This is a genomic window from Marivita sp. (assembly GCF_051251565.1).
In the GTDB taxonomy this organism is placed as follows: domain Bacteria; phylum Pseudomonadota; class Alphaproteobacteria; order Rhodobacterales; family Rhodobacteraceae; genus Marivita.
In genome coordinates this window covers 287,337-342,983 of the sequence record NZ_JBPOFB010000002.1, presented here as the reverse complement: position 1 = coordinate 342,983, position 55,647 = coordinate 287,337, and the positions used below count along the sequence as shown (strand labels likewise).

Below are 55,647 nucleotides of genomic sequence, written 5' to 3'. Positions count from 1 at the left end.
GTCCCGCGAAAAGCTGGTCAGCCACGCCTACATCGAAGGGCCCCTTTTGATCCGGTCGGCGTTTGAGATCCTCGGACGCCTGTTCTTTGCACTGAGCCTCGCCTTTGCGCCGCTGTCGACCACATCAGCGATCTTGCAGGCCGCGCCTTTGGTGGTGACGCTGGGTGCGGTGCTTGTTCTCAAGGAACAGGTCGGCTTGCGCCGGTGGGTGGCGATGGGGGTCGGGTTTTTCGGCGTTCTGCTGATCCTGCGCCCCACGCCTTCGGGCTTTGACGCGACGGCGATCTTCGCGGTGTTGGGCATGATTGGCTTTGCAGGCCGCGATCTCATGACCCGCGCCAGCCCCCCCGAGGTGTCGGCAACGCAACTGGGCATTCTGGGCTTTGTGATGGTATTTATCGCCGGTGTGGTGATCACCCTGTTCGAGGAAGCCCCGCTGGCCGCACCAAGCCTGCCCGCGCTGACCTTGTTGATGGGCACCGGATTGGCCGGGTTGGTGGGGTATAGCGCGCTGACCAAGGCGATGCGCACAGGCGAAGTGTCGGTTGTGGCCCCGTTCCGGTATTCGCGCCTTTTGATCGCGCTGGTGTTTGCCTATTTCATCTTTGGCGAACGCCCCGATGCGATGACCCTGATCGGAGCGGCCTTGATTGTCGGCAGCGGCGTCTACACTCTTGTGCGCAGCGGGCGCAAAGTCGGGGCTGGTTCTGTGCCGCGATCTCGCGTATGACGCCGGACTTCTGGATATGGATGGACCTATGACCACGCGCGCCGGTTTCGTCGCTTTGATCGGAGAGCCCAATGCGGGCAAATCCACGCTGACCAACCAAATGGTGGGCGCGAAAGTGTCCATCGTCACCCACAAGGTACAGACCACCCGCGCGCGCATTCGCGGTGTGGCCATGGAAGGCGACGCGCAGATCGTTCTGGTGGACACACCGGGCCTGTTCAAGCCGCGCCGCCGTCTGGACCGCGCCATGGTGGCCGCCGCATGGTCGGGGGCATCTGATGCCGATATCGTGGTGCTGCTCATTGAGGCGCATCGCGGGATCACCGAAGGCGTCGAGGCGATCCTTGAGAATTTGGGCGAGGTGGTAGGCAAGCGCCCTGTCGCACTGGCCATCAACAAGATTGACCGCGTCGAGGCACCACGCCTTTTGGCGCTGACGCAAGAGATGAACGAAAAGTTCCCTTTTACCGAGACATTCCTGATTTCAGCGGAAAAGGGACATGGCGTCAAAGCGTTGCGCGCATGGCTTGCCGCAGAGCTGCCCGAAAGCCCATGGCTGTATCCCGAGGACCAGATCGCGGATCTGCCCTTGCGGATGATCGCGGCGGAAATGACCCGCGAAAAACTGACCCTGCGCCTGCATCAGGAATTGCCCTACCAATTGACGGTCGAAACCGAGAGCTGGGAAGAACGCGACGACGGATCAGCGCGGATTGACCAAATCATCTATGTGATCCGCGACGGGCACAAAGGCATCGTTCTTGGCAACAAGGGCGAGACGATCAAGGCCATCAGCAAGGCCGCGCGCGAAGAGCTGGAAGAATTTCTTGGCCGTCGAATCCACCTGTTCATGCAGGTGAAGGTGCGCGAAAAATGGCTGGACGAGGCCGAGCGTTATTCCGAGATGGGTCTGAATTTCAAGGACGGCAATGGTTGAGGCCCGACTGGCCAGCGGGTTCTGGGTGCAGGCCTATCTGCGCCGTCTGTCGCTTTACAACATCCCGGCCTTTGTCACCGCCCATGGTGACGATACTGCGGGCGCTGTTCTGATCAAGCTCAATACGTTGAACGGTCAGGCCCGTGCCTTTGTGCGGCAATTCGATCTGATGACCGGCGACCGCACATGGCAGGTGTTGGCCGAAGGGCCAGAGACGGATGTGGATGCCAGCATCGCCAGGCAACGCAGTTTTGACAGCGACCTGTGGGTGATCGAGGTCGAGGACCGGGACGGGCGGCATCTTCTGGATGAAGACGGGCTGTCGGGCTAACATCGCCTTATGGATTGGCGTGACACAGGTATCCTTCTCAGCAGCCGCAGACACGGCGAAAGTTCGATGATCATTGACGTGTTCACGCCCGACCGTGGCCGTCATGCCGGTGTGGTGCGCGGTGGCGCGTCGCGCAGGGTGGCCCCGATCCTTCAGCCCGGTGCACAGCTTGATCTGGCATGGCGCGCGCGGCTTGAGGACCATCTGGGCAGCTTTACCGTGGAGCTGCAACGCTCTCGGGCGGCAATTGCGATGCAAAACCGCCTGACGCTGGCCGGATTGAACGCGGCTTTGGCGCTTTTGGCGTTCGTGCTACCAGAGCGCGAACCGCATCCTGCACTGTATCGACAGACCCAGAACTTGCTGGACCTGCTGGCCGAAACCGAGCTGTGGCCGCTGGCCTATCTGCGCTGGGAAACGGCGCTTTTGGACGATCTTGGATACGGTCTTGATCTGAGCTGTTGCGCGGTGACGGGCGCGACAGAGGGATTGGTCTATATCTCGCCCAAGTCCGGGCGGGCGGTATCCGCCCAAGGCGCGGGGGAGTGGGCGGACCGGATGCTGCCTTTGCCAGACGCGCTAAAAGGGGAAGGCACGCTGACGGATATCGAGATTGCCGCAGGTTTGGGGACCACGGGGTATTTTCTGGAAACCAAACTGGCCGCAGTGCAGATCGGCAAACCCCTGCCCCAAGCGCGGGCGCGGTATTTGGACATTCTTAGCCGCCCGCGCCCTCCGGCACCCGGTTGAACACCAAAGCCCCGTCTTGGGCGATAAACAGGGTCAGCACATCCCCCGACACCGCGCCCGAAGTCACCTGCCTCAACGCGGCCAGAAACGCCGTTTCCCGGTCCAGATCCGGGCAGGCCATCCGCGTTGCAAGGATGGGACCAAAGCCGATATCCGGCAAAGGCGCTGTCTGGGTGGTGGAAAAGCGATTACAGGGTGCTTGCCCCGTGACCGTGCCGTCCGAACCAATCTTTATCCAAGCCTGCGCATCCAACGCGACCCCGTCCAAGCTCTCTACCGCCCAGACGCCGCCTGTCACCCTGTCTGGCGCAACAGGGTCTTCGGGCATGCAGGCCGCAACAAAAAAGAGGCAAGGCAAGACGAGTGATCTCATGGTCCTGACACGGTGCCTGATCGAAGTTTGCAAAACAACCAAAACGCCGCCTTTTCAGTTTCCCTAAGCCGCGATAGGTAAAGAGCATGACGATGACGGTTCCAAATATCCTGACTGTCCTGCGCCTTCTTGCTGCGCCGGGTGTGGCGCTGATGTTTCTTTATTTCTCGCGGCCCGCTGCGGATTGGTTCGCGCTGATCCTGTTCGTGTCCGCCGCCGTGACCGATTGGTTCGACGGCTATCTGGCCCGCGCATGGAAGCAGGAAAGCAAGCTGGGCGCGATGCTGGACCCGATTGCCGACAAGGCGATGGTGGTGATCGCGCTGATGGTGATCGTGGGCTATTCGTCGATGTCGCCATGGCTGGTGCTGCCCGCGACCTTCATCCTGTTCCGCGAAGTGTTCGTGTCGGGGCTGCGCGAGTTTCTGGGGGATACGGCGGGCACGCTCAAGGTGACGCCGCTGGCCAAGTGGAAAACCACGTTACAAATGGTTGCGATTGCGGTGCTTTTTGCCCAAGGCGTGTTTGAACATTATCTTGGCATCTCGGTCATTGGCATGAACCCCGATATTTTTGCGGGCATCATGGCGGGCGAGATTGAAGACCTGCACGGGTTGTGGTGGAAAGAGGCCGGAATGGCGTGGGCTGGCAATATCGGGTTGCTTCTGTTGTGGCTAGCTGCGTTTCTGACACTGATCACCGGGTGGGATTACTTCCGCAAAGCGGTGCCGTTTTTGAAGGATTGACCAGATGGATGTGTTGTATTTCGCATGGGTCCGCGAACGGATCGGCTTGCCGAAAGAGACCGTGACAACAGAGGCCGAAACCGTGGCCGATCTGGTGACGGAATTGCGCGCCCGTGAAGACCGCTATGATCTGGCGTTTTCCGATCTGGCAGCGCTGCGCGTTGCCGTGGATCAGGAGCTTTCGGATTTTGACGCGTCAATCAAAGGCGCGCGCGAAGTTGCGTTCTTTCCGCCGATGACGGGCGGCTGATGCGGGTCGTTGTTCAGGACATGCCGTTCGATTTCGGCGCAGAGGCCGAGGCCTTCGCCAATGGCCGGCACGACATGGGCGCGATTGTCACTTTCACAGGTGTGGTGCGCGACTTTGGCGGTGGGGGTCTTGATGCGATGGAGATCGAACACTACCCCGGCATGACCCAAAAAGCGCTGGAGTCGATTGCAGCCGAGGCCGTGACCCGCTGGTCGCTGGGCGACGCGCTGGTGATCCACCGTTTTGGGCGGATGGAGCCGGGCGAGAAGATCATGATGGTCGCCACAGCCGCCCCCCATCGCAAGGACGCGTTCGAAGCGGCGGAGTACCTGATGGACTACCTCAAATCCCGCGCGCCCTTCTGGAAGAAAGAACATGCCCAAACCGGCGAGACCGGTTGGGTTGCCGCCAAGGATGCAGACGAGGACGCACTGCGACGGTGGTAGCTTGTAACACCCCCGGATCGGTCATATAATTTGACCAATCCTTAGCTGTTGCGAGCATCATGCCCTTCCAACCCGTCACGCCCGAGAAACTGTCAACGGCCGTCACACGCCAGATCGAGCAATTGATCCTGCGGGGTATCCTGCGGCCCGGCGAACGTCTGCCATCCGAGCGGGAATTGTCCGAGCGGCTTGAGGTGTCGCGCCCGTCGCTGCGCGAATCCATCGCGGACCTGTCTGAGCGCGGGTTGCTGACCAGCCGTGCCGGGGCCGGGGTATATGTGACCGAAGTTCTGGGGTCGGCGTTTTCGGACGCGTTGATCCAGCTGTTTGCCAACCACGACGAAGCGGTGTTCGACTACCTGTCCTTCCGCCGCGACATGGAAGGGCTGGCGGCGGAACGCGCGGCGCGGTTGGCGTCGGACACGGATCTCGCGGTGATCGGCGCGGTGTTCGCCCGCATGGAAGCGGCCCACGCCAAGCGCAGCCCGGCCGACGAAGCGGCGCTGGATGCGGAGTTTCACCTGTCGATCATCGAGGCCAGCCACAACGTCATCATGCTCCACATGATGCGGTCGATGTACCAATTGCTGCGCGAAGGGGTGTTCTACAACCGGCAGATCATGTTCCGCCAAAAGACCACGCGGGGCGCGCTGCTGGATCAACACCGGGCGATTGTTGAGGCCTTGCAAGCACGCGACCCCGAGGGCGCCCGGCAGGCGGTGGTGGATCATCTGTCGTATGTGGAGACCTGTCTGGCGGACAACCGCAAGGCCGAGGCGCACGAGGCAGTCGCCCGGCAGAGGCTGGAGCATGTTGGGGGGAAGGGTTAGGGGTTAATCCCCAGAACGGTGATATCGTAGGGTGCGTGCTTGCACGCACCGATTAATTTTGACGACAGAATGGTGCGTGCAAGCACGCACCCTACGCTTGCTTTATGGTTGCCAAGTCCGTCAGTCATTCGAACGATGCGCCTACACCAACCAAATCGCCAGCCCGGGGGGCGGTGTCGTCTATTGGGCTCGGACCAATGGCGCTCCAATAGACGACCGATGCGCGGCGGCTCCGCGCTGGTGCGATGAAAGACAGTTAGACTGTCACGCGCGCCTTCATCAGGCCCTCTGCCTTCAACCGCTCGTGACATTCGTCCAGCGACTGCCGGGCGCGGGTGATCAGAATGTCGATCTCGTCTTTCGTGATCACCAGCGGGGGGGAGATGATCATGCGGTCGCCGACGTGGCGCATCACGAGGTTGTTGGCGAAGCAGCGTTCGCGGCAGATGAAGCCGACGGTGCCGGTGTCTGCCTCGAACTTGGCGCGGGTGGCTTTGTCGGGGGTCAGGGCGATGCTGCCCATCATGCCGATGATCTTGGCCTCCCCCACCAGCGGGTGGTCGGTGAGCGATTCGAACTTTTCCTTGAGATAGGGCGCTGTTTCCTCGCGGACGCGGGTGACGATACCTTCCTCGTCGAGGATGCGCAGGTTTTCGAGCGCCACGGCGCAGGCGACCGGGTGGCCGGAATAGGTGTAGCCGTGGTTGAATTCGACGCTGTTGATGACCTCGGCCACCTCGTCACAGATGATCGACCCGCCGATGGGCTGGTAGCCGGAGCTGAGGCCCTTGGCGATGGTCATGATATGCGGGCGGATGTTCATGGTCTGGCTGCCGAACCAGTTGCCGGTGCGCCCAAAGCCGCAGATCACCTCGTCCGCGATCAAAAGGATGCCATACTTGTCGACGATGCGCTGAATCTCGGGCCAGTAGGTCTCGGGCGGGATGATCACGCCGCCTGCGCCCTGCACGGGTTCGGCGATAAACGCCGCGACGCGGTCCTGGCCCAGTTCGAGGATGGCGGTTTCCAGTTGGCGGGCGCGTTCAAGGCCGAAGTCCTCGGGCGTCATGTCGCCACCTTCGGACCACCAATCGGGCTGGTCGATGTGGTGGATGTTCGGGATCGGAAGGCCGCCCTGCATGTGCATGCCCTTCATCCCGCCAAGTGACCCCGACCCGACAGACGAGCCATGATAGGCGTTCCAACGCGAGATTACGATGTTGCGCTCGGGCTGACCCTTTTCCTGCCAATAGGTGCGGACCATGCGCAGGTTGGTGTCATTCGCCTCTGAGCCAGAGCCGGCATAGAACACCTGATTGAACCCATCGGGGGCGAGTTTTGCGAGTTTCTGCGAAAGTGCAATCGCGGGCACATGGGTGGTCTGGAAGAACGTATTGTAGAACGGAAGCTCCTGCATCTGGCGGGCGGCGACTTGGGCCAATTCGGTGCGGCCATAGCCGATATTCACGCACCACAGCCCTGCCATCGCATCAAGGATGCGGTTGCCATCGCTGTCATTGAGCCACACGCCATCGGCCCGTGTGATCACCCGCGCGCCCTTGTCGGCGAGCCCGGCCCCGTGGGTAAACGGGTGCATGTGATGCGCGGCGTCAAGCGCCTGCAATTCGGATGTGGGCATGTGGTTGGTGATCTGGGCCATGGCGAGACTCCTGTCGGACGGGCTGCTGCCAAAATATGATCAAATTACCGCAAGTCAATCGAATCAGGTCACACCCTGAAGGATTTGCTCCATGCCCTGCATCACATCCCCTTCCATGGCCGCTGCCGCCGCGTCAGCGTCCCGTGCCGTGAGGGCAGCCAGCACATCTTTGTGCCGGTCCGGCAGGTTGCGTGTGCCAACCTGACCGCAGACAACGCGCAAGGACGGACCAAAGCGCAGCCACAGTCGGTCGACCATTTCGGTGAGGATCGGAGCCTGTGCCAATGCGTTCAGATCACCATGAAACTGGTGGTTTTCGACCAGGTAGCGGTGCACGTCGCCCCGGCGGATGGCATCATCCAGCCGGGCGTCGATTTCGGTCAGGCGGGCGATATCGTCTGGCGCGGCCTTTTGCGCCGCACGCCGCACCAGTTCCGGTTCAAGCGCCTTGCGGGCAATGGTCAGTTCGCCAATTGCCTGCGCATCCAGCACAGGAACCGCAATGCGCCTGTTGCCCAGGAATTCAAGCGCGCCCTGCGCCATCAACCGCCGCAACGCCTCGCGGACCGGGGTCATGCCGACGCCCAGCGCGTCTGTGAGGCCTTGAATCGTCACCGGCTGGCCCGGCTCCAATTCGCCAAAGAGCACCTGATCGCGCAATTGGCGGTACACTTGTTCATGCGCCGGAAGACGAACCGGATCGAAGACGGATTTCAATACTTGTCGACCGGCCATGCCTGTCCCTTCGAAACTGCCGCAGCTTTAGGCACATTGCCCGAATAGCAGCACCTGACAAGTCATCTTGCACGTTCACAGCGGGCATGAAAACATCATAGCTATTGCCAGATCAGGCAAGTTTTGATCAAATTCAAATGCACAGAGCCGCGAGCGCTCTGGGATCAACGGGAGACTTTCATGAAAACCCATCTGCTGACATTGACCGCAGGTGCCGCGCTGATGGCGTCATTGGCCCATGCCGACGAGGTGCGCGTCTACAACTGGTCCGACTATATCGATGAAGAGCTTTTGGCCAAGTTCGAAGAAGAGACAGGCATCGACCTGATCTATGACGTGTTCGACAGCAACGAATTGCTGGAAACCAAGATGCTGGCCGGTGGGTCGGGCTATGACGTTGTGGTGCCCACAGGCACGTTCTTGCAGCGGCAGATTCAGGCGGGCGCATTCCAGAAGCTGGACGCCTCCAAGCTGCCCAACCTCGACAACATGTGGGCGACCATCGAACAGCGCACGGCGCAGTACGATCCCGGCAACGAATATTCGATCAACTACATGTGGGGCACCACGGGCCTTGGCGTGAATGTCGGCAAGGTGACCGAGATCCTTGGCGCCGACGCGCCGATCGCGTCGCTTGACCTGATCTTCAACCCCGAGAACATGGAAAAGCTGTCCGCGTGCGGCGTGCATTTTCTTGATGCTCCGACCGAGATGATCCCCGCCGCCCTGACCTATGCGGGGCTTGAGCCGGACCGCAAGGATGACGAAGCGCTGGCCGCTGCCGAGGCGGTGCTGAGCGCCGTGCGCCCTTATGTGCAGAAGTTCCACAGCTCGGAATATATCAACGCGTTGGCCAATGGCGACATCTGCGTGGCGTTTGGCTGGTCCGGGGATATCCTTCAGGCGCGTGACCGTGCGGCAGAGGCCGACAACGGCGTCGATGTGGCCTATAACGCGCCCACCGAAGGCGCACTGATGTGGTTTGACCAAATGGCCATTCCGGTCGATGCACCGAACCCTGACGCGGCCCATGTGTTCCTGAACTTCATCATGGACGCACAGAACATGGCGGCGGCGTCGAACTATGTCTACTATGCCAATGGCAACGAGGCCTCCAAAGAATTCCTCGTCGAGGACGTGATCGGCGATCCGGCGATCTATCCTGACGAAGCGACATTGGAAAACCTCTACACGGTGACCCCGTTCCCGCCGCGCGAACAGCGGTCGCTGACGCGGATGTGGACCACCGTTAAATCCGGCACCTGATCCCAGCGTGCTTTCTTGTCCGGTAGGCCTACCCTGCCGGACAAATACCCCCAGTCAGAGGTGTCCAGAGTGGCCCAGACCGTCTTTGCTCCGTGGGAAGATCCCGACGAAAAGCCGTTGATCCAGTTTCGCAACGTGACCAAGAGGTTTGGCGATTTCACCGCCATCGACGATCTGACGCAAGACATCTACACCCGTGAATTCTTTGCGCTGCTAGGCCCGTCGGGCTGTGGCAAGACCACGATGATGCGCATGCTGGCGGGGTTTGAGGCACCGACCAGCGGTCAGATTTTCATTGCCGGTCAGGACATGGCCAAGATTCCGCCGAACAAGCGCGCGGTGAACATGATGTTCCAGTCCTACGCGCTGTTCCCGCATCTGTCGGTTTGGGAAAACATCGCATTCGGGCTGAAGCGCGAGGGCACTGACAAGGGCAAAATCGCGGCGCGTGTCGACGAGATGCTGCGCCTCACCAGGCTAACCAAATTCGCCCAGCGCAAGCCGCATCAGATTTCCGGCGGTCAACGGCAGCGCGTCGCGCTGGCCCGGTCCCTTGCGAAGGCGCCAAAACTGCTACTACTGGATGAACCCTTGGGGGCGCTTGACAAGAAGCTGCGTCAGGAAACGCAGTTTGAATTGATGGACATTCAGGAAAAGACCGGCACCACCTTTGTGATCGTGACCCATGACCAGGAAGAGGCGATGACCGTTGCGTCCCGCGTTGCGGTGATGGACGAAGGCCAGATTATTCAGGTGGCGACGCCTGCGCAGATCTACGAGGCCCCGAATTCGGTGTATGTCGCGGATTTCATCGGCGACGTGAACATCCTGTCGGGCCGTGCAAAGCCACAGGGCGACAAGATTGCCATTCAATGGGCCGAAGGGCAGCCCGATATTCTTGGCACGACCACGACGACGTTTGATGCGGGTCAGGAAATCCATTTCGCCATCCGCCCCGAAAAGGTCGGCATCAGTGCCGAAGAACCGGACAATGCCGCCAACAAGGTGCAGGGCAAGGTTCTGGATATCGCCTATCTTGGCAATATCTCGACCTATCACGTCGAACTGCCCACCGGGCATGTGATCAAGGCGCAGACCGCCAACACCCGCCGCCTGTCGCGGCGTCAGATCACCTGGGAAGATCCGGTCTGGATCAGCTGGACAGACACCGCCGGTGTCCTTTTGGAGCGTTAGGGGGTGCGCCGCTTCCTCCTTATCGCAGTGCCCTATCTGTGGCTGGTGGCGCTGTTCCTGATCCCGTTTGTGATCGTGATGAAAATTGCGCTGTCGGATGTGGCGCTGGCCCGCCCGCCCTACATGCCACAGTTAGATTTTGCCGCGGGATGGGGCGGGATTCGCGCGTTTTTTGCCGCGCTCGACTTTGAGAATTTCTGGTTCCTCACCACCGACGACCTTTATTGGAAAGCCTATCTCAGCTCGCTTCAGATCGCGTTCATCTCAACCGTGCTGACACTTTGCGTGGGCTATCCGATTGCCTATGCGATGGCACGGTCGGCGCCGGAATGGCGGCCGACGCTGCTGATGCTGGTGATCCTGCCCTTCTGGACCAGCTTTCTGATCCGGGTCTATGCGTGGATGGGTATCCTGTCCAACGAAGGGCTGCTGAACCAGTTCCTGCTTTGGGCCGGCATCATCAGCGCACCGCTGACCATCCTGAACACCAACACAGCCGTCTATATCGGCATCGTCTACACCTACCTGCCCTTCATGATCCTGCCGATCTATTCGGCACTGGAGCGGATGGATGACAGCTTGCTCGAAGCCGCCGAAGATCTGGGCTGCTCGCGCCTTTCGGCCTTTTGGCTGGTGACGATACCGCTGTCGAAAAACGGCATCATCGCCGGATGCTTTCTGGTCTTCATCCCGGTGATCGGGGAATTTGTGATCCCGTCCCTTCTCGGGGGGTCCGGAACGCTGATGATCGGCAAGGTGCTGTGGGAAGAATTCTTCTCCAACCGCGATTGGCCGGTGGCCTCTGCGGTGGCGGTGATCCTCCTGCTGATCCTCGTGATCCCGATCATCCTGTTCCAGCGCAACGAACAGAAACAGCGCGAGGCCGAAGGATGATGCGTTTGGATCATGGTTTCTTTGGGCTTCAAATACCTCGGGGGTTTGGGGGCAGAGCCCCCAACACGTCGTCCGCGCCAGCAGGCGAAACCACGGGGGTGACCCGATGAGACGCTTTTCATGGTTCAACGCCACATCCCTCACGCTTGGGTTCGCATTTCTTTATGTGCCCATGATCATCCTTGTGGTCTACAGTTTCAACGAATCCAAACTGGTGACGGTCTGGGCCGGGTTCTCGACCCAGTGGTACGGCGAATTGTTTCGCAACGAAGAATTCCTCAACGCAGCATGGGTGACGATCAAGGTCGCGGTGATGAGTTCGACCATCGCCACGGTGCTGGGCACGATGGCAGCACTTGTGCTGGTGCGCGCGGGTCGGTTCAGCGGGCGGACCCTGTTTTCGGGCATGATCTATGCGCCGCTGGTGATGCCCGAAGTCATCACGGGTCTGTCGCTGCTGCTTTTGTTCATCGGCATCGGGTTGGACCGGGGCGTTCTGACCATCGTGCTTGCGCATACAACCTTTTCCATGTGCTACGTGTCGGTTGTTGTGTCCTCGCGGCTTGTCACATTTGACCAGTCACTCGAAGAGGCCGCGCTTGATCTGGGCTGTTCCCCGTTCGAGGCGTTCCGCCTTGTGACCTTGCCCATCATCGCACCTGCGGTGATCTCGGGCTGGCTCTTGGCATTCACCCTGTCGCTGGATGATCTGGTGATCGCGAGCTTCACCACGGGGCCGTCTGCCACCACGCTGCCGATCAAGATTTTCTCGGCGGTGCGTCTGGGCGTCAGTCCAGAGATCAACGCGCTGTCCACGATCATGATTGCGATTGTGACCGTTGGCGTGATCACCGCATCATTGATCACCAAACAGGCCGCTGTGCGACAAGCCCGCGATGAACGGATGGCCGAGCGCACGGCATGAGGCGCATCTACGAGGATGCCGCCTATCACACGCCCGCATCCTGTTGGTGGCGCGAAACAGCACCACCAACGGATCACCCGCAGCTGCTCGGCGACCATCGCACGGATGTGGCCATCATCGGCGGCGGTTTCACCGGGTTGAACGCGGCTTTGGCGCTGGCCCAATCGGATGTCGCAGTGACGGTGATGGACACTGAACAGCCCGGCTGGGGCGCATCGGGGCGCAATGGCGGGTTCTGTTGTCTGGGCGGGTCCAAGCTTGGCAGTGCAACCATGGGCAAACGCTTTGGCGACTCAGAGCGCGCTGCATGGCATGCGGCTGAACGCGCGGCGGTGGACCATGTAGCCGCGGTTTTGGCCGATCACGGGATCGACGCGGATCGACATTCAGACGGTGAAACGCTTTTGGCGCATACGCCCAGGGCGATGGACGATCTTCGCAACAGCGTGACCGAGACCCGCGCGACATATGGCGTCACACCCCAGATCATCGCGCCCGAGGCGCTGCGCCAGCACGGGATGGCCGGGGCCTTTCACGGTGGCATGACCATTCCCATCGGGTTCGCCCTGAACCCGGGCAAGTACCATGCCGGGCTTGCAGCAGCCGTCACCAAGAGCGGCGCGCAGATCTTTGGCCAAAGCCCGGCAACCGCGATCGCGCCAAGCGGCGGTGCGTGGCGGGTCACTACGCCCAAGGGAACGATCACCGCAGACAAGGTGATCCTTGCCACCAATGGCTATTCATCCGAAGACCTGCCCGACTGGCTGCGCGCGCGCTATCTGCCGGTGCATTCGTCGATCATTGTGACCCGTCCGATCACCCCGGTGGAACAGGCGCAGCAGGGCTGGACAAGCCTTCAGATGTGCTACGACACCCGGTTCCTGCTGCATTACTTTCGGCTGATGCCGGACGGGCGGTTCCTGTTCGGGATGCGCGGCGGATTGCGCGCGACACCCAAGGCCGAAGCCGCGCTGTCGCGCACGATCCGGGCGAATTTCCACCGCCTGTTCCCGGAATGGCGCAATGTCGAGATTACCCATGAATGGTCCGGGCTGGTATGTCTGATGCGCAGCCTGACGCCTTTTGCGGGCGCGGTCCCGGACCAACCGGGGCTGTATGCCGCCATGGGCTATCACGGCAATGGCGTGGCCATGGGCAGCTATCTTGGCGCAAGGATTGCGGACAGCGTTCTGCGCCGCGCAGCCACGGGCCCAATGCCCGCGTTTTTGTCCCATCCGCCAAAGCGGTTTCCCTTGGGGCCGTATCGTCGTGCGCTGCTTGCCCCAGCCTATGCAGCGGCGGCATTTCTGGACCGATAAGTGCCCCGTGAAAAGACACTTTGAAATCCGTTGAAACCCACCCCCGTCTCTTGTGCCGCGTTGCCCTGTTCGCTATTCAAACGGGAAGCAAAATCAGGGAGGAGCGTCATGCTCAAGCGTCCATTCGACAAGTCGAAACTGCCCAGCCGTCACGTAACAGAAGGGCCCGAGCGCGCGCCGCACCGGTCCTATTATTACGCGATGGGGATGACCGAGGAAGAAATCCACCAGCCGCTGGTTGGTGTTGCGACCTGTTGGAACGAAGCAGCCCCCTGTAACATCGCGCTGAGCCGTCAGGCACAAGCAGTGAAGATGGGTGTCAAACAAGCGATGGGCACACCGCGCGAGTTCACCACAATCACCGTCACGGACGGCATTGCGATGGGCCACGAAGGCATGCGGTCCTCGCTTGCCTCGCGCGAGGCGATTGCCGACACGGTTGAGTTGACGATGCGCGGCCATTCCTACGATGCGATTGTGGGTCTTGCGGGTTGTGACAAATCCCTGCCGGGCATGATGATGGCAATGGTGCGTTTGAACGTACCGTCGGTGTTCATCTATGGTGGGTCAATCCTTCCGGGCCGCGCGCCACAGGTTGACGAGATCCCCGAGGATTTCCGCAGCCGTGACCTGACCGTGCAGGACATGTTCGAAGCGGTAGGACGTCACCAGAACAACGAGATGTCGGACAAGGCGCTCGACATGCTTGAACGTGTGGCATGCCCGTCTGCGGGGGCGTGCGGTGGTCAGTTTACTGCCAACACCATGGCGTGCGTGTCCGAGGCGATCGGCCTTGCGCTGTTCAACTCGTCTGGCATGCCTGCGCCTTACGAATCCCGTGACCAATATGGCGAAGCATCGGGTCGGGCGGTCATGGATCTCGTGGAACAGCACATCCGCGCGCGGGATGTTGTGACCCGCAAGGCGCTGGAAAACGCGGCCCGCGTTGTGGCTTGCACAGGGGGGTCGACAAATGCCGGTCTGCACCTTCCCGCGATTGCGCACGAAGCCGGGATCGAGTTCTACCTTGAAGACGTCTGCGACATCTTCCGCGACACGCCGTATTTCGTCGACCTGAAACCGGGCGGCGCATATGTGGCCAAGGATCTTTACGATGCAGGCGGCATTCCTGTTGTGATGAAAGAGCTGCGCAAGGCGGGTCTTATCCACGAAGACTGCATCACCGCCTCGACCCGCACCATCGGCGAAGAGCTGGACCTGATCGAACGCGAAGCGGATGGCAAGGTGATCTATCCCATCGCAACCCCGATCACCAAGACCGGTGGCGTTGTCGGCCTGAAGGGCAACCTTGCCCCCGAAGGTGCGATTGTGAAAGTGGCGGGCATCCCGGCCGAAGGTCAGGTCTTTACCGGCCCGGCGCGTGTGTTCGAATGCGAAGAAGAGGCGTTCGAGGCGGTCAAGCAGCGTGCCTATGAGGAAGGCGAAGTCATCGTCATCCGCAACGAAGGCCCTGCAGGTGGGCCCGGGATGCGCGAAATGCTGTCCACCACGGCGGCGCTGTCCGGTCAGGGCATGGGCAAGAAAGTGGCGCTCATCACCGATGGTCGTTTCTCGGGCGCGACACGCGGGTTCTGTGTGGGCCATGTTGGTCCAGAAGCCGCGCAAGGCGGGCCGATTGCCCTGCTCAAGAATGGCGACATGATCACCATCGACGCAGTGAGCGGATCACTGAGCGTGGATGTTTCGGATGATGAGATGGCGCAGCGCAAGACCGAGTGGAAAGGTCCGCGCGAAACCATCTACACCTCGGGTGCCGTTTGGAAGTTCGCCAAGCTTGTGGGTCCGACCTACAAGGGCGCGGTGACCCATCCCGGTGCCGAAGGTGAAAAGCACGTGTATTCGGATCTGTGACGCCGAGCCGATATAAACTGCATGCCGCGCTGATGGGCGCGGCATGTCTGGTACTGGCGGGATGCACGCCCACTGACACGCCCGGCGCGTTGTCCTTGGCCGAAGGCGCATCCACGTCAGAGCCGACGCCTTTGTTGGCGGCCCGTCTGGTCCGTGGGCAAATCGTGGTCTCTGGACCTGAAGGCTACTGCATTGACCCCACATCACTGCGCAGCACCGCGGCAGGAGGATTTGCCGCAATCGCCAGTTGCAACATCCTGTCCAGCGGCCGGGGTGGCCCGTTTGTAGAGCCGGTTCTTGTGACTGTCACCGTCAGCCGTGCAACGAATGGCAGCCCGTCGCTGACTGATCTGGCATCCGCGCTGCAAACCGACCTGTTGCAAGAGCGCGACCTAAGCGGGCTTCGCGTTGGTCAAATGGCCAGTGGCGGTGAGGCTGCGTTTGCGGGCAGCGACCCCAAGCACTGGCGCGGCGCGTTTGTTCTGGACAGTCACCTTGTCGGTGTTGCGCTTTATGCACCTGTGGGCAGCCCGTTGATCGGCGCACAGGGCGCTGCATTCTTGAATACGGTTTCTTCACGCATTCGCGCTAGGTCTGCGCCATCCAGAGCGCGAAGTGCAGAACAGTCGCAATCACCAGTCGATCCTCTTGAAACGCGACTTGGCCGTTTATTTGAACGCGGCGATCTGTAATATAAAGATCAAACCGACACCCAAAAGGGTCGGACAAGAACATCAGCAGGAGCGAGCAGCTCATGTCAGAGATGAAACCCGGTCTGCTTGACCGCGTTATCCAGCAATCCGCGCTCAGGCGATTTCGCCGTTGGGCTGAAACCGCGCGACATGCCGACCTGCGGGAACTGCGTCGCAACCGTGCCGCCGCGCGCCGGTTGAAATACCACCTCGACGAACTGATCTACGTCGCGGACGATCGGCTTGGTCTGCCCGTTCTGGGCAACCAGGCGGTGCCCGTTCCCTATGATGCCGATTGGTCCTGGCGCCCCGAGGCGTGGTGCGGCCCGCTTTCGGTGCAGGGCATGTCTGCGGTCGCCAACAAAGCCATGCTGGGCCGCGAGGTCACGCTGTTTCACGATTGCAGCCAATCGGAACTGACCCTGCGCCAGTTACGCAATACCAGTGCCGATGATCTGGCCGCTTACGGCCTGCGACTGGATGTGTTCCGCTTTGACGGATCATACCTGTCGCTTGTGATCGACCTGCCCGCCGAGGCGACGGTGGGTCTCAAGCGCAAGCACCTGATCCGGTTTGACGCGATAGTGGATCTTGAACGCCCGCTTGAAATCTTTGCCCGGCTCAATGTGCAGCACGGGCCCAACACCGAACAGATCGTGCGGGAATTGCCGGTAACCGACCGCGAACTGGTTGTGGAATTCGATCTGGCCTACACGAAACTTAACGAAAAGCGGGTGGAAAAGGTTTGGATTGACCTGATCTTTGAGAACCCGGACATGAGTCAGGTTGTTCTGCGTGACCTGTATTTCAGCCGTCGCCCCAGAGCCGAGATGTGAGGACCCGAGAATGACCGCGTATTCCCTGTCAAAAAGCCGGTTTTTCGAGGGTGTCTGGGAAGGTGTGATCGCCGGAGAGTCCGACGACAGCCCCGCACCGAATGTGGATGTGCGGGTACATGACAAACCGGTACCCGACATCACGCTTGAAGCGCTGCCCGACCCTGCATCCTGGGTCATCAAGGTGCCGGTGCCGGCCAACATGATCGCGGACGGCGTGCACACATTCGTTATTTCCGAAGCGACGCTGGGACAGGCGCTTGGTGATTTCTCGATCATTGCGGGCGACGCGGCTGGCGAAGACATCCGCGCCGAGATGTCGCTTTTGCGGGCCGAATTGGACATGCTCAAACGGTCCTTCCGCCGACATTGCCGCGAAACCGCCTGACAAGACGGGGCCCCGCCGGACGCGTTGGATCATTGGGGTGCAGCGCTGAACCTCGAACCCGAAGGGATAGCCCCCGATGGATATCACCCTGATCCGCACCTTTCTCGAAGTCGCGGCGACCGGATCATTCGTCAACGCAAGCGAGCGGCTGTACGTCACTCAATCCGCAGTCAGCCTGCGCGTGCTGCGCCTTGAGGAATCGCTTGGCAAGCCGTTGTTCACCCGGTCCAAAGCGGGGGCAGAGCTGACCACGGCAGGGCGGGAATTTGAACGCTATGCGCTGTCCATGATCAAGGTCTGGGAAGAAGCACGGCAGCAGATCGGCATTCCCGAAGGCTTCTCCAAATCACTGTCCATCGGAGCGCAGTATTCGCTCTGGCCGCGGCTCGGGTTTCGTTGGGTTGATGCCTTGCAGACCAATCTGCCGGAACTGAGCGTACGCGCCGAGATCGGGATGCCGGACAGGATCACCCGGTTTCTGATCGAAGGGATCGTGCAGGTAGGCTTGATGTACACGCCGCAACTGCGACCGGGGCTCAGCGCGCACGCGGTGCTCGAAGAAGATCTTGTGCTCGCGTCATCCTTTGAGACCACTCTGGACGGGATCGGCGACCGGTACGTCTTTGTCGATTGGGGACCGGAATTCGTTCACGCCCATGCACAGGAACTGACGCAGCTCGGGAATTCCGGATTGACCCTGTCGCTCGGGGCGATGGCTGCGGATTACGTTGTCAACCGTCAACGAGCGGCCTATCTCCCTGCCCGGTACATAAAGCGATACCTCGATGAGGGGCGGCTGTTCCTTGTTCCGGACGCACCTGTTTTTCCATATCCGGTCTGGTCGATCTGGCGCGATGATCTTGACGACGACATCCGGATCGCTGCCGAGGCCGCACTTGTTGCGGTTTCAACACAGATTGATGCGGATCAGGACGCGGTCATGGCCGACCTCGCCGAAATGAGCACGCACGAGTCCGTAGAAGTCCTTGGCACGCCTTGATTTCCTAATGAAATGAGCATTACTTGTTTCATGGTCAATTATTTTTAATTTTCCTCATTTTATCGGGTTTCCTACATCGGTTTCAGCAGTAATGCTCCCGCCCTCTTCAGGACGGGTCACTCTTTGTTGGAAAAGGACTCACCAATGAAAGACGTCACCAAATCCCATGTGGGCGCTGTCGCTTTGATTGCAGCCCTGTCGGCGACAACGGTTTCGGCGCAATCGCTGGTTGGCGGCGCCTCTGTCGCTGCGGACCGCAACGAGGACTTGATCGAAGCCATCGAAGACGATGCCGAGCGTGAGCTTGACCGTTTCGGGAACGAAGGCCGCCCCCAGGGGTTTGACGGGTCCGTCGCAGTGCGTGCCATCGCATCAAGCGGCAATACAGACAGCCTGGATATCGGCATCGGGTCAGACCTGAACTATGTCTGGGGTCCGAACGGTATCGAGCTTCAGCTCAACTACGCCTACGGCGAAGATGACGGCAAGAAGACCGAGGAAAGCCTGTATTACGGACTGGAATACACCCGTGATTTCAATCCCGTGGTCTTTGGGTTTGCCAAGGTTCAGGGCTCGGTTGACGAATTCTCGGATTTCGAAACCGATACCTTTGTCAGCTTTGGTGCCGGTTACCGCGTGTTCAACGACGAAACCCGTCAATGGTCGCTTCAAGGCGGTCCCGGCTACCGGTTTTCCGAACTGGCAGACGTGACCCGTGGCGACATCAGCGAAGGCGCGTTCGGCATCAGCTCTGACTATGCCCATAAACTGACCGACACGGTCTTTCTCACCAATGACACGGACGTGATTTACTCGGAATCCGACACCGCCGTGTTCAACGATTTCGCACTGAACGTGTCGATGACCGACACGGTCGCCCTGCGCACAAGCGTCCTGACCGAATACCACTCGGACGTGGCAAAAGGCGCAAAACAGACGGACAATACGTTTGGAGTATCGCTCGTCTACTCGTTCAACTGATCTGTTGAACACCCTCATGTAAACTTGGGGGCAGAGCGATCTGCCCCTCTTTTTCCCAGTTCCCCCAAGAGGAGCCCAGAATGTCCAAGCGAACCATCATCGCTGAACGCGACGCCGGCTATCTCGAAGTCTTTTGTACCCAGACCACCGGAACCATTTTTGGCCATCGACTGGTCGGGACCGCACCCGGACCACAGCTTGTTGTGGCGAGTCACTGCCAGACAAGCGCACATGTTTTTGAACGGTTGCTGAACATCCCGACCCTGCCATGGATGCGCGGAAACCTTGTCCTGATCCGGCTCGACGCACTGGATGACCTGGTCATGGACATCACGTCGATCGCACATATCGGCATCGTGGATCGCACCATGATCCTGACGGAAAACACAACAGACCCGAACGTCCAGCGCCGCAATTACCACATGATCCTGCGCGCCTGCGCCCAGTTGGGAATGATCTCGGGGCGCGGCGTCGCCCCTGCATGAAGCACACAGCAATATGAAACATATTCTCATGGACACCCGGTGGCTGGCGCTTTTCCTCATCTCGGTTTTTCTGGGTCTATTCATGCTCCAGAATATGGAACGGGTCGATGTGCAGCTGTTCATCTGGTCCGTCAACAGCAGTCACGCAGTCCTTGTTCTGATCTGCGTGGGGCTTGGATTTCTGATGGGATGGCTGTTCGGCCATTCCGGCAAACGCCGCTTGGGCGGGCGTGATTGACCTTCCTGTGAGCGGCGGGCAAACTGTAGCACATAACCTGTTCCGGAGAATGTATGTCCCCGCTACGCGGCATGGTGCTGAAGCTCAGCGCCGTTTTTCTTTTTGTCATCATGGCAGCGCTGATCAAGGCCAGTGCAGACGTTGTCCCTCCGGGTCAGGCGGTGTTTTTCCGTTCCATTTTTGCGCTTCCGGTGATCCTGCTGTGGTTGGTTCTGCGGCGCGAACTGAGCACTGGATTGCGTACCCGGAACCCGTCGGGGCATTTTTGGCGCGGTCTGATTGGGGTCAGTGCGATGGCCTGTGGCTTTGCCGCGCTTGGCCTGTTGCCTTTGCCCGAAGTGACGGTGCTTGGTTATGCCGCGCCAATCCTGACGGTGCTGTTTGCCGCGATGCTTCTGGGGGAAAAGATCCGGCTGGTGCGCATGTCGGCGGTGGCGCTTGGATTGATCGGCGTGGTCATCGTGATGCTGCCGCAATTGGGCAATGATGATCTTGGCACCGCTGCGCGTTGGGGCGTGGTGCTGGTGCTGGCCTCGGCGGCGCTTCGGGCGCTGGCCCATGTGCATATCCGCAAACTGGTGCAACATGAAACGACCTCGTCGGTGGTGTTCTACTTTGCCGTCACCGCGACCTGCCTGTCGCTTTTGACAGTTCCGTTTGGCTGGGTCATGCCAGACGCGGAAACGGCAACGCAATTGATCGGCGCAGGCGTGGTGGGCGGGGTGGCACAAATCCTGCTGACCTCGTCCTACCGCCATGCCGAAGCCGCGTTTCTGGCACCGTTCGACTATGCGTCGATCCTGTTTGCGCTGGTCATCGGCTACACGATCTTTGACGAGATCCCGACGATCCACACGATCATCGGGTCGATCGTCATCATCGGTGCAGGCGTGCTGATCATCTGGCGTGAACGGCAACTGGGTGTCAAACGCGGTCCGGCCCGGTCAAATCTGACTCCGCAGGGTTGATTGCATTTCCACCGAATGGGCCTTAGATCACATCCAGCTAAGACAGGGTGACGGGAGCCGCACTGCATGAACTGGATCACCAACTACGTCCGACCCCGGATCAATTCGATCTTTTCGCGCCGCGAATTGCCCGAGAACCTTTGGGTGAAATGTGATGATTGCGGCACCATGCTGTTCCACCGCGAGGTGTCAGACAACCTGAATGTCTGTTCCAATTGCGGCCACCACATGAACATCACGCCGCGCGACCGCTTTGCCGGGCTATTCGACGGGGGGATCTACAGCGAAATTGCCGTGCCAGAGCCGCTGGCCGACCCGCTACAATTCCGCGACCAGAAAAAATACCCCGACCGACTGCGCAGCGCGCAAAGAACCACCGGCGAAAAAGAGGCGATGCTGATCGCCACGGGTGATATGGGCCGCACGCCCATCGTGGCGGTGGCACAGGATTTCAGCTTTATGGCCGGGTCGATGGGCATGTATGTCGGCAACGCCATCATCGCCGCTGCCGAAAAGGCAGTTGAACTGCGCCGCCCGCTGGTTTTGTTTTCGGCCGCAGGGGGCGCGCGCATGCAGGAAGGCATTCTGAGCCTGATGCAAATGCCCCGCACCACGGTCGCGGTGCAGATGCTCAAGGAAGCGAACCTGCCCTATATCGTTGTGCTGACCCACCCCACAACCGGAGGCGTGACGGCGTCTTACGCGATGTTGGGCGATGTTCAGATCGCGGAACCCGGCGCGCTGATCTGCTTTGCCGGGCCGCGCGTGATCGAACAGACCATCCGCGAAAAGCTGCCCGAAGGGTTCCAGCGCGCGGAATACCTGCTGGAACACGGGATGCTGGACCGGGTCACCGACCGCCGCAAGATGCGCAGCGAACTGGTGCAGATCATCCGCATGCTGATGCACATGCCGCCGCCTGTGGCGGGCGATCTGCCCGCCCCTGGCCCGGCAGACATGCCGCCGGTCGGCGCTGACCAGACCCCGTGACCGCGCCTGCTGGTTCGGATGTCATCCTTGACCGGATGATGTCGCTTCACCCCAAGATCATCGACCTGACGCTGGGCCGTGTCTGGGCACTTTTGGAAGCTTTGGACCACCCCGAACGGGCGTTGCCGCCGGTGATCCATATTGCGGGCACCAACGGCAAGGGATCGACCCAGGCGATGATCCGCGCCGGGCTTGAGGCGGCAGGCAAAACCGTCCACGCCTACACTTCGCCACATCTGGCCCGGTTTCATGAACGCATCCGCCTTGCCGGAGCTCTGATCACCGAAGCGCACCTGACCGAGGTGCTGGACGAATGCTACAACGCCAATGATGGCGCGAGCATCACCTATTTCGAAATCACCACCTGCGCCGCCCTTCTGGCCTTTGCCCGCACGCCTGCCGATTACACCTTGCTTGAGGTTGGGCTGGGGGGGCGTCTGGATGCAACCAACGTGGTGGATGCGCCAGAGCTGACCATCATCACCCCGGTATCTATGGATCACGAAGGCTTTCTGGGCGATACGATCGCCAAGATCGCCAGCGAAAAGGCGGGCATCATCAAGCGCGGCGTGCCCTGTATCGTCGGGCCGCAGCATGACGATGCGATGGCCGTGATCGAAGCCCAAGCTGCCCGTCTGGGCGCGCCCCTGCTGGCTTACGGTCAACACTGGCATGTCAGCCAAGAGCGCGGGCGGCTGGTCTATCAGGATGAAATCGGGCTGCTCGACCTCGATCTGCCCAACCTGCCCGGCGCGCATCAGATCCAGAATGCGGGGGCCGCACTTGCAGCGCTTCGGTATCTGGGCCTGCCAGACGCCGCGTTTGATGGTGCGGTGCAAAAGGCCTTTTGGCCCGCGCGGATGCAACACCTCAAAGGCACGCCGCTTAACGATCTGGCGCCGCACGCCGATCTTTGGCTGGATGGGGGACACAATCCTGCGGCGGGCGATGCGCTGGCCACCTATCTGCGCGGCTTGCCAAAGCGGCCAACCCATATGATCTGCGGCATGCTCAACACCAAAGATGTGCGTGGCTACCTGCGCCCTCTGGCGGGTGTCGCCGACCACCTGACCGCGATTTCCATTCCAGGTGAGGCCAACACGCTGAGCGCTGCTGACACCGCACGCGCCGCAAAAGATGTCGGACTGATCGCACAGGAAGCCGACAGCGTCGAAACCGCGCTGCGCCAAATCCATAGCTCAGAGCCCAACGCCCGCGTCCTGATTTGCGGGTCGCTGTACCTTGCCGGGCATGTTCTTCGTGTGATTGAGTGACCTAAAGTTTGATTGGGTCACTTTATATTGACCAAATTATCGAAATTCGCCTATATATCGTAAAAAAGAGCGGTGTCCGCGCGAGCGAGACAAATAGGTGGCTACATGGTACCAGTACGGCGCGCCGTTATTGCGGCTGCCCTTGTTTCGGGCACTTCAATTTATGCGCAATCGGCAACGATCACAGAGAACGCCAGCGCGTTCACATTTACCATGAATGGCACCGAAATGACGGTGACGCGCAGTGGCCCGTCTTGCCCGTCGTCCTGCATCCAGCCTATCGCTGTTGCCGCCGGTGTGGAAACGCTTGGCGAACTCGAAGTCATTGGTTTTTTGCAGACCGCAGTCAGCAACGGGTCGGGCCTGTTGGTCGATGTCCGCATGCCCCGCACGTTTTCATCTGGGTCGTTGCCCGGTGCCGTGAATGTACCCGTGGCCACGTTTCTGCCCAACAATCCCTATCGCTCTGACCTGTTGACCGCCTTGGGTGTCAGCAATGCCGACAACGCCCCCGTCTTTGGCACGGCCTTTACCTTGGTTGTTTTTGGCAATGGACCGGATGACGGGAACGCGCGTGACGCGATCCAGAATCTGTTGGTCGCGGGCTATCCGACAGACAAGATCAAGTATTACCGCGGCGGCGCATCAACCTGGAGCGCGCTTGGACTCAATATTTCGGTGGGCCAATGACAGATGCATACAAGACTAGCGGATTGATCCGCATGGCCTTAATGGGCACTGCCTTTCTGGCGCTGACGATCATACTGGTCGTGTTTCAACCCGGATCGCCGCGCAACGCAGAGATCCTCCCCGATCCCGCGACCCAAACCAGCGTGACGCGCACCGCCGACCCGATGCCCTCAGTCACCGCCCCCACACGCGATATCGCTGTGGTCGCGCCCGTGATCGCCCCTGTACGGAGTGTCGAGACACCGTCAGTGCAGGCCCCCCAAGACCCAACCAATATGCGCGATATGACCTTCAGTGCGATTTCAAACCTGAAATCCGTCACCACCGGCGAAGCCCCGGCCCCCGGCGAACCGGGCAGCCTTTTGCACAGCGTCGTGCAGCGCAGCATCGCCAGTGCCCCTGCGCCATCCAACGTGACCCAGATCGAACCGGTGCGCACCGATGCACGGCGCGCCCCGACGTCAGGTTCCTATTTCGTGCGCCCAGGAGACACGCTTTTGAGCATTGCGCGCGACGTTTATGGCAACACCGAAATGTCTGGCGAAATCTTTCGGAGCAATTCGGACATCATGCCCAGCCAAGACAGTCTCAAGCCCGGAATGGTCCTGAAACTGCCCACACGCTGAACCACAACATCTAGTCAAACCTGGCATTACTGGAAATGTTTGCCTTTCGGTCAGCTAAATGTTGACCGGTGCGAATCACTATGGCACAAGGCTTACAGACTTCGTGATTTTCTGAAAAAGCAATCACGAGACGGGGGTTTTTAAGGTGGTATTGAGTATCTATAGTGTCAATTTGGGGCCAATCTTGGCTTCTGAAGGGTCCGGCGCACATCACCCCGAAAACCACCAAATCCAGAACGGCCCGACCTCTGGCGCGTCCCTCGCGCCTCTATCGACGTAAGGCAAAGCAAGGACCTGAAGACAGGCGAGAATATCGAGCAGCTCAAGAGGTCCTTCGGGACCTCTTTTTTTTGCTTATTGGTCGCCCCAGCCGTCAGCCTGCATTTCCCGCAAGCGGCTTGCTGTACGTTCGAATTCGAACGTTCCGGTGCCTTCGATATAAAGCATTTCGGGCTCTGCCGCCGCCGACACGATCAACCGCACGCGAGCCTCGTACAAAGCGTCGATCAGGGTGACAAAGCGCTTGGCCTCGTTGAAGTTCTGACGGCTCAGACGCGGGATGTCTTCGATGATCAGCACCCGCACTGCATCAGCCAGCGCAAGATAATCCGCAGGGCCAAGCATCTTGCCGCAGAGATCGTAAAATTTCACCCGCGCCACCCCGTTGTGAAAACGTGGCAATTCAATCTCGCGCCCCTGCACATGCAGGGTCAGGCTGTGGTGTTCGCCTTGGGTCAGTTCGTGCCAGATGCGGTTGATCTCGGTCTTGGCGACTGAGTCATTCGGGGTGAAATAGACCTGCGCCCCTGCAAGACGATCCTGTCGGTAATCGGTGGGCGAGGCGAGTTCATGCACCACCATCTGCGCCTTGAGCTTGTCGATGAAGGGCAGAAAGATCTGTCGGTTCAAGCCGTCCTTGTAAAGGTCATCCGGCACCCGGTTCGACGTGGTCACCACCACGACGCCCGCAGCGAACAGCTTTTCGAACAACCGCCCCACGATCATCGCGTCGGTGATGTCGGTGATCTGCATCTCATCGAAGGCCAGCAGGCGGACGCTATCGGACACCGATTTTGCAACCGGCTTGATCGCGTCCTCGACCCCGTCCTGCCGTGCCTTGTGAATGGCAGCGTGGATTTCCTGCATGAAGGCATGGAAATGCACCCGGCGCGCAGGCACATTAAGGCTTTGGACAAACAGGTCCATCAGCATCGACTTGCCGCGCCCCACGCCGCCCCACAGGTACAGCCCCTTGGGTGGCTCGGGCGGTTTGCGGAAAAGCCCCCGTTTGACGGGCTGCGCAAGCGCATCGCGGATGCGTTCGAATTCCGGCAACGCGGCGTCCTGCGCGGAGTCGCGGGTCAGCGTGCCATCGGCCACACGGGCGGCGTAGATGTCGGGCAAAGTCATCATGCCCGCCGATTACCGCGTCTGATCAGGATTGTGGAGAGGTCTTATTCAACCGCGCGAATGAGCTTGCGTTCAAGCACCCGCAGGACCGTGCGCAGGTCATGCCCGCGTTTGAGCACCTGCCCGTCAATGCCGATCACCGCGTATTGCCCCTGCTTGCTGCGCAGCTTGGGCCGCTTTTCGATGCGATAGAGCGGGTTTTCCGCCGTGCGCCGAAACACCGAGAACACCGCGACCTCGCGCAATGTCGAGATGCCGTAATCGCGCCATTCCCCCGCCGCGACCATGCGCCCATAGAGAGACAGGATCACACCCAGCTCCGTGCGGTGAAAGGCGACCTGTTCGGTGGCGCCCGGATGTGTCGGGAACGGAGTAATGCTGTTCATTCTACATGATGTGTGCAGCCCTTGGGCGAAATCAAGCATTTTAGCGCAGGTCGGTGTCCGGTGTGGGAATTAGGTCCGGTTTGGCCCTTTTGTTTCGCACGCGAAACATTGGGTCCGCTTCGGTCCCTTTAACCTTTTGGAAAGGTTTTGCAGCGGGTGACCCAACGTGTCACGGTCCGCGCTTTCTTTGAAGAAAGGGACGGAATGCTTTGCAACGTTTCGTCCCCAGCTGTTTCAGGGTCACGCAAACGCACCCTGACAGAACCAGCCAGAGGATTTCGCTGCGCCATGGGCGTAGAACAGCCAGAGGCGTTGGCCGTCCTTGGTGATGACCTCCCAATAGTCGCGCTGGCCGCTGCGCCAGCCGGGATCGTCGAGCCACCATTCCGGCGCGATGCGTTCCGGGCCTCGGGTGCTGTGCACGCGGTGGATGCGGCCACGCCAGCGGAAGGTTTCGGGCAGGCGTGGCATGTCTGCCACCATCACCGGTTCCGGCACCCACATGCGCAGCGGACGCCGTTTTCCACGCTGCGGCCAATGCGTGGCCGGTTCTGACCACGCGGCGGCGACAGTGACCCATGTCTTTTCAGGGATATGGCTGTCTGCGGGCTGTACACGGGTGATCGCCTCGACCCCAAGCCGTGTGCCCAGCCGTCCAATCAACTGGTCCAGCGATCCGGGCTTTGACCCGGCCATGCGCGCGCGCCCGTCCTCGGCTGCCTCAAGATGGCCGGACGCGGTACGCAGGTGGATGGGTTCGTGCAGCACCGCCTCAAGCCGCAGCATGTCGATGCCGTAGCCCGCATCCAGGTCCTCGACCTTGAGCCGCAAGAGAGGACGGATATGGTCGGGATCATGCGACGGCTTGGCCATCGTGACGTTCATCCACTGCATGGTCCCGTCGGCGCGATACGCCTCGAAGCGCAGGGTCCGCGCACCCCGCCCCTTGTTGCGCAACCCGTCACAGAGACGGGGCAAGAGCCGGTCAATGGCGGCCATCACGTCTTCCTCAAGACCGATGGGATCGGGCAGACTGATCCTTGTGGCAAAGCGGTCGGGGGGTGGGGCCGGGCTGACCGGTTCAGGAAGAGCGCCCAACGCCTGATCCATGCGCGCCACCAGACCGCGGCCAAAGCGGCGGGCCAGCCCGGCACGGGGTTGGTCGACAAGGTCTTTCACCCGGCGCAGGCCAAGGCGGGAGAGCTGTTTCATGGAATGATCTTCCAGCCGCAGCGCCGCAATCGGCAGCGGGGCCAGTGCGGCGTAGGTTTCGCCGGGCGCGGCGATGCGGGTGCGGCCCTGTATCCCGGTCAGCGTGATCGCCGGAGCCGCGCCGCCGCGTTCCCAGTGCCGCCGCTTGCCTGCGCGGGACCGGGTCGCGCGCGCCTCTTGGTCAATTGCATCGCCAGTGCGGTGATGCGCGCCGCCCTGCCCGCCGCCAAACCGCGCCAGCGCCCATGCGCCGCCCAGCGTGTCGGCCATCCCCAGATGCACCGAGAGGCCCAGATCGGTGCAATCCTGTTCCACATGGCGCGCCAGATTGTCTTCGCCGCCGAACAAATGTGCACAACCGGTCAGATCGAGCACCAGCGCGTCTGGTTCCTCGCGCGCGACCCAAGGCGAAAACTTGCCCGCCCAGCGGTGCAACACCCCCAGAAACGCCGCCTCGGCATGGGGGTTGGACAGCCGTGTCAGCAGGTCGGCGCACATCGCATGGGCATCGCGCAGGGGCTGGCCGTCATACAGCCCGGCCGCCTCGGCCAAGGGGGACAGCGACGCCAGAACCTGCGCCTGCCCGACATCGCGCACGACGGCAAACGGCACTTCGCCCAGATTGGGGTCGCGCCTGATATGGCGTTCGGCGGCCAGCCGGGGAAACCAGATGGACAGGATACGGCGGTTGGGCATGGGACTCGCGGCAGCAAATGTTCCGCTTTCGTTCTACACCATCCCCAGCCGCATGCAAGCCGCCCGCGCCGCCTAGCCGCAGCTGATGTTTGTCACAACGCCGCTTGCACCGATGGTAAAGTTCACCCGCGTCGGATCAAAATCCGTGGTCATGGTGTCTTCAACCCCGACGATGCGCTTGGGCTGTTCCAGTGTCACGAATTCAACCACCGACCGGGGCGCACCCATGAGGTTCGACACACCCGCGGCACCGCATGTGTCGCTGCCCAGCTCTGCGGTGGGGCGTTGCAGGGGTTGCGGTTCGGGCGGAAGTGCCATGCACCCAGCCAAACCCAGTGAAAGACCCATCAAAATAAATGTCCGCATCTATCTTCTCCTTATTAAACCGTACCCAACGGTTGCAAAGACGCGCGTTTGCCGCAAGGGTCATTCGACACTCAAGACCAAGGGAGACGCCCCATGCGCACACGCGCCGCCGTTGCTGTTCAAGCTGGCAAACCGCTCGAGATTATGGATGTAAACCTGGACGGCCCCCGCGCCGGAGAGGTTTTGGTCGAGATCAAGGCCACCGGCATTTGCCACACGGACGAATTTACCCTGTCGGGGGCCGACCCCGAGGGGATGTTCCCTGCGATCCTGGGCCATGAAGGTGCGGGCGTTGTGGTCGAGGTGGGTCCGGGCGTGACCAGCCTCAAGCCGGGCGATCACGTGATCCCGCTTTACACGCCGGAATGTCGGGAATGCGATTACTGCCTGCACCCCAAGACCAACTTGTGTCAGGCGATCCGCTCGACGCAGGGCCAAGGCGTGATGCCCGATGGGACCAGCCGGTTCTCGATGCTCGATGGCACGCCGATCCTGCATTACATGGGATGTTCGACCTTTTCGAACCACACCGTTCTGCCCGAGATTGCGCTGGCCAAGATCCGCGAAGACGCACCGTTTGACAAGGTGTGCTATATCGGATGTGGCGTCACCACCGGCATCGGGGCCGTGATCAACACCGCCAAGGTCGAGATCGGCAGCCGCGCGATTGTGTTCGGTCTGGGAGGCATTGGCCTGAACGTCATTCAGGGTTTGCGGCTTGCCGGTGCGGACCAGATTGTGGGCGTAGACCTGAACCCCGACAAGGTGCCGATGGCGGAACGCTTTGGCATGACGCATTTCGTGAACCCGTCCGAGGTCGAGGGCGATCTGGTGCCTTATCTGGTGAACCTCACCAAAGGCGGCGCAGATTACACGTTCGACGCCACTGGCAACGTCAAGGTGATGCGCGACGCGCTGGAATGTGCCCACAAGGGGTGGGGCGAGTCGATCATAATCGGTGTGGCCCCTGCCGGTGCCGAAATCAGCACGCGGCCTTTTCAGCTAGTCACCGGGCGCACATGGAAAGGCACGGCCTTTGGGGGCGCGCGCGGGCGCACGGATGTGCCCAAGATCGTCGACTGGTACATGGACGGCAAGATCGAGATTGACCCGATGATCACCCACACCATGCCGCTGGATGACATCAACAAAGGCTTTGACCTGATGCACAAAGGCGAAAGCATCCGGTCGGTTGTGATTTACTGACGCCGTCTGACGGAGGGGCAACTGCCCCTCTTTTCACGCCTGATGCCCCAGTATGCAGGGCAACCCGTGCGTCTGCTTTCTGTTCGCCTGCAAGGAGAACCATAATGCGACTTTGCTCCAAACCAGCGTTGGCCGTCTCTGCTGCTCTTGCCTTTGCGGTGACCACAGCGTCGGTCGCACAAGAGGCGACGGACACTGTCGCACCCGAAGCCACAACCCAAGCCACACCTGCGTTTGGTTCTGTATCAGATGCTGCACTTGCCGCGCTTGAGGCCAAGGCGGCGGGCATTCCGGTTGAGGCACAGGACTGGATGGTCGCCGCAGCGAACCCCTTGGCGGTCGAGGCCGGGGCACGGGTGCTGCGCGAGGGCGGGACAGCCGCCGATGCGATGGTGGCCGTACAAGCGGTTCTTGGTTTGGTCGAGCCACAAAGCTCTGGCCTTGGTGGGGGCGCGTTTCTGGTTTGGTACGATGCCAATTCGGGCGAGGTGACAACACTGGACGGGCGCGAAACCGCGCCCCTGTCGGCAACACCGACCCTGTTTCAGACCGAGGATGGAGAGCCGATGGGCTTTTTCGACGCGGTTGTTGGCGGGCGGTCTGTGGGCACGCCGGGCACGCCCGCATTGATGCAGGCCGCGCATGACACATGGGGCCGGTCCGATTGGGCGGGTCTGTTCACTGAAGCGATTGATCTGGCCGAGGGCGGCTTTACCGTGTCGCCACGGTTGGCCGAACTGGTTGAAGGCGACACAGATCGCCTTGGCTGGTTCCGCGCAACGCACGCGTATTTCTTTCCCAATGGCGCACCCATTGCCGCGGGCGACACGCTGGTCAATGCGGAATATGCACACACGCTGCGCCTGATCGCGGCGGGAGGGGCGGAGGCGTTCTACACCGGCCCAATCGCCTCTGACATCGTGGCAACCGTGCGCACCGCTGCTGGCAATCCCGGCGTTTTGTCCGCTTCCGATTTGGCGCTTTATGCGGTCAAGGAACGCGCGCCTGTCTGCGTGCCTTACCGCGCACACGACGTCTGCGGCATGGGCCCACCATCGTCCGGGGCGCTGACATTGGGGCAGATCCTTGGCATGCTGGACGGCTATGACCTTGCAGCACTTGGCCCTGACAGTGCCGAGGCGTGGCGACTGATCGGTGATGCGTCGCGGCTCGCCTTTGCGGATCGCGGGGTTTACATGGCCGACACTGATTTTGTGCCGATGCCCACCAAAGGGCTTGTCGCACCTGCCTATCTGCAAGAGCGCGGGCAGCTTTTGCAGGGTGACGATGCGTTGCCCGAGGTCTCTGCCGGATCGCCGGAATGGGACCACGCGATGCTGCTGGCCCCGGACGAGAGCCTTGAGCTTCCCTCGACCTCGCATATTTCTATCGTGGACAGCTATGGCAACGCTTTGTCGATGACGACCACGATTGAGAACGGGTTCGGGTCGCGGCTGTTTGTGCGGGGGTTCCTGCTCAACAATGAACTGACGGATTTCTCGTTCCGCACCCATGCGGATGGGCGCCCCATTGCCAACCGGCTTGAGCCGGGCAAACGGCCCCGGTCATCCATGGCCCCGACCATCGTGCTCACCGACGGCGTACCGTCGCTGGTGATCGGATCGCCGGGCGGCAGCCGGATCATCGGCTATGTCACGCAGGCGATCATTGCGCATGTGGATTGGGGTATGGACGTGCAACAGGCGGTTGCGATGCCGCATCTGGTCAATCGGTTCGGCACCTATGATGTCGAAGAAGGCACGACAGCTGCTGATCTTGAACCGGCGCTGACCGCGCTTGGATATGAGGTGAGCGTGCGTGGATTGAATTCAGGTCTGCACGCCATCGCCATCGCAGACACCCTGACGGGCGGGGCCGATCCACGGCGCGAGGGGATTGCGCTTGGCGAGTGATCTGTCAGACGAGGACTGCGGGCGTCGATGCTGTGCCGCCTGCCCCCACACCAAAGCTGGGTCCGCTGCACCAGGCCCCAGACCATACTGATCAAGGGATTTCCCTCATGTCCGAAAACCCGCCTCTTCTTGCGGTTCTGATTGACGCGGATAACACGTCTCCGAAATACACGCGCGCCATCTTTGACGAGATTGCATCTTTGGGCGAGGCCAGTGTTCGGCGCTGTTACGGCGATTTCTCAAGCCAGCAGATGTCCGGCTGGTCCAAGGTTCAGGCCGAATTCGGCCTTGTGCCGCATCACCAGCCCGCCAACACCGTGGGCAAGAATGCCAGCGATATCGCGCTGGTGATCGACGCGATGGACCTGATGCACACGGGGCGCTTTGACGGATTCGTTCTGGTCAGTTCCGACAGCGATTTCACCCGATTGGCGCAGCGATTGCGCGAACAAGGCTTGGATGTGTTCGGCATGGGAATGCAAAAAACACCCGAAGCGTTCCGCCGCGCCTGCAAACGATTCATCTTTTTGGAGAACCTTGAAACTGGGGCCGATGTCGGCACCACGGAGGCGAAACCGGTCAAGGCCTCTAACCTGAACGAGGCGCGCAACCTGATCCTCAAGGCGATGGATGCGATTGATCAGGACGACGAGTGGTACCGCTTGGGCCAGTTGGGGCAACATATCGTGTCTGCCAACCCGGATTTCGACACCCGCACCTATGGCAAGCGCAAGCTGAGCGATCTGGTCGCGGACATGAAAGTGCTTGAGGTTAAGCGCGGGCCAAACAACCAACTGATGGTGCGCCGACGGGATTGATCCGGCAAACGGGCAGATTTCTGGTGCCGCAATAAAGGTGCATTGCAGCTTTGTTCTTGCCGTGGCATGTTGAATCGGGGACGAGGGGTTTCTGCGCTCAGCGCGTTGGAGGCCAAACTATGCTAACGACAGACATACCGATCTTTGTCCGTGCCATCGACGACGATGCACACGGACAAGTTCCACGGCTATCCGATGCGTCACTTCTTGTCATGGCTCAAGAAGTGATAACTCGATTGTCGCATATTTCGCGTAATTCGCGGTCAGAGATCAGTAACGCTGATCTTGATGCGTTTTCTATGGCGCTTACCAATCCAAGCGCGACTGAGGCGAATATGATCCTGCGGCGTGCGCACGAGAATGGTGCGTCGCACCAGACGTTGTGCCTGTCCTATATCGCGGCCGCCGCAAATCGTTTGGGCGAATGGTGGGAACAGGACATCATCCATTTCAGCGATATGGCAATCGCCGCAGGGCGCATGTTGCACATGCTGCGGGATTTGCGCATGGCCACGCCGCCAGTGCCGGTGCGCGGCAACCGTGAGGCGCTTTTTGCGGCAGTGCCGGGCGAACAGCACGTTCTGGGTGTCACGATGGCCACGGATATCCTGCGCGAAAAAGGGTGGGACATCGACCTGCACATTGGGCGCAGCGAAACCGAACTGTGCAAGATTGCGCATGACGGCGGGTATCCGATCATTGGCCTGTCGGCCTCTGGGGCCGAACAGGTCAGGTCACTTGCACGCACCATCGTGGAACTGCGGATTGCGGCCCCCCGATCGCTGATCTTTATCAGCGGCAACATTGTCCAGATTGAACGCGACATTGCCATCAAAACCGGGGCCGACGCCGCCGCATCGACGATGCAGCACAGTCTTGAAACGTTGGAGGCGCTGTATCAGACCTGCTTGAAAGCGGCCAAGTCTGCGCCGTAACGCGACAGGAACGTCGTCACAGCACCATCGATCACGCGGGCCTTTTCGTCTTCTGTGACGGACCGGATGATGCCGAACACCAGTTTCGGCCACAGATCAGCTTTGCAGAGTTCTGCAAACTGATCCGCCGCGAGGTCGAAATCGGTGATGTTCAGCTCTCCGCGACCGGCCGCCTGTTGCAGGTAATCAACCATCGCCGCGCGCATGATCATGGGGCCAGAATGGTAAAACTCTTGGCCCAGCTGCGGAAAGCGGTCGGCTTCTGCGACACAGATGCGAAAGATCCGCTGGCCCATCTCTGAATAGATAAATCCCAGAAATTGATGCGCGACCCGCGACAGCACCTCTTGGGGTGGGCGCGAATTGTCGATCTGTTCAATTGACGCGCGGGCTTGTTCTTTGCATTGGCGCGTGGCCACTTCCATGAACAAAAGTCGTTTGTCCGGGAAATAGCTGTAAAGCGTGGCCTTTGACACGCCCGCCTCGCGTGCAATGTCATCCACGCTTGCGCCCTCAAAGCCATCCCGCAGGAAAACTTCGCGCGCACCTTCGACCACTTGGTCAAATTTTCGGCCTTTTCGAATTTTTGCCTGCGCCGTTGCCATTCCTGCCCCATATCTCCCATTCAAAATCTAAACAGATCGGTTTAGTCTCGCAAGTGGGGATGTGCGATTGCGCGTTTGTCAGACAGGCTTCCTGTGATCGACCGGATCGTACGTCCAAACGAAGTGAAGGAATACGATTATGCGTTTTTCATTAAACCGACGCCGTTTTTCCGACCTGTCCGAACAGGAAATCCTTGGGCTGGCAATTTCCTCAGAGGAAGACGATGCGCGGATTTACAGGTCTTACGCCGAACGTCTGCGCGCGGAGTTTCCGGCAACCGCCGCCGTGTTCGACGGCATGGCCAAGGAAGAAGACACCCACCGCAAGCGGCTTGTCGACCTGCACCAGACCCGGTTCGGAGAGGTGATCCCGCTGATCCGCCGCGAACATGTGGCAGGCTATTATGCCCGCAAGCCAGTGTGGCTGGTCGAAAATCTTGGGATCGACCGCATCCGGGGCGAGGCCGAAGCGATGGAGCGTGACGCGGAACGGTTCTATCTGGCCGCAGCGAAACGCACGAGCGATGCTGCAACGCGCAAGCTTTTGGGTGATCTGGCGGCGGCAGAGGCGGGCCACCAAAGCACCGCCGAGGCGCTGGAGCGCGAACATCTGACCGAAGACAGCAAGAGCAGCGAAGAAGACAACGCACGCAGGCAGTTTATCCTGACATGGGTGCAGCCGGGGCTGGCCGGGCTGATGGACGGATCGGTTTCAACCCTTGCCCCGATCTTTGCCGTGGCCTTTGCAACGCAGGACACATGGACGACGTTTCTGGTTGGTCTGGCCGCCTCTGTAGGGGCGGGCATTTCCATGGGCTTTACCGAGGCCGCATCGGATGACGGGCAATTGTCGGGCCGGGGATCGCCTTTGAAACGCGGAATTGCATCTGGCGTCATGACCACACTTGGCGGGTTGGGCCATGCCTTGCCCTACCTGATCCCGGATTTCTGGACCGCGACGATCATCGCCTTTGTCGTGGTGTTCATCGAACTTTGGGCGATTGCGTGGATACAGAACAAATACATGGACACTCCGTTTTTCCGGGCTGCGTTCCAGGTGGTTCTGGGCGGCGCGCTTGTCTTTGCTGCGGGTGTTCTGATCGGCAGCGGCTAGGCACGCTGCACCAACAAAAAGCCCGGGCGCGAGCGCCCGGGCAGGTGGTCAAAAGGACTGATCGGAAGGGTAAATCAGCTCTTGGAAAATTCGGGATACGCTTCCATACCCAGCTCAGCCATGTCGAGACCGTTGATCTCTTCTTCCTCGCTCACACGGATGCCCATTGTGACTTTGAGGATGGTCCAGAGGATCAGTGCACCGAAGAAGGTGAAGACACCGTAGGCTGCAATACCAACCAACTGGGTCACGAGGCTCGCGTCACCGTAGAAGATAACAGCAATTGTGCCCCAGATACCGGCAAAGAGGTGAACCGGGATTGCACCAACCACGTCGTCAATCTTGAACTTGTCCAAGAGCGGGATAGCAAAGACCACGATGATACCGCCAACTGCACCGATCCAAAGCGCACCGAAAAGCGTCGGGGCAAGTGGTTCAGCTGTGATGGACACGAGGCCCGCCAGCGCACCGTTGAGAACCATGGTCAGGTCGACCTTCTTATACATCACCTGCGTCATGATCAGAGCAGTAACAGCACCGGCTGCGGCAGCCATGTTGGTGTTGGCAAAGATACGGCTGACGTCAGAGACATCGCCCACGGTGCCCATCGCAAGCTGCGATCCACCGTTGAAGCCGAACCAGCCGAGCCACAGGATAAACGTCCCGAGGGTTGCAAGCGCCAGGTTGGAGCCCGGGATCGGGTTAACCTTGCCGTCTTTGTACTTGCCCAGACGCGGACCAAGCACGATCACACCAGCCAGAGCAGCCCAGCCACCCACGGAGTGCACAACAGTCGAGCCCGCGAAATCCGAGAAGCCCATTTCAGACAGCCAGCCGCCGCCCCACTGCCAGGACCCAGAGATCGGGTACATGACGCCGGTCAGCACGATCACGAAGACCAGGAAGGGCCAGAGCTTGATACGCTCGGCCACGGCACCGGACACGATGGATGCGGTCGCGGCAACAAACACCAGCTGGAAGAAAAAGTCAGATCCGATGGACGCATAATCCAGCGCAGCATCCGCAGCGGCCACACCAACCGGGTCAAGAACGGTCTGGCTGAAGAAAGGGCCAACCCAGCCGCCGATGATCCAGCCATCGCCCGGATACATCAGGTTGAACCCGATGAGCCAGTACATGATCGCGGCAAAGGAAAAGAGCGCGATGTTCTTGGTCAGCTGCATCGCCACGTTTTTGGAACGCACAAGGCCCGCTTCGAGCATCGCAAAGCCTGCGGCCATAAAGAACACGAGGAACCCTGCCATCAGGAACAGCAGTGTGGTCATGATATAAGGACCAACCTCGTCAAAGGTCGGCGCGGCGGCCTCTTGGGCCATGCCCATCACTGGCAGCGCAACAAGCGCGGCAGCGGGCAGGAGTGTCTTGAGTAATTTCATCTGTATGTGTCCCCTAATCTCTGTCTCAGCGCTGATTCAGAGCGCGTCCCCGTTGGTTTCGCCTGTGCGCACGCGGATGGCCTGCTGCGCATCGAGCACGAAGATCTTGCCGTCGCCGATTTTGCCGGTCCGGGCTGTTTTGGTGATGGTCTCGATCACCTGGTCGGCCATGTCGGCACTGACCACGATTTCGAGTTTGATTTTCGGTACGAAGTTCACCGCGTATTCAGCACCGCGGTAAATCTCGGTATGGCCGGATTGAGAGCCGAAACCCTTGATCTCGGTTACCATCATGCCGCGGACGCCAATGTCTGTGAGCGCTTCGCGGACTTCTTCAAGCTTGAACGGCTTGATTGTCGCTATGATGAACTTCACCTTGGTCCCTTTCCCTTGCAGGTCGATCTTGTTTGCAAGCGCAGAAAACAGGCACATAGGATGGGAAGGAAAGGCGTGAGCCCGGATGAGGCAGGCTCCAGATCATCAAGTTGCACAAATTTTGCACAAATTTACTAATTTGATTATTAATTGTGCGATTAAAAAACGAAGTTACGCGTTTGTGACCGGTCTACATCGACGGCAAAAGGCACTAAATTGATAAAAAAGAGCAGTACAATGGGCGGTCGGTATGACTGATTCACGACGTGGCAAAAGCCGTCTGGTTGCAGACCGGCGATACCCGAATAAAAAAGCGGCGGCGTCCAAGCCGCGCAAACCCGCCCCCAAGCCGCGCAAAGCTGCACGGCCCCAAAAAGCGCGCGGCGGCATACTCGGATTTTTCACCCGCATCATCTCTTGGGTGCTGCGCTTTTTCCTGCGGCTTTTTCTGCGCGCGGGGGTTGTGGTTTCGCTCTTGCTTGGCGGGTTTGTCGCCTATGAATACTCGACCCTGCCCGACCTCTCGGACGCGCTTGATGGGCGCGCGCGGGGATCGGTGCAGCTTTTGGATCGGGACGGTCTGGCCTTTGCCTGGCGCGGCGATCAGTTTGGCGGTGTCGTGACCGCACAAACCGTGTCGCCCCACCTTCGGAACGCGGTGGTCGCCACCGAGGACCGGCGGTTTTATCATCACTTCGGCATTTCTCCGCGCGGCGTGGCGTCGGCGGTCCGGATCAACCTGTCCGAAGGACGCGGGCCGCTGTCCGGGCATGGTGGCTCGACCATCACGCAACAGACCGCCAAGCTGTTGTGCCTCGGCGTCGCCTACGATCCGAACGACTGGAAGAACGAAGCCGAATACGTTGCCGATTGTCGCCGGGGATCGCTTTATCGCAAGGGCAAAGAGGCCGTCTACGCTCTGGCCATGGAGATCAAGTATACCAAGGACGAAATCCTTTCGATCTACCTGAACCGCGCATACATGGGCGGCGGTGCCTATGGTGCAGCCGCCGCAGCCGAGCGGTATTTCTCAAAACCCGCATCAGCCCTCACTCCGCAGGAAGGCGCGATGATTGCCGGGCTTCTGACCGCCCCATCCAGCCTTGCGCCAACATCGAACATCGAACGCTCCCAAGCGCGCGCTGCCACCGTGTTGCGCCTGATGAATGAACAGGGCTACCTGACCGACGCAGAAACCCGCGCCACGCAGGACAACCCCGCCACATTGTCGGACAAGGCCAAAACCCAGACCGGCGGGTACTTTGCCGATTGGGTCATGCAATCCGGCCCCGATTTCTTTACACGCGACACAACTGAAGATGTCATCATCTCGACCACGCTGGATCAGCGTATTCAAAAAGCGGCCGAGGAGGCGATCAAAACCATTTTCGCCACCAAGGTCCGCGAAGGATCAAAGGCACAGGCGGCAATTGTCGTGATGTCTGCCGATGGGGCCGTGCGCGGGATGGTGGGGGGACGTCAGACCAATGTGTCCGGCGTGTTCAACCGCGCGACACAAGCCAAGCGCCAGACCGGATCGGCGTTCAAACCATTTGTTTATGCCACCGCGCTTGAACTGGGCTACAGCCCCTATGACACGGTGCTGGATGAACCGTTCTGCATGAACATTCCCGGATCAGGCCAATGGTGTCCCGACAATTATTCGAACCAGCATTACGGGTCCGTGACGCTTGTTGATGCGCTGGCACGGAGCCTCAACATCCCGGCGGTCAAAGTGTCTGAATCCGTGGGCCGCGATCTGGTGCGCAAAGTATCCGAAGATTTCGGAATCCAAAGCGCGCTGACAGACACACCCGCGCTTGCCCTTGGCGCATCCGAGGCCTCGCTTTTGGAGATGACAGGGGCCTATGCAGGCATCCTGAATGGCGGTTCTTCGGTCACGCCTTACGGGCTGCGTGAATTGCGGCTTGTGGGCGAAGACCAGCCCTTGATGGGCACCGGCGGCGGGATCGGGGAACGGGTCATCAACGAACAGGCCGCGCGACAGTTGATCTGGATGATGGAAAAGGTGGTATCTGACGGCACCGGCGGTCGTGCCGCGCTGCCAGATCGGCAGGTCGCCGGGAAAACCGGCACATCTCAGGCGGCGCGGGATGCGTGGTTCATCGGCTTTACCGCCGATTACGTGGCCGGAGTCTGGATGGGGTATGACGACAACACGCCGCTTGCAGGGGTAACCGGCAGCGGATTGCCCGCCGAGATCTGGCACGAAGCGATGATGCGCGTACACCAAGGCTTGCCCGTCACACCCCTGCCGATGATCGCACCCGAAGCCCCCCGCGAGGTGGCCCAACCCCAGCAACAGGCCCCGCAGCCGCCCACCTTGCAGCGCGAAGAGCGCAACGGCAACGTGTTGGAAAACGCACTGAACCAATTGCTGCGCGACATTCTGGGCGGCAATTGATCCGCACCGGACGCTCTGAAATCAGGTGGTCTTGCCTCTTTCCATTTGTCGCAACGCACAATAGCGTCCCGGCAACAGAATTAAGGGGAGACTCCAATGACCAATGCCATCGAAACCCGCCTTGCCGACCTTGGGCTGACCTTGCCCGATGCACCGGCCCCGGCGGCCAACTATGTGCCTTTCGTGAAGACCGGAAATCAGATCTATGTGTCTGGCCAATTGCCGACGGGTCCAGATGGACTGATCAAAGGCAAACTGGGCGCAGACCTTGATGCAGATGCAGGTGCCGAAGCCGCAAAATATTGCGCGCTGGCGCTGTTGTCCCAAGCGCGCAAAGCGGCGGATGGTGATCTGACCCGCGTGCGGGTTCTCAAGCTGGTGGGTTTTGTCAATTCGACCGCAGATTTCGGCGACCAGCCAAAGGTTGTGAACGGTGCGTCCGATCTCATGGTCGACGTGCTTGGCGAAAACGGACGCCACGCACGGTCTGCGGTGTCGGCGGCATCCCTGCCGTTTGGCGTTGCTGTCGAGATCGAAGGCATTTTCGAAATCCTATGACACGGCTGCCTTCCGCGTTTCTGACGCGCCCCATCGCGCATCGCGGCTATCACAACACGGCGGATGGGCGGATCGAAAACAGCCCGTCTGCCTTTGCTGCGGCCATTTCTGCGGGCTACGGAATCGAGCTTGACCTGCAACTGTCGCAAGACGGCGTGGCGATGGTGTTTCATGACGACACCCTTGATCGCCTGACTGGTGAAACGGGCCCGGTGCGCAGCCGTGATGCGGCAGATTTGCAGACAATCCCCCTCAGGGGCGGGTCCGATACCATCCCGACGCTGGCTTTGGTTTTGGCTCAGGTGGGGGGTGCGGTGCCATTGCTGATCGAACTCAAGGATCAGCACGGCGCGATGGGCGACACCGATGGCAGGCTCGAACGGGCCGCGATAGACGCCCTGACCGGCTATGAGGGGCCTGTCGCGCTGATGTCATTCAACCCGCATATGGTGGCAAAGATCGCTGACTTGGCCCCCGGTCTACCGCGCGGCTTGATCAGTTCGGCATGGCGCAAAAGCGATGAGCCACATGTGCCCGTCGCGCGCCGCGCAGAGCTTGCCGCAATCCCCGACTTTGACAGGGTCGGCGCGGATTTTCTCAGCCATGATCGCTCTGATCTCGACTCGCCTCGCGTCGAACAGCTCAAATCGCGCGGTGTGCCAATCCTGTGTTGGACCGTGCGCAGCGCTGAGCAGGAACATGAGGCCCGTCTTGTGGCCGACAATATCACCTTTGAAGGCTACGCCGCTTGAACGCCGCGCGCTGCGGACCAAGTACCAAGGCGTAACCAAGGAACGGCTATGTCCGACCCAACTGACGCGCCCACGATTGCCATCAACATGCACAGCTCCATCGCCCAGATCGCGGCGGAGGACTGGGATGCGTGTGCCTGCCCGGAAACTGCGGATGGGGGACGGGCCTATGACCCGTTTACCACCCATCGCTGGATCAAGGCGTTTGAGGACAGCCGCTCTGTCGGCACCGGCACCGGATGGGATCCGCGCTATCTGACAGCCGAAAAGGACGGGCAGATCATCGCCTGCGCGCCGCTTTATGCCAAAAGCCATTCCCAAGGCGAATACATCTTTGACCACAATTGGGCCCATGCCTGGGAACGCGCGGGCGGGCGCTACTATCCAAAGCTCCAGATTGCCGTGCCCTTTACCCCGGCCACCGGGCGCAGGTTCCTGACCCGACCGGGGTTCGAGGCCGAAGGCATCAGCGCGCTGGTACAAGGCGCCATTCAGGTCACAGCGGACAATGATCTGTCATCTTTACACATCACCTTTTGTACCGAAGCCGATGCGATTGCCGGCGAACAGATTGGCCTGCTGCGGCGCCGGACCCAGCAATATCACTGGGAAAACCGGGGCTATGCCAATTTTGACGCGTTTCTGGCGGATCTGAGTTCGCGCAAACGCAAGACCATCCGCAAAGAACGCGACCGCGCGCAAGCGTTTGGCGGCACGATCCACCAATTGACCGGCGACCAGATCACGCCCGACCATTGGGATGCGTTCTGGGACTTTTACCAAGATACCGGCGCGCGCAAATGGGGCACGCCGTACCTCACGCGCAAGTTTTTCGACCTCGCGCACGAGCGTCTGCGCGATGATATCCTGCTGGTGATGGCCGAACGTGATGGCGCGTGGGTTGCAGGTGCGCTGAACGTGATCGGGCGCGACACGCTGTATGGCCGCTATTGGGGCTGCACCGAAGATCACCCCTGCCTGCATTTCGAACTGTGCTACTATCAGGCCATGGATTACGCCATCGCGCAGGGCCAGACCCGTGTCGAAGCAGGCGCGCAGGGCGATCACAAGCTGTCGCGCGGATATCTGCCGGTTTACACCCATTCCCTGCATTGGATCGCCGATGCAGGCTTTGCAGACGCTGTTGCCCGCTTTCTTGAAGCCGAAGCCCGCGCCGTTGACGACGACATCGAGGTTCTGACCAGCTATGGTCCGTTCCGCAAAGGCCAGATTGAGGATCACGAATGACCGAAAAACTGTCAGACACCGCCCGCAAAACCGTACTTGGCCCCCTGCTCGAAACAGGGTGGGCTTTGGACGAAACCCGCGATGCGATTTCCAAGACGTTTCGATTCAAAGATTTCACCGAAGCCTTTGCCTGGATGACCCGCGCCGCCCTGTGGGCAGAAAAGTGGGATCATCACCCAGAATGGTCCAACGTCTACAACCGGGTTGAGGTGGTTCTGACCACCCATGATGTGAACGGGTTGTCGGCGCTGGACGCGAAACTCGCACGCAAGCTGGACAGTCTCTGAGGCGTTCAAAACACGTTTCCAATTGTTCGGCCCTGCCCTAATCTGCACGGCATGCTGCGCTATGCCCTCAAACGTCTGATCTCGCTTGCCCTCAGCCTTCTGGTGGCATCCATGGTCATATTCGTGGTGGTCGAAATCGCCCCCGGCGACCCGGCCAGCTTCATGCTTGGGATGAATGCCCAACCCGACACTGTAGCGGCTTTGCGCGCCGAACTGGGACTGGATCAGTCGAAATTCGGTCGCTACCTAAGCTGGGTTGGCGGGATGCTGACCGGGGATTTTGGCACCTCCTACACCTACCGCACGCCGGTGGCGCAGATGATTGCGGACCGGATGTGGGTGTCGGTGCCGCTCGCGCTCTATGCATTGACACTGTCCACGTTGATTGCCTTTCCCGCGGGCATCTATGCCGCCGCGCGCCGCGGCGGGCCCGGTGATCTGGCGGTGACAGGGGCCACGCAGTTGGGCGTCGCTATCCCGAATTTCTGGTTTGCGATGATGCTGGTTCTGATCTTTGCCATCAACCTGCGCTGGTTCAGCGCCGGTGGCTTTGCCGGGTGGGACAGCGGGTTCTGGTCCGGGATCAAGGCGCTGACCCTGCCCGCAATTGCGCTGGCCCTGCCCCAGGCCGCGATCCTGACGCGGGTGATGCGGTCCTCATTGCTGGACATTCTGGGCGAAGATTTCATGCGCACCGCGCGGGCCAAGGGATTGTCGGCACGCCAGGCGCTGTGGCGGCACGGGTTGCGCAACGCGATGATCCCGGTGCTGACGATCATCGGCCTGCAATTCGCGTTCCTTCTGGCGGGGGCCATCATCATCGAACAGGTGTTCTTTCTGCCCGGCCTGGGACGGCTGATCTTTCAGGCGATCACGCAACGCGATCTGATCGTGGTGGAATCCGTGGTCATGTTGCTGGTCTTTGCTGTGATCATGGTGAACTTTGTCGTCGATCTGGCCTATGCCGCAGTTGACCCACGGCTAAGGACCCGGACATGAGTCGCAACCTGATCCTTGGCGGGCTGCTGACCGGCGTGTTCGTTATTGCTGCGTTGGTTTCCTTTGTCTGGACCCCTGCAAGCGTCGAAGCCATGAACATCGCGGGCCGCCTGCAACCACCCAGCGCGGGCAACTTGCTGGGCACCGACCATTTCGGGCGCGATATCCTGTCGATGCTCATGGTCGGCGCGCGCACATCCATCGCCGTGGCACTGGTTGCCGTTGGCATTGGCATGGGACTTGGCGTTCCCTTGGGCCTTGCCGCTGCGGCCCGCCGGGGCGGGATGCTGGACGAAGGGATCATGCGCATGAACGACCTGATCTTTGCCTTCCCATCGCTGGTGATCGCCATTCTGATCACCGCCGTCTTTGGCCCCTCTGCCACCAACGCCATCATCGCAATCGGCATCTTCAACATCCCCGTGTTTGCCCGCATCACGCGCGGGGCCGCTCTTAGCCTGTGGAAGCGCGAATTCATCATGGCCGCGCAGGTTGCCGGAAAGACCCGCACCCGCATCAGTGTCGAACACATCCTGCCCAACGTGGCGAACCTGCTCATCGTGCAGGGCACCATCCAGTTCAGCCTTGGCATTCTGGCCGAAGCAGGTCTGAGTTATGTGGGCCTTGGCGCGCAGCCCCCGATCCCAAGCTGGGGGCGTATGTTGGCCGATGCACAGACCATGGTATCCCTCGCCCCGCATGTTGCGCTGATCCCCGGCCTGACCATTGTGGCGATGGTGCTTGGCCTGAACCTTTTGGGGGACGGTTTGCGCGACGCGCTGGATCCGCGCCTTAAGGTGGTGCGCGCATGAGCCTTTTGAGCATTGAAAACCTTTCCCTGGCGATCCACGGCACCCCCATCCTGCACGACATTTCGTTAAACATACGTGAAGGCGAGATCACGGCCCTGACCGGCGAAAGCGGGTCGGGCAAATCCATGACCGCCTTTGCCACGATGGGCCTTTTGCCCAAGGGCACGACAACACAGGGCACGATCACCTTTGACGGCACCGACCTGCTGACATTGCCAGAGCCACAGCTGTGCGACCTGCGGGGGCGCGAGATTGGCATGGTGTTTCAGGAGCCCATGACGGCGCTCAACCCGGTGCACACCATCGGCGCACAGGTGATGGAAACGATCCTGATCCACAAGGCCCTGCCCCCTTCGCAAGCCAAAGATCGCGCGCGCGAAGTGCTGCACCGCGTCGGTCTGCCCCCCGACCGCTTTCCCCTGACGCGGTATCCGCATGAACTTAGCGGCGGTCAGCGTCAGCGCGTGGTGATCGCCATGGCCATCGCCCTGCGCCCCCGGCTGCTCATCGCGGATGAGCCGACAACCGCGCTTGATGTGACCACGCAGGCGCAGATCCTAGACCTGCTGCGGGGTCTTGCCCGCGAAGAAAACATGGCTCTGATGATGATCACCCATGACCTTGCCGTGGTCAGCGACATGGCCGACAGCCTCAACGTGATGCGCCACGGCGAGATTGTTGAGGCTGGTCCGACGCAAGACGTGCTGCGCAGCATGCACCACCCCTATACGCGTCAATTGTTCGAGGCCTCACGCCATCAGGCGAACCTGAGCGCGCCCAAAGCCCTGGCCCCGTTGCTGTCAGTCAAAAACGTCACCCGCGACTACCCGCTGCCGCGTGCAACGCCCTTTGGTCCGCGCCCGGTGTTTCGCGCCGTAAACGGCGTGAGCTTTGACATCAAACGTGGTGAACGAGTTGGCCTCGTGGGCGAATCCGGCTGTGGCAAATCCACCCTGACCCGTGCCATTCTTGGGTTGGAGCCCGTGCAGGCGGGCCAGCTCACCCTCGATGGTGACCCGGTCTGGCAGGACGGCCACCCGAACCTGACGGTCCGGCGCAAGATGCAGGTCGTGTTCCAAGACCCTTACGGCAGCTTCAACCCCCGTCACAAGGTCGCCCGGCTGATCACCGAACCCTTCCACCTGCTGCCCGAGCCGCCCAAAGGCCCCGCGCGCGACCACGCGATCGCCGAGGCCCTCACAGCTGTGGGTCTGAGGCCAGAGGATGCGGACAAACACATCCACGCCTTTTCCGGCGGCCAGCGTCAGCGCATCGCCATCGCACGCGCGTTGATCATCAAGCCAGAGCTGATCGTGTTCGACGAAGCGGTGTCGGCCCTAGATGTGCGGGTGCGGGCACAAATTCTTGATCTGATGGCCGATCTCAGCCGTGCCTATGGGCTGACCTATCTTTTCATCAGCCACGATTTAAGCGTCGTACGCTCTATCACCGACCGGGTGATGGTGATGCAGGCAGGGCAAATTGTCGAAGACCGCCCCACCGCAGAGATTTTCGACACACCCGGCCACCCCTATACCCAAACGCTGATAAAAGCCGCGCCGCACCTGCCCGATGTCCCGGAGGCCCATGATGTTTCCTACTCTGCCGTTTGATCCCAGCCACATCCTGATTAGCGGCACATGGCGCGCCACAGCCCATACCCTGCCACTGGTCAACCCGTCAGATGGCAGCATGCTGTGCCAGATCGCCCGCAGCACGAAAGCAGATGTGGACGCCGCCGTCACCGCCGCCCAATCGGCGCAGGATGGCGCCTGGGGCAAGATGACCGCGCTTGAGCGGGGGCGGTGTCTCACCCGGCTTGGCCAGCTTGTGCTGGACCATGTCGATCTGCTCACCACTCTCGAAACATTGGATGTCGGCAAACCCGTCACCCAAGCGCGCGCCGATGCGATCGCTCTTGCGCGTTACTGCGAATTCTACGGTGGCGCGGCTGACAAGGTGCATGGCGAAACCATCCCTTATCTCGACGGCTATACCGTCTACACTCTGCGTGAACCACACGGGGTGACCGGCCATATCGTGCCTTGGAATTACCCGATGCAGATCATCGGGCGCTCTGTCGGGGCAGCGCTTGCGATGGGCAATGCCTGCGTATTGAAACCGGCCGAGGACGCCTGTCTGACCGCGCTCATGTTTGCGCATCTGGCCAAAGAGGCGGGCTTTCCTGATGGCACATTGAACGTCATCCCCGGATTGGGGTCCGAGGCGGGCGCAGCCCTTGCCCGTCATCCCGGCGTACATCACCTGAGTTTTACCGGGTCGGTAGAAACCGGCAAGACGATCCAGACGCTGGCGGCACAAAACGTCGTGCCCGTCACGCTGGAGCTGGGCGGCAAATCCCCACAGATCGTTTTTGACGACGCCGATCTGGACGACGCCCTGCCCTTTTTGGTAAACGCAGGCCTTCAGAACGCTGGTCAGACCTGCTCTGCCGCGTCCCGCATCCTGATCCAGCGCGGCGTCTACAACGAGGTCGCCCGCCGCATGACTGACGCCTATCACGCCAAAACCATCGGTCCCGCCACCAGCAATCCCGATATCGGCCCGCTGATCTCGATCAGGCAAAAGGCACGCTTTGAGACCCTGCTCGAGGCCGCGCATACCCTGCCCTGCATCGCCGAAACGCCGATGCCAACTGGCCTGCCCCCAGGCGGTGCCTATGTCCAACCACGTCTCTATGGTCCCGTGCCGCCAGACCACGAACTGGCCCAGGACGAACTTTTCGGCCCGGTGCAGGTGTTGATCCCATTCGACACCGAAGAGGACGCAATCCAGATCGCCAATGGCACGCTCTACGGTCTTGTCGCGGGGGTCTGGACCGCCAATGGCGCGCGGCAGATGCGGCTGGCCAAGGCGCTGAAAAGCGGGCAGGTTTTTATCAACAATTATGGCGCGGGGGGCGGAGTTGAACTGCCCTTCGGCGGGATCGGCAAATCCGGCCATGGCCGCGAAAAAGGGTTCGAGGCGCTTTATGGCTTCTCAACTCTGAAAACCGTCGCCGCTAAACATGGGTAAAGGACACAAACCATGAGATTAAACGGCAAAACCGCCATCGTCACCGGGGCAGCGTCTGGCTTTGGTGCAGGCATCGCCCACAAATTTGCAACCGAAGGCGCAACGGTTATGGTGGTCGATCTGAACCATGACGCCGCCCAGACCGTCGCAACCGAGATCAGCGGCATTGCCCACCAAGCCGATGTCGCAAACGGTGATCAGGTGACCGACATGATCGAGACTGCGATCACCCGGATGGGCCATGTCGATATTATGGTGAACAACGCAGGCATCACCCACCTGCCCGGTCAGATGGAAGACATCACCGAAGACGATTTCGACCGCGTCTTTGCCGTGAACTGCAAATCCGTCTACCTGACCGCACGCAGCCTTGTGCCACATTTCAAACACCGCCAGTCCGGCACCATCCTCAATATCGCCTCGACTGCTGGCGTGTCTCCGCGTCCGCGCCTGAACTGGTACAACGCGTCCAAAGGCTGGATGATCACAGCAACCCGCACCATGGCCGTCGAACTCGCCCCTGAGGGCATAAGGGTGAACGCGCTCAACCCGGTGGCGGGCGAAACACCCCTGCTCAAAAGCTTCATGGGAGAAGACACGCCAGAGATCCGCGCGAAATTCCTGTCAACCATCCCGCTGGGTCGCTTCTCGCAACCCGAAGACCTTGGCAACGCCGCCGCCTTCCTCTGCTCGGACGAGGCCAGCATGATCACCGGCGTCTGCATGGAAGTCGACGGGGGCCGCTGCATATGATCCGGGTTTCTTTGGGCTCAAAATACCTCGGGGAGTGTAAGGGGCTGGCCCCTCACTCCGACCTTGCCAGAAATGGAAGGCCCCTATGACACCCGGACCTCGTAACCTGATCACCGATGTGCCCGGTCTCAGCGTGGGCAACGCGCAGGACGATCGCCTCAAATCCGGCACCACCGTTCTTCTGTCCGAAGACGGCCCCATGACCGCCAGCTACGCGGTGATGGGCGGGGCACCGGGCACCCGCGACACCGACCTGCTGGAGCCGGACAAAACCGTACCGGGCGTGGATGCGTTGGTGCTGTCGGGCGGATCCGCCTTTGGGCTTGCGGCAGCGCAAGGTGTCATGGAGGCGCTGGCAGACCAAGGGCGCGGCTTTGCAATCCATTCCGCGCGCGTACCGATTGTGCCTGCGGCGATCATCTTTGATCTGTTGAACAATGGCGACAAGGCATGGGTCGACAACCCGTACCCCGCGTTGGGTCGTCAGGCGCTGGCCAATATCACGCATGATTTTGCCATCGGCACCGCCGGAGCGGGCACCGGCGCAACGGATGCGCAGCACAAAGGCGGGTTGGGGTCGGCCTCTTTGGTTCTGCCCGATGGCACCACCATCGGCGCGCTGGTGGTGGTCAACGCGCTGGGAAGCGCCACAACCCCGTCAGGACAGCATTTCTGGGCCGCCCCGTTCGAGATCGAAGACGAATTCGGCGGCCTTGGCCCCGAGACACAACCGAATTTGCAAGCCTTGCCACCAAGCCGCAAAGCCGCCGCAATGGCACAGCACGGCAGCAACACCACGATTGGTGTGGTGGCCACGGACGCCACTCTCGACAAAGCTGCATGCAAGCGGCTGGCAACGGCGGCGCATGACGGCTTTGCCCGCGCGCTTGTGCCCGCGCACACCCCCTACGACGGAGACCTGATCTTTGCCACCAGCACGGCACGGCGCGGATCTCCCTCTGCGGACGTGATGCCGATGCTGGGCCATTACGCGGCGGTGTGCATGGCCCGCGCCATTGCCCGCGCGATCTGGGAGGCTACAGCCAGCGACAACGATGCCCTGCCGACCTTTCGACAGGAGTTGGGCCACACCTGATCAATCAGGCTTGTGTCATCTGCCCACGGATGACACTCACCGCAGGATCGGGGGTTTGTCCGGGTTGGCACCGGGGGCCATCCGCTCTGTGCGCGCAGGCTCTTGCGGCTCAGGCAGATCAAACCGCAAGCCGACGCGGGCAAGCTGGGCTGTCACCGGATCGCTGTCGCGCAGAAACACCACATCCAGCGCAGCCGCTTCCAACCCGGAAAACACCAGCGCTTCTTGAATGGCGCGCGCCAACGCGCCTTCGGCCCCCGGTATGGCACCTGTAAAGCCGATCAAATGCCCTCGCACACCGCTGTCATAGACCACCTCGGCCAGATACCCGCGCCGCGCAAGGCCCACCGCTGTGCGCAGCTTGGCGTCAATCGCTTCAAGCAATCCATCCGGCAAAGCGCGCGGCGCGCGAAACTCTTCGGGGCGCGCCTCGGCCTCGGACGGTCCCTGCGCCACGGTTTCGGCCAGCCAATCCACCGCGTCCGCGGGCAGCAGGATCGACGATGGCGCAACATCGGGGTTCAGCGCAATACCGATGCCTTGCCCCGCCAGCATGCCCACAACCGTGCGCCCGGACAGCGCGACATAGGGCACGGCACGCCCGGCAAAACTGCTCAGACGGTCTTCGGTGTCGAACGCCAGCACAAAGCGGGCGTCGTCGACCTCGAACAGTTCCGGCTCTGCCTGATCGCCCTCGGCCTCGCGGGCGAGCATCACAAACAGCTCGGCCTCGGCCAGACGGTCATAAAACCGCAGCCGCGCGTTTGTGTCTTCGGGTGCGGCCTCCATCGCGGTATGCGCACTGTCGAGCGGGGTTTCCAAAGTCATGCCATCACCTCCTGGACCCGCGCGCGCAAGGCGGGCAGCACCTCGTCCGCAAACCACGGGTTTTTCCTGATCCACGCCGTATTGCGCCAGCTTGGATGCGGCAAGGGCAGAATGCCCGGCCAATGGTCGCGCCAGCCCTGCACCACTTCTGTCACGCCTGCCTTGGTGCCCAGATGGTATTTCTGCGCATAGCCGCCAATCACCAGCTTGAGCGGCACATCCCCCACATGCGCCAGCACCTCGGCATGCCATGTCTTGCGGCAGAGCGCAGGTGGCGGCAGGTCGGACCCCGCAGCATCATAGCCGGGAAAGCAGAATCCCATCGGCACAATCGCCACACGGGTCTGATCATAGAATGCAGCACGGTCGAGCCCCAGCCAATCACGCAACCGATCCCCTGACGGGTCATCAAACGGAATACGGCTGGTATGGGCGCGCATCCCCGGTGCCTGGCTACAGATCAACAGACGCGCACCGGGGCGGAACCAGACAACCGGACGGGGCCAGTGCCGGGTTGCAGTGACGGCAAAGCGGTCGGCACACAGGGTGCAATCGGACAGACGGGACTGAACGCTCATGCCGCTGAAGGTAATCCCCTGCGGCTCAGGTCAATGAGGCGGGCACGACGAGCCGCGTCTCATAGCGGATCAACCCAGCAATCCGGTGCAGGTGATCGGGGCGGAACCCGATACAGCCTTCGGTGGGAAACCCCGGTCTGCGCCAGCGATGCAAAAAGATCGCCGATCCCCGACCCTTGACCGCATAGGGCCAGTTCCAGTCGGTGAGCAACACAAGATCGTAAAGCGGGTCCGCCCGGCGCAGCGCCTCGTGGCTGTGCGGATAGGGCGCGCGCACCATCATGTTGTAATCCTCGTGACGCGGATCGTCGGACCACAAGTCACCGGGCCGGATGGGCACCGCCCAATCGGTGGGTTTCGCCATGCGGTCGGGCCGGTAGAGCAAGCCAACGATACGGTGCACCCCGACCGGAGTGCCACCATCGCCTTCGCGCTTGTCCATCCGCACCCCGCCACGCCCGATGGTACAGGGCCAGTAGCGCCCCATGAACCGCAGACCGCGACGGGTCAGAACCAGATCGGCAGGCGTCACAGAAGATGCCCCGATTTGCGCGCCTTGGTCGCCAGATAGCCCGCGTTATGCCGATTTTCCCCCACCTTGAGAGGCACCCGTTCGGCCACAGCAATCCCGCATTTCTCCATCATGGCGATCTTGGCGGGATTGTTCGTCATCAACCGCACTGCCGAGAAACCAAGTTTACGCAACAGTTCCGACCCGATGCGGAAATCACGTTCATCATCCTCGAACCCCAGCCGGTGATTGGCCTCGACCGTGTCGAAGCCCTGATCCTGAAGCGCATAGGCGCGCATCTTGTTGGCAAGCCCGATCCCGCGCCCTTCTTGGTTGAGATACAGCAACACGCCCGCGCCTTCCGCACCCATCGCGTCAAGCGCGCCGTTCAATTGCGGGCCGCAATCGCATTTCAGACTGCCCAGCAGATCGCCGGTGAAACAGGCCGAATGCAGTCGCGCCAAAACAGGGGCCGCGCGGTCCGGGCGACCGATCTCGATGGCGTAATGCTCGTCCGATCCATCTTCGGGGCGGAACACATGCAGCCGCGCGTTTTGGGTAGCGCGCAAAGGCACGCGTGCGGACACCACAGACTCGAACACAGCCGACGCGCCAAGCCGTGGCGCGGCAGTGTCCGCATCAAGGCAGGTCAACGCGTGGTCGACCGCAAAGCCCGCCGCGTCGTTCAGCGGCGCAGCAATCACCGCTGGCAAAAGCCGCGCCGATTTGGCAAGCGTCACAGCCATCCGGTGCAAATCCGCATCGCCGCCCCGGCGGCTGACAAGCGGCCCCTTCATGGGGTGCGCCAGATCATCCGCAGGATCGGCCAAAGCCTGCACCCAGCGCAGCGTCACATCCAGCGGCAGGGCCACCCGCGCCACGTCACCGTCATAAGCCCGTGCCTTGAGAGTTTCAGCCCGGCGTCCAGTCAACACCAGATCGGCCTCAGCCCCCAAGGCGACCACGTCCCGCAGCCGATCAGCCCCCAAGGTTTCGACCGCAAGCACCAGCACGCCGCCCCCCGCACGGGCCAGAACAATCGGCACGCCCATGCGCAAATCCGCCCGCGCACGGGCCAGAAGATCGGTGATGTCGGGTGCAAGTGTCATTGGTTTGGTCTGATCCCAGCGGCCCATTTTGCAACAAATGGCCAGAATTTGTGAAACAATTGCCCTTTGCATACACGAGGCCGTGAAACGTTTGCAGCAATTCTTGCCGCCATGCAACGCTCCGCCCATGTCTCTGACAGCACACGGAGAAGCAACACAATGGCACAGCTCAAGAATATCCTTCTGGTCGACGATGATGACGACCTGCGCGAAGCCTTGGCCGAACAATTGGTCATGACCGAAGATTTCGAGGTTTTCGAAGCCGATTGCGGAACCGCCGCGATGGGTCGGGTCAAAGAAAACCTGTATGACCTGATTATTCTGGACGTCGGCCTGCCCGACACCGATGGCCGCGAACTGTGCCGACTGATGCGCAAGCAGGATGTCAAAGCCCCCGTGCTGATGCTGACGGGCCACGATTCCGATGCAGACACCATTCTGGGTCTGGATGCAGGCGCTAATGACTACGTCACCAAGCCCTTTAAATTCCCGGTGCTTCTGGCCCGTATCCGCGCCCAGCTGCGCCAGCACGAACAGTCCGAGGACGCGATTTTCACCCTTGGGCCATACACGTTCAAACCCTCGATGAAACTTTTGATGACAGAAGATGACAAGAAAATCCGCCTGACCGAGAAAGAGACGAACATCCTCAAGTTTCTCTACCGGTCCACCGATGGAGTCGTGGCACGCGATACGCTGCTGCACGAGGTCTGGGGTTACAACGCGGGCGTCACCACGCATACTTTGGAAACCCACATCTATCGCCTTCGGCAAAAGATCGAACCCGATCCGTCAAACGCGCGATTGCTGGTGACAGAGTCCGGTGGATATCGGCTGGTCTCGTAAGACCTTAGTCTATTTTGATCCAGATCAAAGAGGCATGCCGCGCACATCTTTTATCAGGGTTTCAACAGTTCCCGTCGCATATGCGGGTCATCATATGCACCTCCCTGTTGGACTTGGCCCCGGATTTTATCCGGGGTCTTTTTTTGATAGCGCGGGCGCGCACCGCGCAACAGCGCCGCTCTCAATAAAGCGAAATGCGGCCCACGGATACATCCGCCTCAAAATCCGCTCCATAGGCTACGATTGCGACAGAGTTGACATTGGACGGGCTAAGGATTTGCGGCATCCCGTCATGAGATGCGCCAAATTCGGTGAACGGCAGGCGTATGGTTTGCCACACGTCAGAGGCGGTGAACGACGCGCGGTAGGAATACCACACCCGGCCAAGGCCCGGCGTTTTCAGAAAGACATAGTAGCGTTCGCCATTGCCGCGCACCCGCAGTTCCAGACCTTGGGCGTCTTGCGCCCATGGATCGGAAAAGCGACGACGCACCTGAAGGAACCCGCCATTATTGTCCGTGCTCACGGTTCCGGTCAGCCGCAAAACAGCATCCGCACCCGAGCCACGAATTTCAGCCCGGCCCGACGAAACGCCGCCCATCACACCATCGGCGACATAATCCCACCGCGCATTTGCATTCCCGGAAAAATCGTCGAACACCGTTTCGGCCATGGCCTGCCCCGTTGTCAGTAAAGCGATCAAGATGAGCGTTTTAAGCATGCAGCGAAGATAGCGCATTGGCACAAAGAAAAAAGGTGTCCCCATGGGGACACCTTTGTTTTTAGAGACTTGGAAAACAGCAGATTACTCTGCGTCTTCGGTCTTTTGCTCGGGTGCCAGCTCTTTACCAGTTTCCTGATCGACCATCTTCATCGCAAGGCGCACCTTGCCACGGTCGTCAAAGCCCAGAAGCTTTACATAGACTTCCTGACCTTCCTTGAGCACATCCGACGGATGGTTCAGGCGGCGATTTTCGATCTGGCTGACATGCACAAGGCCGTCGCGCTTGCCAAAGAAGTTCACGAAGGCGCCAAAATCGACGATCTTCACAACCTTGCCTTTGTAGACTTGGCCCTCTTCCGGCTCTGCCACGATCGAATAGATCATGTCATAGGCCTTTTGGATCGCTTCGCCGTTTGGGCTGGCGATCTTGATGACACCGTCGTCATTGATGTCGACCTTGGCACCTGACAATTCCACGATCTCGCGGATGACTTTACCGCCCGAGCCGATCACTTCACGGATCTTGTCGGTGGGGATCTGCATGGTCTCGATGCGCGGCGCGTGAACGCTGAATTCCGCAGCACCCGTCAGGGCTTTGTTCATCTCGCCCAGAATGTGCAGACGGCCTGCCTTGGCTTGTGCCAGGGCTTTTTGCATGATCTCGGGCGTGATGCCTGCGACCTTGATGTCCATCTGCAACGACGTGATGCCGTTTTCTGTACCCGCCACTTTGAAGTCCATGTCACCCAGATGATCTTCGTCACCCAGAATGTCAGTCAGAACCGCATACGATCCGTCCTCTTCAAGGATCAGACCCATGGCCACACCAGCCACAGCGGATTTGAGCGGCACACCTGCGTCCATCATGGACAAGGAGCCACCACAGACCGACGCCATGGAAGACGAGCCGTTGGATTCCGTGATCTCGGACACCACACGCACGGTATACGGGAAATCCGTTGCCGCAGGCAGAACTGCCTGAAGCGCGCGCCATGCCAGTTTGCCGTGACCAATCTCACGACGTCCCGGAGGGCCCACGCGACCCGCTTCACCCACCGAATAGGGTGGGAAGTTATAGTGCAGCAGGAAATTCGAGCGGTAGTTGCCGTGCAGCGCATCAATGATCTGCTCATCGTCCCCGGTGCCCAGCGTTGTCACAACGAGGCCCTGCGTTTCACCACGGGTGAACAACGCCGAACCGTGTGTGCGGGGCAGAAGGCCGGTTTCGCAGACGATATCGCGCACTTCGTCCAGCGCACGACCGTCGATCCGCTTGCCTGTCTTGACGACATCACCGCGCAGAACGCTTGCTTCGAGCTTTTTCATCGCCGAACCAAGGTTGGCATCTTCCAGCTGTTCTGCCGTCAGCGACTCTGTGATCGCAGCTTTTGCGTCGGACAGGGCCGTTGTGCGTTCCTGCTTGTCCATGATCGCATAGGCAGCACGAATTTTGTCCTCGCCTGCGGCTTTCACGGCTTCGTAAAGCTCTGAATAATCCGGCGGCTGGAAATCAAACGGCTCTTTTGCGGCCGACTCTGCCAGATCGATGATGAGATCGATCACCGGCTGGATTTGTTCATGCGCGAAGGTCACAGCGCCGAGCATTTCTTCCTCGGTCAGCTCGTAAGCTTCGGATTCCACCATCATCACGGCGTCTTTGGTGCCTGCAACAACCAGATCAAGGCGCTGATCCGGGTTGTTTCGCAACTGGTCCATATCCTCAACCTCTGGGTTCAGGATGTATTCACCATCACTAAAGCCAACGCGGCATGCAGCGATCGGGCCCATGAACGGCGCGCCGGAAATCGTCAGCGCGGCAGAAGTTGCGATCATCGCAACCATGTCTGGGTCGTTGACAAGGTCATGCGACAGCACGGTGCACATCACCAGGACTTCATGTTTGAAGCCCGGAACGAACAGCGGGCGGATCGGACGGTCGATCAGGCGCGCTGTGAGCGTTTCCTTCTCGGTCGGACGCGCCTCGCGCTTGAAGAAGCCACCGGGGACTTTACCCGCGGCATAGTATTTTTCCTGGTAGTGGACGGTCAGCGGAAAGAAATCCTGACCGGGCTTCGGTTTCTTGGCGAACGTCACGTTGGCCATGACCGAAGTTTCGCCAAGGGTCGCAATCACGCTGCCATCGGCCTGACGGGCAACCTTGCCCGTTTCCAGTGTGAGCGTTTCTTCGCCCCACTGCATGCTTTTCTTCGAAATGTTGAACATTAC

At 60.5% G+C, this 55,647-nt stretch carries 59 protein-coding genes (1 of these 59 cut by a window edge); 43 read left to right on the top strand and 16 right to left on the bottom strand.

Annotated features, from left to right (window positions below; all coding sequences use genetic code 11):
• The 4 genes in view from ACSHXH_RS04140 to recO are tightly spaced (at most 28 nt apart) and all read left to right on the top strand, a layout consistent with a single transcriptional unit that may run on beyond the window.
• On the top strand, nucleotides 1-730 hold the 3' portion of the coding sequence (locus ACSHXH_RS04140) for a DMT family transporter (RefSeq protein WP_435670500.1). Its footprint begins 170 nt before the window's first position; only the last 730 of its 900 coding nucleotides appear in the window; its start codon lies beyond the left edge, outside the window; the stop codon is at nucleotides 728-730.
• A 28-nt stretch (nucleotides 731-758) separates the two neighbouring features.
• Entirely contained in the window at nucleotides 759-1,667 is a 909-nt protein-coding gene (gene era / locus ACSHXH_RS04135; RefSeq protein ID WP_435670499.1) for a GTPase Era, read from the top strand.
• Complete coding sequence (locus tag ACSHXH_RS04130; protein WP_435670498.1) at nucleotides 1,660-1,998, top strand: DUF1491 family protein; 339 nt, start codon at nucleotides 1,660-1,662, stop codon at nucleotides 1,996-1,998. The genes era and ACSHXH_RS04130 overlap by 8 nt, the downstream gene beginning before the upstream one ends.
• 9 nt (nucleotides 1,999-2,007) lie before the next feature.
• Nucleotides 2,008-2,748, top strand: coding sequence for a DNA repair protein RecO (gene recO, locus ACSHXH_RS04125; protein WP_435670497.1), 741 nt, complete (start codon nucleotides 2,008-2,010; stop codon nucleotides 2,746-2,748).
• Here the strand turns inward: recO and ACSHXH_RS04120 are convergent.
• Entirely contained in the window at nucleotides 2,717-3,076 is a 360-nt protein-coding gene (locus ACSHXH_RS04120) for an META domain-containing protein (RefSeq protein WP_435670496.1), read from the bottom strand. The genes recO and ACSHXH_RS04120 overlap by 32 nt on opposite strands.
• Nucleotides 3,077-3,207: 131 nt before the next feature.
• Between ACSHXH_RS04120 and pgsA the strand changes: the two genes are divergently transcribed.
• Genes pgsA through ACSHXH_RS04100 form a run of 4 tightly spaced genes read left to right on the top strand, consistent with a single transcriptional unit; the run spans nucleotide 3,208 to nucleotide 5,393 of the window.
• Nucleotides 3,208-3,867 carry a CDP-diacylglycerol--glycerol-3-phosphate 3-phosphatidyltransferase gene (gene pgsA / locus ACSHXH_RS04115; protein WP_435670495.1) on the top strand — a complete coding sequence of 220 codons (660 nt, stop codon included), beginning with the start codon at nucleotides 3,208-3,210 and terminating at the stop codon, nucleotides 3,865-3,867.
• A gap of 4 nt (nucleotides 3,868-3,871) precedes the next feature.
• A complete protein-coding gene (gene moaD / locus ACSHXH_RS04110; RefSeq protein ID WP_435670494.1) occupies nucleotides 3,872-4,117 on the top strand; it encodes a molybdopterin converting factor subunit 1 in 246 nt (81 codons plus the stop codon).
• Entirely contained in the window at nucleotides 4,117-4,563 is a 447-nt protein-coding gene (locus ACSHXH_RS04105) for a molybdenum cofactor biosynthesis protein MoaE (RefSeq protein WP_435670493.1), read from the top strand. The genes moaD and ACSHXH_RS04105 overlap by 1 nt, the downstream gene beginning before the upstream one ends.
• A 59-nt stretch (nucleotides 4,564-4,622) precedes the next feature.
• A complete protein-coding gene (locus tag ACSHXH_RS04100) occupies nucleotides 4,623-5,393 on the top strand; it encodes an FCD domain-containing protein (protein ID WP_435670492.1) in 771 nt (256 codons plus the stop codon).
• A 256-nt stretch (nucleotides 5,394-5,649) separates the two neighbouring features.
• Here the strand turns inward: ACSHXH_RS04100 and ACSHXH_RS04095 are convergent, their stop codons facing one another.
• Nucleotides 5,650-7,053: an aspartate aminotransferase family protein gene (locus tag ACSHXH_RS04095; RefSeq protein WP_435670491.1), complete on the bottom strand. Its 1,404-nt coding sequence runs from the start codon at nucleotides 7,051-7,053 to the stop codon at nucleotides 5,650-5,652.
• A 63-nt stretch (nucleotides 7,054-7,116) separates the two neighbouring features.
• Nucleotides 7,117-7,788, bottom strand: coding sequence for a GntR family transcriptional regulator (locus ACSHXH_RS04090; RefSeq protein ID WP_435670490.1), 672 nt, complete (start codon nucleotides 7,786-7,788; stop codon nucleotides 7,117-7,119).
• 180 nt (nucleotides 7,789-7,968) lie between these two features.
• On the opposite strand from ACSHXH_RS04090, the gene ACSHXH_RS04085 reads away from it, so the two are divergent.
• The 18 genes from ACSHXH_RS04085 to ACSHXH_RS04000 all read left to right on the top strand — a co-directional run bounded on the left by ACSHXH_RS04085 (nucleotide 7,969) and on the right by ACSHXH_RS04000 (nucleotide 24,426).
• Nucleotides 7,969-9,054: a polyamine ABC transporter substrate-binding protein gene (locus tag ACSHXH_RS04085; protein ID WP_435670489.1), complete on the top strand. Its 1,086-nt coding sequence runs from the start codon at nucleotides 7,969-7,971 to the stop codon at nucleotides 9,052-9,054.
• Nucleotides 9,055-9,123: 69 nt separating this feature from the next.
• Nucleotides 9,124-10,248, top strand: coding sequence for an ABC transporter ATP-binding protein (locus ACSHXH_RS04080; protein ID WP_435670488.1), 1,125 nt, complete (start codon nucleotides 9,124-9,126; stop codon nucleotides 10,246-10,248).
• Between the two features lie 3 nt (nucleotides 10,249-10,251).
• Entirely contained in the window at nucleotides 10,252-11,142 is an 891-nt protein-coding gene (locus ACSHXH_RS04075) for an ABC transporter permease subunit (RefSeq protein WP_435670487.1), read from the top strand.
• Nucleotides 11,143-11,248: 106 nt separating this feature from the next.
• Nucleotides 11,249-12,067 carry an ABC transporter permease gene (locus tag ACSHXH_RS04070; protein WP_435670486.1) on the top strand — a complete coding sequence of 273 codons (819 nt, stop codon included), beginning with the start codon at nucleotides 11,249-11,251 and terminating at the stop codon, nucleotides 12,065-12,067.
• Nucleotides 12,064-13,386 (top strand): NAD(P)/FAD-dependent oxidoreductase, encoded by a 1,323-nt coding sequence (locus ACSHXH_RS04065; RefSeq protein WP_435670485.1) that lies wholly within the window; start codon nucleotides 12,064-12,066, stop codon nucleotides 13,384-13,386. Before ACSHXH_RS04070 ends, ACSHXH_RS04065 begins: the two co-directional genes overlap by 4 nt.
• Before the next feature lie 108 nt (nucleotides 13,387-13,494).
• Nucleotides 13,495-15,258 (top strand): dihydroxy-acid dehydratase, encoded by a 1,764-nt coding sequence (gene ilvD / locus ACSHXH_RS04060; RefSeq protein WP_435670484.1) that lies wholly within the window; start codon nucleotides 13,495-13,497, stop codon nucleotides 15,256-15,258.
• Nucleotides 15,255-15,950, top strand: a complete 696-nt coding sequence (locus ACSHXH_RS04055; RefSeq protein WP_435670483.1) for a dihydroxy-acid dehydratase — start codon at nucleotides 15,255-15,257, stop codon at nucleotides 15,948-15,950. The genes ilvD and ACSHXH_RS04055 overlap by 4 nt, the downstream gene beginning before the upstream one ends.
• A gap of 62 nt (nucleotides 15,951-16,012) precedes the next feature.
• A complete protein-coding gene (locus ACSHXH_RS04050) occupies nucleotides 16,013-16,786 on the top strand; it encodes a DUF6478 family protein (protein WP_435670482.1) in 774 nt (257 codons plus the stop codon).
• 10 nt (nucleotides 16,787-16,796) lie between these two features.
• Nucleotides 16,797-17,174: a hypothetical protein gene (locus tag ACSHXH_RS04045; protein WP_435670481.1), complete on the top strand. Its 378-nt coding sequence runs from the start codon at nucleotides 16,797-16,799 to the stop codon at nucleotides 17,172-17,174.
• A 76-nt stretch (nucleotides 17,175-17,250) separates the two neighbouring features.
• The gene (locus ACSHXH_RS04040; protein ID WP_435670480.1) at nucleotides 17,251-18,174 is read left to right on the top strand and encodes a LysR family transcriptional regulator; all 924 of its coding nucleotides are present in this window, start codon (nucleotides 17,251-17,253) and stop codon (nucleotides 18,172-18,174) included.
• 144 nt (nucleotides 18,175-18,318) lie between these two features.
• Complete coding sequence (locus ACSHXH_RS04035; RefSeq protein ID WP_435670479.1) at nucleotides 18,319-19,155, top strand: DUF481 domain-containing protein; 837 nt, start codon at nucleotides 18,319-18,321, stop codon at nucleotides 19,153-19,155.
• Between the two features lie 80 nt (nucleotides 19,156-19,235).
• On the top strand, nucleotides 19,236-19,640 hold the full coding sequence (locus ACSHXH_RS04030; protein WP_435670478.1) for a hypothetical protein: 405 nt from the start codon (nucleotides 19,236-19,238) through the stop codon (nucleotides 19,638-19,640).
• A gap of 13 nt (nucleotides 19,641-19,653) precedes the next feature.
• Nucleotides 19,654-19,878: a lipopolysaccharide assembly protein LapA domain-containing protein gene (locus ACSHXH_RS04025; RefSeq protein ID WP_435670477.1), complete on the top strand. Its 225-nt coding sequence runs from the start codon at nucleotides 19,654-19,656 to the stop codon at nucleotides 19,876-19,878.
• A 53-nt stretch (nucleotides 19,879-19,931) separates the two neighbouring features.
• Nucleotides 19,932-20,846, top strand: coding sequence for a DMT family transporter (locus ACSHXH_RS04020; RefSeq protein WP_435670476.1), 915 nt, complete (start codon nucleotides 19,932-19,934; stop codon nucleotides 20,844-20,846).
• A 66-nt stretch (nucleotides 20,847-20,912) separates the two neighbouring features.
• Nucleotides 20,913-21,836 (top strand): acetyl-CoA carboxylase, carboxyltransferase subunit beta, encoded by a 924-nt coding sequence (gene accD, locus ACSHXH_RS04015; protein WP_435670475.1) that lies wholly within the window; start codon nucleotides 20,913-20,915, stop codon nucleotides 21,834-21,836.
• Nucleotides 21,837-21,871: 35 nt separating this feature from the next.
• On the top strand, nucleotides 21,872-23,110 hold the full coding sequence (locus tag ACSHXH_RS04010; protein ID WP_435670616.1) for a bifunctional folylpolyglutamate synthase/dihydrofolate synthase: 1,239 nt from the start codon (nucleotides 21,872-21,874) through the stop codon (nucleotides 23,108-23,110).
• Between the two features lie 105 nt (nucleotides 23,111-23,215).
• Complete coding sequence (locus tag ACSHXH_RS04005) at nucleotides 23,216-23,800, top strand: rhodanese-like domain-containing protein (RefSeq protein WP_435670474.1); 585 nt, start codon at nucleotides 23,216-23,218, stop codon at nucleotides 23,798-23,800.
• Nucleotides 23,797-24,426, top strand: a complete 630-nt coding sequence (locus ACSHXH_RS04000; RefSeq protein WP_435670473.1) for a LysM peptidoglycan-binding domain-containing protein — start codon at nucleotides 23,797-23,799, stop codon at nucleotides 24,424-24,426. Before ACSHXH_RS04005 ends, ACSHXH_RS04000 begins: the two co-directional genes overlap by 4 nt.
• 354 nt (nucleotides 24,427-24,780) lie before the next feature.
• On the opposite strand, the gene zapE is transcribed toward ACSHXH_RS04000, so the two are convergent.
• The 4 genes from zapE to ACSHXH_RS03980 form a co-directional block, all read right to left on the bottom strand.
• On the bottom strand, nucleotides 24,781-25,839 hold the full coding sequence (zapE, locus tag ACSHXH_RS03995; RefSeq protein WP_435670472.1) for a cell division protein ZapE: 1,059 nt from the start codon (nucleotides 25,837-25,839) through the stop codon (nucleotides 24,781-24,783).
• Nucleotides 25,840-25,880: 41 nt separating this feature from the next.
• The gene (locus tag ACSHXH_RS03990; protein WP_435670471.1) at nucleotides 25,881-26,222 is read right to left on the bottom strand and encodes a DUF2794 domain-containing protein; all 342 of its coding nucleotides are present in this window, start codon (nucleotides 26,220-26,222) and stop codon (nucleotides 25,881-25,883) included.
• A 240-nt stretch (nucleotides 26,223-26,462) separates the two neighbouring features.
• The gene (locus ACSHXH_RS03985) at nucleotides 26,463-28,130 is read right to left on the bottom strand and encodes a Y-family DNA polymerase (RefSeq protein ID WP_435670470.1); all 1,668 of its coding nucleotides are present in this window, start codon (nucleotides 28,128-28,130) and stop codon (nucleotides 26,463-26,465) included.
• A 72-nt stretch (nucleotides 28,131-28,202) separates the two neighbouring features.
• Complete coding sequence (locus tag ACSHXH_RS03980) at nucleotides 28,203-28,496, bottom strand: I78 family peptidase inhibitor (RefSeq protein ID WP_435670469.1); 294 nt, start codon at nucleotides 28,494-28,496, stop codon at nucleotides 28,203-28,205.
• A 93-nt stretch (nucleotides 28,497-28,589) separates the two neighbouring features.
• On the opposite strand from ACSHXH_RS03980, the gene ACSHXH_RS03975 reads away from it, so the two are divergent.
• The 4 genes from ACSHXH_RS03975 to ACSHXH_RS03960 all read left to right on the top strand — a co-directional run bounded on the left by ACSHXH_RS03975 (nucleotide 28,590) and on the right by ACSHXH_RS03960 (nucleotide 33,368).
• On the top strand, nucleotides 28,590-29,702 hold the full coding sequence (locus ACSHXH_RS03975; protein ID WP_435670468.1) for an S-(hydroxymethyl)glutathione dehydrogenase/class III alcohol dehydrogenase: 1,113 nt from the start codon (nucleotides 28,590-28,592) through the stop codon (nucleotides 29,700-29,702).
• Between the two features lie 104 nt (nucleotides 29,703-29,806).
• Nucleotides 29,807-31,615 carry a gamma-glutamyltransferase gene (gene ggt, locus ACSHXH_RS03970; RefSeq protein WP_435670467.1) on the top strand — a complete coding sequence of 603 codons (1,809 nt, stop codon included), beginning with the start codon at nucleotides 29,807-29,809 and terminating at the stop codon, nucleotides 31,613-31,615.
• 107 nt (nucleotides 31,616-31,722) lie between these two features.
• Nucleotides 31,723-32,433: an NYN domain-containing protein gene (locus ACSHXH_RS03965; protein ID WP_435670466.1), complete on the top strand. Its 711-nt coding sequence runs from the start codon at nucleotides 31,723-31,725 to the stop codon at nucleotides 32,431-32,433.
• A gap of 119 nt (nucleotides 32,434-32,552) precedes the next feature.
• A complete protein-coding gene (locus ACSHXH_RS03960; RefSeq protein WP_435670465.1) occupies nucleotides 32,553-33,368 on the top strand; it encodes a cobalamin B12-binding domain-containing protein in 816 nt (271 codons plus the stop codon).
• Here ACSHXH_RS03960 and ACSHXH_RS03955 read toward each other — a convergent pair.
• Nucleotides 33,332-33,973 (bottom strand): TetR/AcrR family transcriptional regulator, encoded by a 642-nt coding sequence (locus ACSHXH_RS03955; RefSeq protein WP_435670464.1) that lies wholly within the window; start codon nucleotides 33,971-33,973, stop codon nucleotides 33,332-33,334. The two genes, ACSHXH_RS03960 and ACSHXH_RS03955, sit on opposite strands and share 37 nt — an antisense overlap.
• Before the next feature lie 139 nt (nucleotides 33,974-34,112).
• On the opposite strand from ACSHXH_RS03955, the gene mbfA reads away from it, so the two are divergent.
• A complete protein-coding gene (gene mbfA / locus ACSHXH_RS03950; protein ID WP_435670463.1) occupies nucleotides 34,113-35,087 on the top strand; it encodes an iron exporter MbfA in 975 nt (324 codons plus the stop codon).
• A 74-nt stretch (nucleotides 35,088-35,161) separates the two neighbouring features.
• Here the strand turns inward: mbfA and ACSHXH_RS03945 are convergent, their stop codons facing one another.
• Nucleotides 35,162-36,484 carry an ammonium transporter gene (locus tag ACSHXH_RS03945; protein ID WP_435670462.1) on the bottom strand — a complete coding sequence of 441 codons (1,323 nt, stop codon included), beginning with the start codon at nucleotides 36,482-36,484 and terminating at the stop codon, nucleotides 35,162-35,164.
• Nucleotides 36,485-36,520: 36 nt separating this feature from the next.
• A complete protein-coding gene (locus ACSHXH_RS03940) occupies nucleotides 36,521-36,859 on the bottom strand; it encodes a P-II family nitrogen regulator (RefSeq protein WP_292289145.1) in 339 nt (112 codons plus the stop codon).
• A 250-nt stretch (nucleotides 36,860-37,109) separates the two neighbouring features.
• Here ACSHXH_RS03940 and ACSHXH_RS03935 point away from each other — a divergent pair, with 250 nt between their 5' ends.
• The 11 genes from ACSHXH_RS03935 to ACSHXH_RS03885 all read left to right on the top strand — a co-directional run bounded on the left by ACSHXH_RS03935 (nucleotide 37,110) and on the right by ACSHXH_RS03885 (nucleotide 48,825).
• On the top strand, nucleotides 37,110-39,284 hold the full coding sequence (locus ACSHXH_RS03935) for a transglycosylase domain-containing protein (RefSeq protein WP_435670461.1): 2,175 nt from the start codon (nucleotides 37,110-37,112) through the stop codon (nucleotides 39,282-39,284).
• Nucleotides 39,285-39,380: 96 nt separating this feature from the next.
• The gene (locus ACSHXH_RS03930) at nucleotides 39,381-39,842 is read left to right on the top strand and encodes a RidA family protein (RefSeq protein ID WP_435670460.1); all 462 of its coding nucleotides are present in this window, start codon (nucleotides 39,381-39,383) and stop codon (nucleotides 39,840-39,842) included.
• A complete protein-coding gene (locus ACSHXH_RS03925; protein WP_435670459.1) occupies nucleotides 39,839-40,594 on the top strand; it encodes a glycerophosphodiester phosphodiesterase family protein in 756 nt (251 codons plus the stop codon). Before ACSHXH_RS03930 ends, ACSHXH_RS03925 begins: the two co-directional genes overlap by 4 nt.
• Before the next feature lie 48 nt (nucleotides 40,595-40,642).
• Nucleotides 40,643-41,842 (top strand): GNAT family N-acetyltransferase, encoded by a 1,200-nt coding sequence (locus ACSHXH_RS03920; RefSeq protein ID WP_435670458.1) that lies wholly within the window; start codon nucleotides 40,643-40,645, stop codon nucleotides 41,840-41,842.
• The gene (locus ACSHXH_RS03915) at nucleotides 41,839-42,129 is read left to right on the top strand and encodes a 4a-hydroxytetrahydrobiopterin dehydratase (protein ID WP_435670457.1); all 291 of its coding nucleotides are present in this window, start codon (nucleotides 41,839-41,841) and stop codon (nucleotides 42,127-42,129) included. Before ACSHXH_RS03920 ends, ACSHXH_RS03915 begins: the two co-directional genes overlap by 4 nt.
• A 51-nt stretch (nucleotides 42,130-42,180) precedes the next feature.
• The gene (locus ACSHXH_RS03910) at nucleotides 42,181-43,128 is read left to right on the top strand and encodes an ABC transporter permease (RefSeq protein WP_435670456.1); all 948 of its coding nucleotides are present in this window, start codon (nucleotides 42,181-42,183) and stop codon (nucleotides 43,126-43,128) included.
• On the top strand, nucleotides 43,125-43,940 hold the full coding sequence (locus tag ACSHXH_RS03905) for an ABC transporter permease (RefSeq protein ID WP_435670455.1): 816 nt from the start codon (nucleotides 43,125-43,127) through the stop codon (nucleotides 43,938-43,940). The genes ACSHXH_RS03910 and ACSHXH_RS03905 overlap by 4 nt, the downstream gene beginning before the upstream one ends.
• Entirely contained in the window at nucleotides 43,937-45,553 is a 1,617-nt protein-coding gene (locus ACSHXH_RS03900; RefSeq protein ID WP_435670454.1) for an ABC transporter ATP-binding protein, read from the top strand. The genes ACSHXH_RS03905 and ACSHXH_RS03900 overlap by 4 nt, the downstream gene beginning before the upstream one ends.
• Entirely contained in the window at nucleotides 45,531-46,976 is a 1,446-nt protein-coding gene (locus ACSHXH_RS03895; RefSeq protein ID WP_435670615.1) for an aldehyde dehydrogenase family protein, read from the top strand. Before ACSHXH_RS03900 ends, ACSHXH_RS03895 begins: the two co-directional genes overlap by 23 nt.
• 12 nt (nucleotides 46,977-46,988) lie before the next feature.
• On the top strand, nucleotides 46,989-47,729 hold the full coding sequence (locus ACSHXH_RS03890; RefSeq protein ID WP_435670453.1) for an SDR family oxidoreductase: 741 nt from the start codon (nucleotides 46,989-46,991) through the stop codon (nucleotides 47,727-47,729).
• A gap of 85 nt (nucleotides 47,730-47,814) precedes the next feature.
• On the top strand, nucleotides 47,815-48,825 hold the full coding sequence (locus ACSHXH_RS03885) for a P1 family peptidase (RefSeq protein WP_435670452.1): 1,011 nt from the start codon (nucleotides 47,815-47,817) through the stop codon (nucleotides 48,823-48,825).
• Nucleotides 48,826-48,861: 36 nt separating this feature from the next.
• Here the strand turns inward: ACSHXH_RS03885 and ACSHXH_RS03880 are convergent, their stop codons facing one another.
• From ACSHXH_RS03880 to ribA, 4 genes are read right to left on the bottom strand one after another with little or no spacing between them, the layout of a single operon-like run.
• The gene (locus ACSHXH_RS03880) at nucleotides 48,862-49,653 is read right to left on the bottom strand and encodes an SseB family protein (protein ID WP_435670451.1); all 792 of its coding nucleotides are present in this window, start codon (nucleotides 49,651-49,653) and stop codon (nucleotides 48,862-48,864) included.
• A complete protein-coding gene (locus tag ACSHXH_RS03875) occupies nucleotides 49,650-50,231 on the bottom strand; it encodes a uracil-DNA glycosylase family protein (protein ID WP_435670450.1) in 582 nt (193 codons plus the stop codon). The genes ACSHXH_RS03880 and ACSHXH_RS03875 overlap by 4 nt, the downstream gene beginning before the upstream one ends.
• Nucleotides 50,232-50,256: 25 nt before the next feature.
• Nucleotides 50,257-50,763, bottom strand: coding sequence for a L,D-transpeptidase family protein (locus tag ACSHXH_RS03870; RefSeq protein WP_435670449.1), 507 nt, complete (start codon nucleotides 50,761-50,763; stop codon nucleotides 50,257-50,259).
• Complete coding sequence (gene ribA, locus ACSHXH_RS03865; protein WP_435670448.1) at nucleotides 50,760-51,851, bottom strand: GTP cyclohydrolase II; 1,092 nt, start codon at nucleotides 51,849-51,851, stop codon at nucleotides 50,760-50,762. Before ribA ends, ACSHXH_RS03870 begins: the two co-directional genes overlap by 4 nt.
• Before the next feature lie 159 nt (nucleotides 51,852-52,010).
• Between ribA and ACSHXH_RS03860 the strand changes: the two genes are divergently transcribed.
• A complete protein-coding gene (locus ACSHXH_RS03860) occupies nucleotides 52,011-52,697 on the top strand; it encodes a response regulator transcription factor (RefSeq protein ID WP_435670447.1) in 687 nt (228 codons plus the stop codon).
• 181 nt (nucleotides 52,698-52,878) lie between these two features.
• On the opposite strand, the gene ACSHXH_RS03855 is transcribed toward ACSHXH_RS03860, so the two are convergent.
• Nucleotides 52,879-53,418: a CIA30 family protein gene (locus ACSHXH_RS03855; RefSeq protein ID WP_435670446.1), complete on the bottom strand. Its 540-nt coding sequence runs from the start codon at nucleotides 53,416-53,418 to the stop codon at nucleotides 52,879-52,881.
• Between the two features lie 84 nt (nucleotides 53,419-53,502).
• Nucleotides 53,503-55,644 (bottom strand): polyribonucleotide nucleotidyltransferase, encoded by a 2,142-nt coding sequence (pnp, locus tag ACSHXH_RS03850; RefSeq protein ID WP_435670445.1) that lies wholly within the window; start codon nucleotides 55,642-55,644, stop codon nucleotides 53,503-53,505.
• Nucleotides 55,645-55,647 lie beyond the last annotated feature (3 nt).

Coding starts and splice junctions, on each gene's coding strand:
- era (WP_435670499.1), top strand. CDS start 759: ATGACCACGCGCGCCGGTTTCGTCGCTTTGATCGGAGAGCCCAATGCG.
- ACSHXH_RS04130 (WP_435670498.1), top strand. CDS start 1,660: ATGGTTGAGGCCCGACTGGCCAGCGGGTTCTGGGTGCAGGCCTATCTG.
- recO (WP_435670497.1), top strand. CDS start 2,008: ATGGATTGGCGTGACACAGGTATCCTTCTCAGCAGCCGCAGACACGGC.
- ACSHXH_RS04120 (WP_435670496.1), bottom strand. CDS start 3,076: ATGCCCGAAGACCCTGTTGCGCCAGACAGGGTGACAGGCGGCGTCTGG.
- pgsA (WP_435670495.1), top strand. CDS start 3,208: ATGACGATGACGGTTCCAAATATCCTGACTGTCCTGCGCCTTCTTGCT.
- moaD (WP_435670494.1), top strand. CDS start 3,872: ATGGATGTGTTGTATTTCGCATGGGTCCGCGAACGGATCGGCTTGCCG.
- ACSHXH_RS04105 (WP_435670493.1), top strand. CDS start 4,117: ATGCGGGTCGTTGTTCAGGACATGCCGTTCGATTTCGGCGCAGAGGCC.
- ACSHXH_RS04100 (WP_435670492.1), top strand. CDS start 4,623: ATGCCCTTCCAACCCGTCACGCCCGAGAAACTGTCAACGGCCGTCACA.
- ACSHXH_RS04095 (WP_435670491.1), bottom strand. CDS start 7,053: ATGGCCCAGATCACCAACCACATGCCCACATCCGAATTGCAGGCGCTT.
- ACSHXH_RS04090 (WP_435670490.1), bottom strand. CDS start 7,788: ATGGCCGGTCGACAAGTATTGAAATCCGTCTTCGATCCGGTTCGTCTT.
- ACSHXH_RS04085 (WP_435670489.1), top strand. CDS start 7,969: ATGAAAACCCATCTGCTGACATTGACCGCAGGTGCCGCGCTGATGGCG.
- ACSHXH_RS04070 (WP_435670486.1), top strand. CDS start 11,249: ATGAGACGCTTTTCATGGTTCAACGCCACATCCCTCACGCTTGGGTTC.
- ACSHXH_RS04065 (WP_435670485.1), top strand. CDS start 12,064: ATGAGGCGCATCTACGAGGATGCCGCCTATCACACGCCCGCATCCTGT.
- ilvD (WP_435670484.1), top strand. CDS start 13,495: ATGCTCAAGCGTCCATTCGACAAGTCGAAACTGCCCAGCCGTCACGTA.
- ACSHXH_RS04050 (WP_435670482.1), top strand. CDS start 16,013: ATGTCAGAGATGAAACCCGGTCTGCTTGACCGCGTTATCCAGCAATCC.
- ACSHXH_RS04045 (WP_435670481.1), top strand. CDS start 16,797: ATGACCGCGTATTCCCTGTCAAAAAGCCGGTTTTTCGAGGGTGTCTGG.
- ACSHXH_RS04040 (WP_435670480.1), top strand. CDS start 17,251: ATGGATATCACCCTGATCCGCACCTTTCTCGAAGTCGCGGCGACCGGA.
- ACSHXH_RS04035 (WP_435670479.1), top strand. CDS start 18,319: ATGAAAGACGTCACCAAATCCCATGTGGGCGCTGTCGCTTTGATTGCA.
- ACSHXH_RS04030 (WP_435670478.1), top strand. CDS start 19,236: ATGTCCAAGCGAACCATCATCGCTGAACGCGACGCCGGCTATCTCGAA.
- ACSHXH_RS04025 (WP_435670477.1), top strand. CDS start 19,654: ATGAAACATATTCTCATGGACACCCGGTGGCTGGCGCTTTTCCTCATC.
- ACSHXH_RS04020 (WP_435670476.1), top strand. CDS start 19,932: ATGTCCCCGCTACGCGGCATGGTGCTGAAGCTCAGCGCCGTTTTTCTT.
- accD (WP_435670475.1), top strand. CDS start 20,913: ATGAACTGGATCACCAACTACGTCCGACCCCGGATCAATTCGATCTTT.
- ACSHXH_RS04010 (WP_435670616.1), top strand. CDS start 21,872: ATGATGTCGCTTCACCCCAAGATCATCGACCTGACGCTGGGCCGTGTC.
- ACSHXH_RS04005 (WP_435670474.1), top strand. CDS start 23,216: ATGGTACCAGTACGGCGCGCCGTTATTGCGGCTGCCCTTGTTTCGGGC.
- ACSHXH_RS04000 (WP_435670473.1), top strand. CDS start 23,797: ATGACAGATGCATACAAGACTAGCGGATTGATCCGCATGGCCTTAATG.
- zapE (WP_435670472.1), bottom strand. CDS start 25,839: ATGATGACTTTGCCCGACATCTACGCCGCCCGTGTGGCCGATGGCACG.
- ACSHXH_RS03990 (WP_435670471.1), bottom strand. CDS start 26,222: ATGAACAGCATTACTCCGTTCCCGACACATCCGGGCGCCACCGAACAG.
- ACSHXH_RS03985 (WP_435670470.1), bottom strand. CDS start 28,130: ATGCCCAACCGCCGTATCCTGTCCATCTGGTTTCCCCGGCTGGCCGCC.
- ACSHXH_RS03980 (WP_435670469.1), bottom strand. CDS start 28,496: ATGCGGACATTTATTTTGATGGGTCTTTCACTGGGTTTGGCTGGGTGC.
- ACSHXH_RS03975 (WP_435670468.1), top strand. CDS start 28,590: ATGCGCACACGCGCCGCCGTTGCTGTTCAAGCTGGCAAACCGCTCGAG.
- ggt (WP_435670467.1), top strand. CDS start 29,807: ATGCGACTTTGCTCCAAACCAGCGTTGGCCGTCTCTGCTGCTCTTGCC.
- ACSHXH_RS03965 (WP_435670466.1), top strand. CDS start 31,723: ATGTCCGAAAACCCGCCTCTTCTTGCGGTTCTGATTGACGCGGATAAC.
- ACSHXH_RS03960 (WP_435670465.1), top strand. CDS start 32,553: ATGCTAACGACAGACATACCGATCTTTGTCCGTGCCATCGACGACGAT.
- ACSHXH_RS03955 (WP_435670464.1), bottom strand. CDS start 33,973: ATGGCAACGGCGCAGGCAAAAATTCGAAAAGGCCGAAAATTTGACCAA.
- mbfA (WP_435670463.1), top strand. CDS start 34,113: ATGCGTTTTTCATTAAACCGACGCCGTTTTTCCGACCTGTCCGAACAG.
- ACSHXH_RS03945 (WP_435670462.1), bottom strand. CDS start 36,484: ATGAAATTACTCAAGACACTCCTGCCCGCTGCCGCGCTTGTTGCGCTG.
- ACSHXH_RS03935 (WP_435670461.1), top strand. CDS start 37,110: ATGACTGATTCACGACGTGGCAAAAGCCGTCTGGTTGCAGACCGGCGA.
- ACSHXH_RS03930 (WP_435670460.1), top strand. CDS start 39,381: ATGACCAATGCCATCGAAACCCGCCTTGCCGACCTTGGGCTGACCTTG.
- ACSHXH_RS03925 (WP_435670459.1), top strand. CDS start 39,839: ATGACACGGCTGCCTTCCGCGTTTCTGACGCGCCCCATCGCGCATCGC.
- ACSHXH_RS03920 (WP_435670458.1), top strand. CDS start 40,643: ATGTCCGACCCAACTGACGCGCCCACGATTGCCATCAACATGCACAGC.
- ACSHXH_RS03915 (WP_435670457.1), top strand. CDS start 41,839: ATGACCGAAAAACTGTCAGACACCGCCCGCAAAACCGTACTTGGCCCC.
- ACSHXH_RS03910 (WP_435670456.1), top strand. CDS start 42,181: ATGCTGCGCTATGCCCTCAAACGTCTGATCTCGCTTGCCCTCAGCCTT.
- ACSHXH_RS03905 (WP_435670455.1), top strand. CDS start 43,125: ATGAGTCGCAACCTGATCCTTGGCGGGCTGCTGACCGGCGTGTTCGTT.
- ACSHXH_RS03900 (WP_435670454.1), top strand. CDS start 43,937: ATGAGCCTTTTGAGCATTGAAAACCTTTCCCTGGCGATCCACGGCACC.
- ACSHXH_RS03895 (WP_435670615.1), top strand. CDS start 45,531: ATGTTTCCTACTCTGCCGTTTGATCCCAGCCACATCCTGATTAGCGGC.
- ACSHXH_RS03890 (WP_435670453.1), top strand. CDS start 46,989: ATGAGATTAAACGGCAAAACCGCCATCGTCACCGGGGCAGCGTCTGGC.
- ACSHXH_RS03885 (WP_435670452.1), top strand. CDS start 47,815: ATGACACCCGGACCTCGTAACCTGATCACCGATGTGCCCGGTCTCAGC.
- ACSHXH_RS03880 (WP_435670451.1), bottom strand. CDS start 49,653: ATGACTTTGGAAACCCCGCTCGACAGTGCGCATACCGCGATGGAGGCC.
- ACSHXH_RS03875 (WP_435670450.1), bottom strand. CDS start 50,231: ATGAGCGTTCAGTCCCGTCTGTCCGATTGCACCCTGTGTGCCGACCGC.
- ribA (WP_435670448.1), bottom strand. CDS start 51,851: ATGACACTTGCACCCGACATCACCGATCTTCTGGCCCGTGCGCGGGCG.
- ACSHXH_RS03860 (WP_435670447.1), top strand. CDS start 52,011: ATGGCACAGCTCAAGAATATCCTTCTGGTCGACGATGATGACGACCTG.
- ACSHXH_RS03855 (WP_435670446.1), bottom strand. CDS start 53,418: ATGCTTAAAACGCTCATCTTGATCGCTTTACTGACAACGGGGCAGGCC.
- pnp (WP_435670445.1), bottom strand. CDS start 55,644: ATGTTCAACATTTCGAAGAAAAGCATGCAGTGGGGCGAAGAAACGCTC.